This is a genomic window from Rathayibacter sp. AY1A3 (assembly GCF_002930975.1).
In the GTDB taxonomy this organism is placed as follows: Bacteria; Actinomycetota; Actinomycetes; order Actinomycetales; family Microbacteriaceae; genus Rathayibacter.
In genome coordinates this window covers 1-57,671 of sequence record NZ_PSTO01000014.1, presented here as the reverse complement: position 1 = coordinate 57,671, position 57,671 = coordinate 1, and the positions used below count along the sequence as shown (strand labels likewise).

Below are 57,671 nucleotides of genomic sequence, written 5' to 3'. Positions count from 1 at the left end.
GTACCCGGACATCAGGACCACCATCACCGCGAGCATCCCGAGCGCGAGGGCGCCCGCGAGGTTCTCACGGCCCAGCACCGTCTCGCTGACCAGCGCGGCGCGGATCTGCAGCGGGACGATCTGCGCGCCCTGGCTGATCAGCGCCGCCGCGGTGGCGAAGGAGGAGAACGCGTTCGCGAACAGCAGCAGCACGCAGCCGAGGAACGACGGCGCCAGCACCGGGAGGGCGACGTGCAGCCAGTAGCCGAGCCGGCCCCCGCCGAGCACCGCGTTCGCCTCGGCCCACTCCGGGCGCAGACCCTCGAGCGCGGGCAGGAACGTGAGCACCATCAGGGGCACCTGGAAGTAGAGGTAGGGCAGGACGAGCCCGGGAAGCTGGTAGAGCCACACGCCGTCGGCGTAGAGGTCGACGCCCGCTCCCGCGAGGAGGGTGGTCACCAGCCCCTGCACGCCGATCGTCGCGATGAAGGCGAACGCGAGCATCACACCGCCGAACTGCGCGAGGACGCTCGCCGCCGCATCGACGACGGTCCGGAGCGCCCCGCGCGGATCGGAGCCGAGCAGGGCCAGGCACACGACCGCGCCCAGCACCGCGCCGACGACGGCGGTCACGGCCGAGAGCCCGAGCGACGCGCCGAAGGCGGACAGCACGACGGGATCCCCGAGCGCCAGCACGTTCGCCGTGGTGAAGCGGCCGTCTCCGTCCGTGAATCCGGTCGCCACCGCGAGGACCGTGGGGACGGCCAGGAACAGCAGGACGTAGAGCGCGAAGGGGGCGACGCCCAGCACGGCCGGGGTGCCGCGCCGTCCCCGGAGCGCGGACGCCCCGGAGACGGCCTCGGCGGGAGCGGTGGTCACTGGATCGCCGCGGCCCACTTCTCGGCGAGGAGCGACGAGGCCGCCTCGGTCTGCTCCTCCGTGAACTGGACGAGGTCGGAGGGAGCGGCGCCGACGGCGTCGAGCGCGTCCTGGTCGACCGTGCCGGCCTCGGTCATCGCGGCCAGGCGCACCGGGTAGGCGCCGGCGGCGAGGTAGAGGTTCTGCGCGGCGTCGGAGTAGAGGTACTCCTGCCAGAGCCGCGCGGCCGCGGGGTGCGGAGCGTCGGCGTTGACCGCCTGGTTGTAGTAGCTGCCGACGGCGGAGCCCGGGAGGACGGTCGTCGTCCACTCGCGGGTGCCGTCGTTCGCCTTCCCGGCGGCGAGGTTGTTGTAGCTCCAGTCGAAGACGACCGGGGTCTCGCCCGAGGCGATGGTGGCGTCGGTCGGGTCCAGCGGCAGGAAGTTGCCGGCGTCGTTCAGCCTCTCGAAGAAGTCGATCCCCGCCTGGACGTCGTCGGCGGAGCCGCCGGACTGGAGAGCCGCGAGCTGCACTGCGGCCGCGGCGGCTCCCGCCTGGGTCGGGTCGCCGTTGATCGCGACCGAGCCGCGGTAGTCGGCGCCGAGGAGGTCCTCGAGCGACGCGGGCGCAGGCACCGCGGCCGCGTCGAACCCGATCGACATCAGGCCGGTGTAGTCGTTGACCCAGAGGCCCGACTCCTCCTTGTTCCCCTCGGGGATGTCGTCCCAGGACTCGACCTTGTACGGCGCGAACATGTCCGTGTTCGCCAGAGCGACGGCCGGCCCCAGGTCGAACACGTCGGGAGCGGTGTCCTGCCCGGCGAGGTTCTCCGCCGTGCTGATCTCCTCCGCGGAGGAGACGTCGGGGTCGGCGGAGTTCACGGTGATGCCGTACTCGTCCTCGAAGCCGCTGATCAGCTCGCCGTAGTTCGCCCAGGTGTCGGGCAGGGCGATGACGTTGAGCTCGCCCTCGGCCTTCGCCGCCTCGACCAGGGCGTCCAGCCCGCCGAGGTCCGCGGCGGATGTGGCGGACGCCGCGTCCGCGCCGCCGCCGTCGGACGAGGCGGTGGCGCCGCCGGAGCAGGCCGAGAGCGTGAAGACGAGGGCGGTGCCGGCGGCGGCGACCGCGGCGGTGCGCGACAGGCGCTGAATGGTCAAGGGTCCTCCAGGAGTCGGGTGGGCCGCCCCGGTGGGACGGCCTCGGGAACGGTAGGAGCGCCGCGAGACGGCGAGGGAGCGCGGCGGTGAATGCCGGGCGAACGCCGGGGGCCGAATCGGGGACGGCGATGTCGGGGGCGTTCGCTAGCGTGGGCGGACCATGACCGAGCAGCTCTCCCCCGCGCTCGCGCGCCGCATCGCCCTGGCGGCGCAGGGGTTCGGCGTCCCCCGTCCCTCCCGGGTCGACGCGCGCCGGGTGCGCGCCGCCGTGGACCGGATCCGCCCGCTCCAGCTCGACTCGGTGAACGTCTTCGAGCGGAGCCACTACCTGCCGCTGCTCGCGCGGCTCGGCCCGTACGATCGCTCCCTCCTCGACGCCGCGGCCTTCTCCCCCGACGGCCCCTACGTCGAGTACTGGGCCCACGAGGCCGCCCTCGTCCGCCGCGAGGACCTCCCGCTCTACCGCTGGCGGATGGAGCACTACCGCCGGGTCCGCCTGCCCGAGCACGAGGGCTGGGCCCACGAGAACCGCGCCACCCTCGACTGGCTCCGCGCCGCGCTCGCCGACGGTCCCCTCCGCGCCTCCGAGATCGAGCACGAGGCCAACGTCCGCACGGGCCCCTGGTGGGGCTGGTCCGACATCAAGCGCGGCCTCGAGGTCCTGTTCCGCTGGGGCGAGGTGGTGACGGCGGGGCGCACGCGCTTCGAGCGCTCCTACGGTCTCGCCGAGCGGCTCCTCCCGAGCGCGGTGCTCGATGCCGACGTGCCCCTCCCCGACGCCGTCCGCGAGCTCGTGCGCCGGGCGGCCCGGGCCCATGGGATCGGCACCCTCGGCGACCTGGCCGATTACCACCGGCTGCTCCAGTCCCCCACGCGCGTCGCGATCGACGAGCTGGTCGAGGCGGGCGAGCTCGAGCGCGTCGAGGTGCGCGGCTGGGAGCGGGGCGGGCGACTCGTGCCGCTCTGGCGGCACGTCGATGCCCGACGCCCCCGCACGCTCCGGGCGGACGCGCTCCTCTCGCCGTTCGACCCCGTGGTCTGGCACCGGCCGAGAGCCGAGCTGTTCTTCGGCTTCCACTACCGGATCGAGATCTACACCCCGGCCGAGCAGCGGGTCCACGGCTACTACGTCCTCCCCGTGCTCCTCGACGACGTGATCGCTGCCCGGGTCGACCTCAAGAGCGAGCGCAAGCGCCGGGTCCTCCTCGTGCAGGCCGCCTGGCTCGAGCCGGGGGCCCCGGCCGACACGCCGGAGCGGCTCGCCGCACTGCTGGTCGAGGCGGCGGCCTGGCAGGGCCTCGACGTCGTCGAGGTCGTCGGTCGCGGCGACCTCGCGGCCGCCCTCGCCGCAGCACTGCGGAGGATCGCGTGAGCGGGCCCGGCGGCGTCCTGGCGCTGGCGCTCTCGGAGCGCTGCGTCGCCCGTCTGCTCGAGCGCGGAAGCGTCGTCGGGGTCGGCACGGGCGAGCTCGCCCACGCGGCCGGCGTCTCCCTCCGGACCTTCCACCGGTACCTCGGCGGGAAGGAGGACTGCGTGCGCCCGGTGCTCGCCGCCGCGATCGCCGCGATGGGACGCGCCTTGCTCGAGCGCCCGGCCGCCGAGCCGCTGAACGCGGCGCTCGGCCACGCCTTCGCCGCGGCGGCCTCCGGTCCCCAGCTCGACCGCACCCTCCGGCTGATCCCCCTGCTCACCGAGACCTCGGCGATGCGCGCCGTCTGGGCGCAGTCGCTGCACGACGGCGAGGAGGCGCTGACGCCGTTCCTCGCGGAGCGGATGGGGCTCGGCCGCACGTCCCCGCACCGGGCGGCCGTCCTGGCCACCGTCGTCCTCGCCCTGGTCCGGCGGGCGCTGGTCGACGCGGCCGCGAGCGGCATCGACCCGGCGCCGGTCTTCGCCGAGTACCTGACGACCGTCGACGGCGGTCCGCTCGCGGCTCCGACCGGATGAGGTCCCGTCCGGCACGGTGACGGGCGCAACTCTGGCCGAAGCGGGAGGCGGTGCGGGGCGGCGATCGTCGACGGGGCGTCGGCCGGATCGGCCTGCTAGAAGCGCGAGCCCATCTCAGAGAGGCGGGCGACGCGGTCCGCGATCGGCGGGTGGGTGGCGAAGAGGCGCGCGACCACTCCCGGCTTCGACGGGTCGGCGATCCAGAGGTGCGCCATCGAGCTGTTCTGCCGCTGCATCGGCCGGCCCGCGGACTCGAGCTTCAGCAGGGCGCGGGCGAGGGCGTCGGGGTGACGGGTCGTCAGTGCGCTGGTCGCATCGGCGAGGTACTCGCGCTGACGGGAGATCGAGAGCTGCACGACCGAGGCGACGATCGGCGCGAGGACCATCGACACCAGCCCGACCACCAGGAGTGCCGGGTTGCCCCCGCCGTTGCCGTTGCCGCCCCGCCCGAAGAAGGCCAGGCGGAGGAAGGCGTCCGAGAGGAAGCCCACCGCGACGACGAGACCGAAGACGATCATCGAGACGCGGATGTCGTAGTTGCGGACGTGGCCCAGCTCGTGGGCCATCACGCCCTCCAGCTCGGCGTCGTCCATGATCGCGAGCAGGCCGGTCGTCGCGGCGACGACGGCGTGCTCGGGATCACGGCCGGTCGCGAACGCGTTCGGCGCCGGGTCGTCGATCAGGTACACCTTCGGCATCGGCGTGCCCGTCGCGATCGAGAGGTTCTCGACGATGCGGTACAGCCTCGGCTCGTCCGCCTTCTCCACCGCCACGCCGCCGCTGAGCGCGACCGCCTGGCGAGCGGCGAAGAAGTACTGGAAGAACGCGTAAGCGGCGGCGATCACGAGCACCACCACGACGATCGCCGTGCTGCGGTAGACCGCTGCCGCCAGGGCGCCCAGGCCGCCGATGATCGCCAGGAACAGGACGAGGATCAGGACCGTGTTGCGCTTGTTGCGGGCGATCGCGCTGTACACGGCGGCTGCCTAGAACTGGACGCGCGGGGGCTCCGAGATCGCGGCGAGATCGCCGACCTCGAAGAACTCGCGCTCCGAGAAGCCGAGCCGACGCGAGAAGAGCGTGTTCGGGAAGACCTTCACCTTGGTGTTCATCTCGCGCACGCCGCCGTTGTAGAAGCGCCGGGCCGACTGGATCTTGTCCTCGGTGTCGACCAGCTCGCCCTGCAGCTGGAGGAAGTTCTGGCTCGCCTGCAGCTGGGGGTACGCCTCCGCGACCGCGAAGATCGACTTCAGAGCGCTCTGCATGTGGTCCTCGGCGACCGACGCCTCCGCCGGGCCCTGGGCCTGCAGCGTCTCGGCGCGAGCCTGCGTCACCGACTCGAAGACCTGGCGCTCGTGCGAGGCGTAGCCCTTCACGGAGTCGATCACGTTGGGGATCAGATCCGCGCGGCGCTTCAGCTGGACGGTGATGTCGCTCCACGCCTCGTCCACGCGGACGTTGAGGGTGACCAGCGAGTTGTACGTCGCCCAGAGGTAGACCCCGAGGATGACGACGAGCGCGACGACGACGATGAGCGGGACGAGCCATTCCATGCCGTCCAGTGTAGGGACGGCGCGCTCCCCGGCACCTGTCGATGAGGCGCATTCGCAGGGGCGGGTCGGCCCTACTTGAGGGTCTTCTGCAGCAGGACGGTGCTGAGCCAGCGCTCGAACTTGAAGCCGACGCGGCCCATCCGGCCGACCTCGACGAATCCGAACTGCGCGTGCATCGCCAGCGACGCCTCCGCGCCCTTGTCGGCGATGACGGCCATGATCTGACGGATCCCCACGGCCTTCGCGCGCTCGAGGAGCTCGGCCATCAGCGCCCGGCCGAGGCCCTTGCCGGTCGAGGCCGCCCGCAGGTAGATCGAGTTCTCCACGGTGAAGCGGTACGCCCGCTTGGAGGACCACGGCGACACCATCGCGTAGCCGAGGATCTGGCCCGACGGCGAGACGGCCACGATGAAGGGCAGCCCGAGCTTCTGGTTGCGGGAGAACTTCGTGCGCCACTCCTTCAGCGTCGAGTCGTCCTCGTCGAAGGTCACCACCGTGTTGCGCACGTAGTGGTTGTAGATCTCGCGGATGTCCGGGAGGTCGGCGTCGCGGGCGTCTCGGATCTCGAACGAGAAGCCGGGCTCGGGAGGCGGCGCCTTCCGCAGGTGCGGCGGCAGGACGCGCCGGCTCTCGTACTCTTCCTCAAGCATCCGGCTCTCCTTCGGCTCCGCCCATCGATCCGGGCCAGCGTAGCCGCCCCGCGGGCGAGCGCCCGGTCACGCGAGAGCGCTCCAGTCCACCGGCTCCGCGCCGCGCTCCTCCAGGAGGGCGTTGGCGCGGCTGAACGGCCGGGAGCCGAAGAAGCCGCGCGAGGCCGACAGCGGGCTGGGGTGCGCGCTCTCGATCACTCCGGCCTCCCCCAGCATCGGGCGGAGCGACGCGGCGTCGCGGCCCCAGAGGATCGCGACGAGAGGCGCGTCCCGGGCGGCCAGCGTGCGGATCGCGTGCTCGGTGACCGCCTCCCAGCCCTTCCCGCGGTGCGAGGCGGGAGAGCCGGGGGCGACGGTGAGGACCCGGTTGAGCAGCATCACGCCGCTCGAGGTCCAGCCGCTGAGGTCGCCGTGCTCGGGCGGCTCGACGCCGAGGTCGTCCCGGAGCTCGCGGTGGATGTTCTGCAGGCTCCTCGGCAGCGGGCGCACGTGGCGCTCGACCGCGAAGGACAGCCCGATCGGGTGCCCGGGCGTCGGGTACGGGTCCTGTCCGACGATGAGGACGCGCACGTCCGCGAGGGGTGCGGCGAAGGCGCGGAGCACGTCGCGGCCCGCGGGGAGGTAGGGCCGGCCGGCCGCGACCTCGCCGCGGAGGAAGTCGCCCATCGCGGCGATGTCCCCGGCGACGGGGGTGAGCGCCTCCGCCCAGCCCCTGTCGATCAGTCCCGAGGCCGCGAGCTCAGCGAGGTCCACCGGGTCAGCCCGCCGCGAGCGTCGCGACGACGACTCCGGCGTCGCTGCCGCTGACGCGCCACACCGAGCCGGCGCCGCCGACGCGGAGCGCGCCGGTGCCGACGATCAGCACGGTGGACTCGTCGAGCGCGACGCCGCCGTCGACCAGGCCCGCCTCGACGGCCGCGACCAGGCGGCCGAGGGTCCCCCACTGCGCCGCGTGCACGTCGACCGTCACGTCGATGAGACCGATGCCCTCGAGCACCGTGACCTCGTCGAGCTCCTCCGCCGCGCCCTCCGGGACGACGGCGACGCCGCCGATCCGGTGGCCGCCGACGAGGGCGCGGTCGGCCGCGACGGCGGCTCCCGCCGAGTAGCCGGCGTACGGCACTCCGGAGGAGACGAGATCGCGCAGCCGCGGGAAGCAGGCCTCGAGCGCGTCGCGGTAGGCCGGGGTCAGCCCTCCGCCGACGAAGATCCCGTCGACGTCGTCGAAGACCGCGGGATCGATCCGGCCGCCCTCCGGCTTCATCACGGCGAACGCGTCGAGCGGGCCGACCGTCGCGAGCAGTGCCGCGTAGCCGGCATAGGCCTCGGGGCCGAGCCCGTCGTGGACGACGACGATCGCGATGCGCGGGCCCTCGATCCGGCCGGCGTCGACCGCGTGGGCGCGCGCCTCCGCGAGGAACGCCCCGTACAGCTGCTGGTCGTGCTCGACGCCGCCTCCGCCGCCGATCAGGTGGACGCTCACTCGTCGTCCTCGGCGAGGGCTCCGTCCACCGGGGGCAGAGCCGACCAGGGGAAGACGATCCAGCGCGGGGTGCGGCGCCAGAAGAAATCGGGCTCGAGCACCGTGCGCGGCTTCGTGTAGAGGGTCACGGTGCGCACCTCGGCACCCATCGCGCGGATGAGCTTCACCGAGAGGGCGAGGGTGTGGCCGGAGTCGGAGACATCGTCGACCAGGAGGATGCGCTTGCCGCGCACGGACGCCTCGTCGAGCAGCGGCGGCAGCACCACGGGCTCCGCCAGGCGCGCCTCGACGCCGGTGTAGAACTCGACGTTCAGCGCCCCGCAGCTCTTGATGCCGAGCGCGTAGGCCACGGCGCCCGCGAGGAGCAGACCGCCGCGCGCGATGGCGACGACCAGCTCCGGCCGGTAGCCCGACGCGACCACGTCGTCGGCCAGGTGCCGAGCGGCGTCGCCGAACTCGAGCCAGCCGAGCACCTCCTTCTCCGTGGCGGCGAGGAGGGCGGCGGAGTCGTCGGCGTCGGAAACCATGAGGGACAGGCTAGGCCGTCGCGGGCCTCCGCGTCACATCGGTCAGGCGCGCGGGGCCAGGGGTCCCTTCGCGACCTTGTGCGGGGCCGCCTGCGCGACCGGCTTGATGGTCACCAGGTCGAGGTTGACGTGGGCGGGGAGCTCCACCGAGGAGACGATCGCGGCGGCGACGTCCTCCGCGACCAGCGGGTCGGGGACCTCGGCGTAGACCGCGTCGGCGCGCTCCCGGTCGCCGCCGAAGCGGACCAGCGAGAATTCGTCCGTGTGCACCATCCCCGGCGCGATCTCGATCACTCGGATCGGCTCGCCGGCCAGCTCGAGCCGCAGCACGGCGACCAGCGCGTGCGCGGCGTGCTTGGCGGCGTTGTACCCGCCTCCGCCCTCGTAGGCGACGTGGCCGGCGATCGAGGTGACCGTCACGATGTCCGCGGAGGTGCCGCTCCCCCGGATCCCGGCGCGCAGCAGCGGGAGCAGCGCGCTGGTCACGAGCTTCACCGAGAGCACGTTGATCTCGAACATGCGGCGCCAGTCCTCGGGGTCGGACCTCTCGACCGAGTCGAGTCCGAGCGCGCCGCCCGCGTTGTTCACGAGGGCGTGCACGGGCCCGGAGGAGGAGAGGTGGTCGCGCAGAGCGTCGACCTGGGCGGCGTCGGTGAGGTCGGCGGCGAAGTACCCGGCGCCGGTCTCGGCGGCGAGCGCCTCCAGCCGGTCGCGCCGGCGCGCGACGGCGACGACCTCCCAGCCGTGGTCGCGGAACAGGCGGACCGTGGCCGCCCCGATCCCTGAACTCGCTCCTGTCACGACAACGCGTCGATCCACGCCCGTTTCCTTCCGTCAAGCCTCGGACACCCTCGACTCCGTCGTCGCAGCCCAACGCTAGTCTGGCCGCGTGCCGCCCGCCGACCCGGTTCCCGCGACCGCCGGGACAGCCGTCACCCCGAAGCGCCGCGTTCCCCTCTGGGACAACGCGCGCTTCGTCTGCGTGACCCTCGTCGTGATCGGGCACGGCGTCCAGCGGCTGACGGCCAACTCCGACACCTCGCTCATCGTCTACCTGACGATCTACGCCTTCCACATGCCGGCGTTCGCGATCATCTCGGGCTACTTCTCGAAGAGCGGCGCCCCGAGCGGGCGCGCGATGCGGCGGGTGCTGACCGACATCCTCCTGCCCTACCTGATCATGGAGACGATCTGGACCCTGGTGCAGTTCCTGGTCGAGGGGAAGCAGGAGTTCAACCCGACGAAGCCGAGCTGGACGCTGTGGTTCCTGCTCGCGCTGGGCATCTTCCGCCTCGTCCTCCCCTACCTGGCGCTGCTGCGCTGGCCGCTCCTGATCAGCGTGGTGCTCGCGGTCGGGGTCAGCTACTACGACAACATCGACTCGACCTTCTCGCTCGCGCGCGCGATCGGGATCCTGCCGTTCTTCGTGTTCGGCTGGCGGCTGCGCGGCTTCTCCCCCGGCGGCCGCTCCGCCGTCGAGCGCTGGCTCGACCAGCCGCCGTCGCGGGTGCTCCTCGCCCGGATCCTCGCCGTCGTCCTCTTCGCGGTCACGGCGGTCGTCATGACCGTCAACATCGAGGCGTTCCGCGCAGCGGACCTGCGCTACTGGTTCTTCTACGACCGTCCCTACGACGCCCTCGGCGAGACCCAGTGGTGGGCCGGGCTGGTTCGGCTGGCCCTGATGGCCGGAGCGGTCGTGCTCTCGCTCGCGCTCTTCGCGCTGGTGCCCCGCCGCCGCACCCCGCTCACCGCCTGGGGGCAGTCGACGATGTACGTCTACCTCCTCCACAGCTTCGTCCTCTATCCGCTGCGGGAGTCCGGGATCCTCTCGCGGACGGAGAGCACGCTCGCCCTCGTGCTGATGATCGTGTTCTGCATCGCGGTCTCGGTCGCGCTCTCACTGGGCTGGACCCGCACCGTCTTCCACCGGCTGGTCGAGCCCCGCGCGGCCTGGCTCTTCGCCCCGGCGGCCGACGAGAGGCCCCGGCGCCCGGACCGCGCCGACCCCACGGGCGCCAAGCGCGACCGGCAGCCCGAGCGGCGCTGACGGCCGTTACCCCGTGTGTCGGCGGTCCTGGCCGCCCGGCGGGCCCCCGCGTACGCTCGTCGCGACGGAGAACGGCCCCGTCCCCGACCCCGACGATCCGATGGGAAGCACCATGACCGACTCCGAGAAGTGGCAGTTCGAGACCAAGCAGATCCACTCGGGCGCCGCGCCGGACCCGGTGACCAAGGCCCGCGCGACGCCGATCTACCAGACCACCTCCTACGTCTTCGACAACGCGGAGCACGCCCAGAACCTGTTCGCGCTGGCCGAGTTCGGGAACATCTACACCCGCATCCAGAACCCGACCCAGGCGGTCGTGGAGGAGCGGCTCACCGCCCTCGAGGGCGGCTCCGGCGCCCTGCTGCTCGCCTCGGGCCAGGCCGCCGAGACCGCGGCCGTGCTGAACATCGCCCAGGCCGGCGACCACATCGTCTCGTCGTCCTCGATCTACGGCGGCACCTACAACCTCTTCAAGTACACCCTCGCCAAGCTCGGCATCGAGACGACCTTCGTCGAGAACCAGGACGACCGCGAGGAGTGGCGCCGCGCCGTCCGTCCGAACACGAAGCTGTTCTTCGCCGAGACCGTCGGCAACCCCAAGATCAACATCCTCGACATCCGCACCGTGGCCGATGTCGCGCACGACGCCGGCGTGCCCCTGATCGTCGACAACACCATCGCGACGCCCTACCTGATCCGCCCCTTCGAGCACGGCGCGGACATCATCGTGCACTCGGCGACGAAGTTCCTCGGCGGCCACGGCACGGTCATCGGCGGAGCGATCGTCGACGGCGGCCGCTTCTCGTGGACCGCGAACGCCGAGCGCTTCCCCGGCCTCACCACGCCGGACGAGTCGTACCACGGCGCCGTCTACACAGCCGCGGTCGGCGACTCCCTCGCCTACATCATCAAGGCCCGCGTGCAGCTGCTGCGCGACCTCGGCGCCTCGATCGCCCCGGCGAGCGCCTGGCAGCTCATCCAGGGCATCGAGACCCTCTCGCTCCGGATCGAGCGCCACGTGCAGAACGCGCAGGAGATCGCGGAGTACCTCGAGAACCACTCCGACATCGCCTCGGTGAACTACTCGGGCCTGCCCACCTCGCCCTGGTACGCCGCGGCCAACCGCTACGCGCCGAAGGGCGTGGGCGCGGTGCTCTCGTTCGAGCTCAAGGGCGGAGTGGACGCCGGCCGGGCCTTCGTCGACTCGCTGGAGCTGTTCTCGCACCTGGCCAACATCGGCGACGTCCGCTCGCTCGTCATCCACCCCGCGTCGACCACGCACTCGCAGCTCTCGCCCGAGCAGCAGCTGACCGCCGGCGTCACTCCGGGCCTGGTGCGCCTGTCGGTGGGACTCGAGAACGTCGACGACCTCCGCGCCGACCTCGACCAGGCCCTCCGCGCCGCGCGCGCCGTCGTCGAGGCCTCCCGCGCGAACGCCTGAGGCCCCTCGGCGCCCTGACGGGGTCCCCGTCCGCGGGGATCGCGTCGGGGCGCTCCGCGCGCGGGCGGAGGAGCGCGGGAGCAGGGCGTAACAAACGGCTCCGCCCCGCGGCGCTCTGACACGATGGACAGCGCTATGGACTGGCAGCAGACACTCGAGGACACGGTCCCGTCGGCGTTCGTCACCGAGCGCCAGCTCCTCTCGGTCATCGGCAAGCCGCCCGCCACCGGAGCCTGGCGCGACGGCGACCACCCTGGCGGACGCCGCTTCGTCGACCTCGGCCCGTTCGACTTCGAGGCGGGCGGCCGCCTCCCCCACGCCCGCATCGCCTACGAGAGCTGGGGCGCTCTGAACGAGCGCCGCGACAACGCCGTCCTCGTCCTGCACGCGCTGACCGGCGACTCCCACCTGCTCGGCCGCGGCGATCCCGGCCACGCGACGGACGGCTGGTGGTCGGGACTCGTCGGCCCCGGCCTCGTGATCGACACCGACCGCTTCTTCGTGGTCGCCCCGAACATGCTCGGCGGCTGCCAGGGCTCCACCGGGCCCGCGTCCCTCGCCCCGGACGGCCACGAGTGGGGCGCACGGTTCCCGTACACGAGCATCCGCGACCAGGTGCGGGCGCAGGTGCAGTTCAGCGACCTGCTCGGCGTCGAGCGCTGGCACACCGTCATCGGCGGCTCGATGGGCGGGATGCAGGCGCTGGAGTGGGGGATCGACCACGCGGAGCGGGTCGCGCGCCTCGCGGTCCTCGCAGCTCCCCCGCGGGCCACGGCCGACCAGATCGCCCTCAACTTCGTGCAGCTCGAGGCGATCCGCAACGACGCGGCCTTCGCGGGCGGCTCCTACTACGACGCGGGCGACGGCCAGGGCCCGTACCACGGCCTCGCGCTCGCCCGCCGGATGGCACTGCTCAACTACCGCAGCCCCTCCGAGCTCAACGACCGCTTCGAGCGCAGCTGGCAGTCGGGGCTCAGCCCGCTCGGCGGCGGCGGCCGCTTCGCCGTGGAGTCGTACCTCGACTTCCACGGCAACAAGTTCACGCGCCGCTTCGACGCGAACAGCTACATCACGCTCGTCGAGGCGATGAACTCGCACGACGTCGGCCGCGGCCGGGGCGGCGAGGCGGCCGCCCTCTCCCGGATCACCAGCCCGACCCTCGTCCTCGGCATCGACAGCGACCGGCTCTTCCCGGTCGAGGGCCAGCGGATCATCGCGGCGCACGCTCCCGGCGCTCTCGACGGCGGAGAGGTCGCGGTGATCACCTCGACGTTCGGCCACGACGGGTTCCTCATCGAGGACGACGCGGTCGGCGCGCACCTCGCCCGGCTGCTGGCGCATCCCGCGACGGCCTGACCCGCCCGACCCCGGCGCGGTTCGACGCCCCGAACCACTCCGACCGGCCCGGGCAGTGGCTATCGTGAGACGGGGGCCAGCCCCGCGCCACGACCGGAGGGGGCCAGAGCGTGCCGATGATCCGCAGCGCCCGCGAGCGCGACCGGCTGCTGCGCCACTCCGCCTGCGGGATCGGCCTGCTCACGGAGGCGGGGGCGCTCGGCATGGCCCTCATCCCCGGAACGCTCCAGCCCGCCGCCGTGCCGTTCGCCGTCGCGCTGCTCCTGGGCATGATGGCCGCCCACGTCGAGCTCGCCCGGACGGGGCGCCGCAGCCGCGTGATCGCGGTCGCCGTCGGCGGCCTGCTGCTGGGCTGGGGCCTCGCCCTGGGGCTCGCTCCGGGTGCCGACTTCGCCGGGTTCGTCCTGGTCAACACCGCGAACGCCGTGACCGCGAGCATCGCCGTGGTCGTGACGACGTCCGCGCGCCGCCTGCTCCTGCTGCTGCCGGTGCTCCTCCCGAGCCTGATCCCGTCGGTGCTCGTCTCGAGCGGCACCATGATCCCCACCGTGGTCGTCCAGAGCCTGCTGCCCTGGGGCACGCTCTGCGGCTTCGCCCTCTGGATCGGCACAGCGGTCCCGCGGGTGGTGCGGCGGATCGACAGCATCGGCAACGCCCACCGCGTGGAGCGCCTGGCCAGCGAGACGGAGGCGCGGCGCCGGCAGGGTGCGCGGCTCTTGCACGACACGGTGCTGGCCACCCTCACGCTCCTCGCGCACTCGGGACGCGGAGTGTCGGTCGACGCGCTCCGGCAACAGGCGGCGCAAGACGCGCAGCTCCTGCGCCAGCTCCGGCTCGGCGGGACCCCCACCCCGAGCGCGTCCGGCTCCTACCAGCTGACCAGCGTCACCTCCGCCCCCGCGGCCAACACCCTCGAGACCGTCCGCAACCGCTTCGGCCGGATGGGGCTCGACGTGATCTGGCACGGCTCCGGCCAGGTGGCGCTCACCGGCGCGGCCCTCGACTCCTTCGTGCTCGCCCTGGCGGAGTGCCTCGAGAACGTGCGCCGCCACTCCGGCGTCGCCTCGGCCGACGTGACGATCACCGAGGACGAGACGACCGTCCGCGCGATGGTCACGGACGCGGGCGCGGGCTTCGACATCGCGACCGTCCCCGACACGAAGCTCGGCTTCAAGGAGTCGGTGATCGCCCGGCTCGGCGACGTCGGCGGCCGCACCAGACTGTTCAGCGCCCCCGGATCGGGGACGACCGTGGTGCTGGAGGTCCCCAAGTGAGCCCCGCGCCGGAGTCGCGGGCCCCGCTGCTGGGACGCGTGCCCGCGACGCACGGCCGCTCCTCCCGGTCCGCCCGCTCGGTCCGCCGCCAGCAGGAGGGGCTCGGCACCAACTACCTCGGCAGCGGCCTCAACGGCATCGCCGCCGCGATCCTCGCCTACGAGCTGCTGATCTTCCTCTCGACCTCCGCCCGCTACAGCGACCTCGCACCCGCGGCGATCGCCTGGGTCCTCGTCGTCCTGGCCTTCGGATCCACCGTCCTCGCGATCCACCTCGGCGGACGCCGCCTGCCGCTCCCGGTCTACCTCTGCTTCCTCGTCGCCCTCGGAGCCGCCGTCGTGCTCGACCTGGTGGCCGTGACCGACTCCGGCGCGGCCCGCACCGTCCCCACCGCCGCGGTCGCGGGCGCCGTCGCGCACGCCGCGCTGATCGTCCACCGGCGCGGGATCGAGATCCTCGCGGTGAGCGCCCTCGTCGCGATCGCCGAGGTGATCGCGTTCCTCTCGATGGAGTCGGGCGGCGCGGGCGCGCTCTCGGTGCGCATCAGCGCCCTCGTGGTGACGATCGCGCCGGCCGTCGTCGTGGTCGTGATGATGCGCGGATTCCGCCGGATGGTCCAGCTCGAGATCGACCGCGCCCTCGTGCAGAGCACCACGCTCGGCCCGCGCTACGCGGTCGGGATGCTCGCCTCGGAAGAGCTCGCACGGCTCGACCTCGCCGCCGAGCGCCTCCTCGCCGAGGTGGGCGACGGCTCGGTCCGCCTGCCCCTCGACGCCCAGCGCGCCGCCCACGCGACCTCGCTCGCCACCCAGCTCCGCCTCCACCTCATCGAGGGGCGGCGCGAGACCTGGCTGCACCATGCCGTGCTCGAGTCCGAGCTGCTCGCGCCGCTCGTCGAGCTCGACGACCCGGACGGCACCGCCGGACTCCTCGGGCACCAGCAGCGCGACGGGCTCCTCTCGGCGATCTGGCTGATGGCCGACAGCGCGACCGGGCTCGCCGTGGTCCTCCACGTCGAGTCGGGCAGCCCCCGCGATCCCGGAGCCGGGACGGCCGCCCGAGGACTGCTCGTGCCGATCACGCTCCGCTCCTCAGGCGCGCCCTTGCGCGGCGTCGATCCTGCGACGTGGGAGGCTATCGCTCAGGTCGGCGTCTTCCGCGACACCTCGCGCGACGGGGAGCTCCGGATCGAGATCGACTGCCTGGTCGAGAATCCCGCCGACCGGTGAGCAGCCGCCGAGAGACCGCCGACCGAAGGACACCGATGACACCCACCGCTGACGCGAAGATCACTCTCGCGGTCGTGGACGACCACAAGATGCTCCTCGGGGCGCTCACGGAGTGGATCCGCGGAGCCGCCTCCGACATCCAGCTGGTGGCCGCGGTCGCCTCCTGGCCCGAGCTGCTCACGCACCCCGAGTTCCCCGTTGACGTCGTCCTCCTCGACCTCGACCTCAAGGACAACATCCCGATCTCGGTGAAGCTCTCGACCCTCAAGACCACCGGGGTGAAGACCGTGCTGATGAGCACCTACTCCGAGCCCGCCGTGGTCCGCGAGGCGCTCGCCTCCGGAGCCCTCGGCTACCTGGTGAAGACCGAGGACGCGGACATGATCGTCGAGGCGATCCGCGCGGCCAAGGACGGCCACTCCTACATCTCGCACGAGCTCGACATGGCGCTCTCCACCGGCGACTCCGACGGAGCGCCGAAGCTCAGCGCGCAGGAGCGCCGCGTGATGGCCCTCTACGGCGGCGGCGAGCCGGTGAAGTCGGTCGCGTTCGAGCTGGGCATCTCGGAGGAGACGGCGAAGTCGTACCTCAAGCGGATCCGCGAGAAGTACCGCGTCGTCGGCATCGACGTCGGCACGAAGGTGGCGCTCCGCAAGCGCGCCATCCACGACGGGATCCTCATCGAGACGGACTGAGTCCTCTTCCGTGGCGGTCCCTGCCCGCCACGGCGCGGTCGGCTTCACGACGTGGTGCGTTCCGCGGAGCGTGGTGCGTCGCCCGGCATCGATCCGCTGGCACGCGGATCGCTGTCGGCGGGCTCCACGAGGGGGCGGCGGTCCCCGCCCGCCGCGGCGCGGTCGGCTTCACGACGGGGTGCGTTCCGCGGAGCGGGGTGCGTCGCCCGGCATCGATCCGCTGACACGCGGATCGCTGTCGGCGGGCTCCACGAGGGCGCGGCGGTCCCCGCCCGCCGCGGCGCGGTCGGCTTCACGACGTGGTGCGTTCCGCGGAGCGAGGTGCGTCGCCAGGCAGCGATCCGCTGGCACGCGGATCGCTGTCGGCGGGCTCCACGAAGGCGCGGCGGTCCCCGCCCGCCGCGGCGCGGTCGGCTTCACGACGTGGTGCGTTCCGCAGAGCGGGGTGCGTCGCCCGGCATCGATCCGCTGACACGCGGATCGCTGTCGGCGGGCTCCACCTCGTCGAGCGGCGGCCACCTGCTCCTGCAGTCGAGCCGGGCGGGCGTGCCCGAGTCGTGCCGGTCGAGTCGCCGCGGGACGCGGCGTATCGAGACCCGCCAGGCACGGACAACGGGTCGATGCTGGTCGAGATGCCGCGGGACGCTGGGCATCGAGACCCACCGGACCGGGACTACGAGTGCTCCTGCGGGCCCGCGTCAGGGGGCCAGGACGGCGACCGTCATGCCGGGCGTCGCGGCGGGCGCGTCCATCGCGGCGAGAGCGGCGGGCAGGTCCTCGAAGGCGATGGTGCGGCCGACGGAGTCGGCGGGGCGCAGACGGCCGGCGACGACGTCGTCGAGGAGGGCCGTGTAGCCGCTCCGGGCGATGCCGTGGCTGCCCAGCAGCTCCAGCTCCTGGGCGATGACCCGGCCGAGCGGGATCGCCGGTGCGGCGTCGGGCCCGAGGAGCAGACCCACCTGCACGTGCCGGCCGCGCGGACGCAGGGCGGCGATCGACGCCTCCGCCGTGACGCTGCTTCCGACGGCGTCGATCGCCAGATGCGCACCTCCTCCGGTCGCCGCCCGGATCGCCTCGGCGGCACCCTCGCTTCCGGGGACGGTCACCGCCCCGAGCGCGGCTGCCGCCTCCCTCGCCGGGGCGGAGACGTCCGACGCCACCACACGGCCCCCGGCCGCGAGCGCGACGATCACCGCGGAGAGGCCGACTCCGCCGCAGCCCAGCACCGCGACCCACTCCCCCGGGGCGACCCGGCCGCGCTCGTGCAGGGCGTGGTACGCGGTCCCGAAGCGGCAGCCGAGACCGGCCGCCTCGACGAAGCCGACGGAGTCGGGCAGGCGCACCAGGTTCAGGTCCGCACCCGGCACGGCCACCGCCTCGGCGAACGACCCGTCGAGGGTGAATCCCGGCTGCTGCTGCCGGAGGCACACCTGCGTCGCCCCCTCCCGGCACTGCTCGCAGTCGCCGCAGGCGAACACGAACGGCGCTGTGACCCGGTCACCGACCGCGAAGAGCGACACCTGGGCTCCCGTCGCGATCACCGTCCCGGCGAACTCGTGCCCGGGGATCTGCGGCAGGACGACCGAGTCGTCGTGCCCCTTCCACGCGTGCCAGTCGCTCCGGCACACCCCGGTCGCCGCGACGCGGACGACGACGCCGTCGACGGGGCAGACGGGCTCCGGGACCTCGACGATCGCGGGGAGGGCGGAGAAGGACGAGTAGCTCACGGCGCGCATGCCGAGAGTCTTCCAGAGGCCCGGGCGGCGCTCTGCTTACAGTGCGTCGACCGGGATGCCGCCGGTGCCCGGCTGGGCGGGCTCGCGGTGGACCGGGTAGACCGTGCCTCGGGCGCGGTCGATCGCGATACTGCCGAAGGCGAGCACGATTCCGGCCGCGGTCAGGCCCACGCCGACCCAGATGGGCGACAGGTAGCCCAGTCCGGCGGCGATCGTCAGGCCGCCGAGCGCGGCACCCACCGAGTTGCCGATGTTGAGGGCGGAGTGGTTGAGCGCGGCCGCGATCGTCTGGCTGTCGCGCGCCACGTCCATCAGCCGGGTCTGGATCGCGGGCGACGCGGCCGCCGAGAAGCCCGCCGAGAGGAACGCGAACACCACCAGCCCGACGACCGACGAGGCCGACAGCGCGAGTCCGATCAGCGAGACGCCGACGCCGGCGAAGAACACCACCAGCGCCCGCCGCACGTCGCGGTCGGCGGCCCACCCGCCGACGAGGTTGCCGACGGTCATCCCGAGGCCGATGACGACCAGGATCCACGGGACCGCGCCGAGCGGCAGGCCCGTCACCTCGGTCGCGAGCGGCGAGATGTAGCTGTACATCGCGAAGAGTCCGCCGAAGCCGATGGCGCCGACGAGGAGGGTCATCCAGACCTGCAGGCGCCCGAACGCCCGCAGCTCGTTGCGGACGGTCGCCGCCGGATTCCCGGGCTGCGCGGGCACCAGCAGCTGGACGGCCACGACGGTCAGCGCGAAGAGCACCGCGACCACGAGGTAGGCGCTGCGCCAGCCGGCCACCTGCCCGACCCAGGTGATCGCGGGCACGCCGACGACGTTCGCGATCGTGAGCCCGGAGAGGACGAACGCGACTCCCTTGCCGCGCTTGCCGGGACCCATCAGGTCGGCGGCGACCAGGGAGGCGATGCCGAAGTAGGCGCCGTGCGGGAGCGCGGCGACGAAGCGCGCGGCGAGGACGAGCGGGAAGCTCGGGAGCAGCGCCGAGCCGATCGTCCCGACGGTGAAGGCGACGAGGAGGGTCAGGAGGAGCCTCTTGCGCGGCCAGCGCGCCGCTGCGGCGGCGATGGTGGGGGCGCCGACCACGACACCGAGCGCGTAGGCCGAGATCAGCATCCCCGCCTGCGAGACGGCCTGCTCCTGGCTCGCGGCCCAGACCCCGGGGAGGAGGTCGGCGGCGAGCTGCGGGAGGAGCCCCATCGCGACGAACTCGGTCGAGCCGATGCCGAAGCCCCCCATCGCGAGGGCGAGCAGGGCGAGGCGGGTCCGAGCGGGCGAGAGCGTCACCGGTCAAGGCTACTCAGGATCGGGCGGATGTCGAATCGATTCGAGAAAGCCCGGACACGAGAGGTCTCGGCGCGGACCCGCTACTCCCCCAGCGCGTCGTTCAGCCGGGCGATCTTGCCGTCGATCTCGCCCGAGTAGCCGGGGCGGATGTCCGCCTTCAGGACGAGCGACACGCGCGTCCCGAACGCTCCGACGGCCTCCGTCGCGCGCTTGACGACGTCGAAGACCTCGTCCCACTCCCCCTCGATCTCGGTGAACATCGAGGTCGTCCGCGACGGCAGGCCGCTCTCGCGGACGATGCGGACGGCGGCGGCGACGGCGTCGTGGACGGACGCGTCGGGCGCCTCGCCCCCGGACGGTGCGACCGAGAATGCGACGAGCATGGGAGCCTCCTTGACTGCGCGCACCGCGTGCCGGCCCCGCGCCCTCCGAGCCTACGAGCCCTGGGGCGCCAGGCGGGTCTCGCCGGTCAGCGACGACGCGGAAGTCGTGGCGCCGGGTGCGACGACCCGCGCCGTCCCCATCCTCCACAGCTCGCGCAGCAGCCAGCCGAGCAGCACCACGAGGAGGATGTTCCGCACGGTCAGCACGAGCACCATCCACCAGTGCGACCAGAGGAGGAAGAGGTAGAGGTACGGGTAGACCACCTGGGTCAGAGCCGCAGTGACGAGGGTCAGCTTCGCGGGCCGGTCGAACGCGCCGTCGCGGCACGCGATCAGCCCGGCGATCACCGGCGGCGCGAGCCAGACGATGTACTGCGGCGAGAGCACCTTGTTGGTGTCGATGAACACGACCACGAAGGTCAGCGCGAGCAGCGGGAACAGCCTCGCGGGGTCCGCCCTGCGGGCGAGAGCACGGGCACCCAGCAGGGCCACGCCGAGCATGGCCAGAGCGAGCAGCGGGGTCATCAGGCTCGCCGCGAACTCGGTGCCGGGCCCGTGCATCTCGAAGGTGTTGATGTCGGCGGCGTAGTAGACGTAGCTCCCCGATCCCGGGAGGACCGACAGCCACATCCAGGGAGTGCTCACGACGGCCTCGATCTGGAGGCCCCGATCGGTCTGATCGGTGACGAAGCTGAAGACCTGGTCCCCGCCGCCGACGAGGACGACCGCGAGCACGATGATCACGGAGGCGACCGCGGGGACGAGGACCATCCGCAGCCGTCCGCGCAGGACCAGGACGGCAGCGGCGAGGATCGCGGCCGGCCACACCTTGATCCAGGTGGCCACGGTCAGCAGCAGCGCCGCGACGCCCGGACGGGTCGCCGCCCAGAGCATCCCGGCGATGGCCGGCGGCGCAGTGAAGGCGTCGATGCGGCCGATCGCGATCGGCCCGAGGAGGACGAGGAACAGCAGCCACCAGCGCGCCGCGGCGAGGCGCGGTGCCGACCGGCCGCGCAGCAGCAGGGCGAAGGCGGCGGCGTCGGCGAGCGCGACGAGGACGAGCCACATCAGGTCGTAGCCCGCCGAGCCGAAGAGCCAGGAGGCGGCGATCGGGCCCCAGGCGAGGATCGGGTAGACCCAGCCCGTGTCGATCCCGGCGATGCCGCCGCCCTCGACGGCGGTCCTCATCCACTCCTTGTAGACGATGCTGACGTCGCCCATCGGCAGACCCGGAGCGAACAGCGCCAGGAGGGAGAGCACCACGTGCACCAGCGCGAAGGCGCCCCAGAGCACGGCGACGGAGTCGCGGTTCTCGCGCAGCCGGGCGAGGGGGCGGGAGGACGCTCGAGGAGGGGAGGACGGCACCGCGTCATTGTAGAGGGGCCGCTGAACGGGACCCTGGCAGCACCTGAGCCCGCCTGGGAGCGCCGCTCCCGCCGGGCATCGGTTGCCCGGCGGCGTCGGTCGCCGCCGGGCGTCAGCAGACGGCGTCGCGACCCGACGAACTCAGTAGCCGGCGAACGCGTCGGTGCGGATCCGCTTCGCCCCGGCACCGCGCAGGGCGCCGCGGACCGAGTCGACGAACGACGGCGACCCGGAGACGTAGCCCACGCGGCGGCCGGCGTCCGGCACCGCGTCCGCGAGCAGCTCGGCGGTCAGTCGGCCTGTGACGTGCGACCACCGTGCGGGCAGGTCGGTCGGCGCCTCCTTCGAGCAGAGCACGACCCGGGCCCCCGACTCCTGCAGCAGGTCGCGGTACGCGACCTCGGCGAGGCTCGGCGCGGCGACCACGACGACGACGTCGCGCCGCGGACCGTCCGCGAGCGAGCGGAGCTGACTGGCGAACGGGGTGATCCCGATGCCGCCCGCCACCAGCAGCAGTGGCACGGCGGGATCGGCAGGCAGGACGAAGTCACCGCCGACGCTCGTCGCCCGGAGCGAGTCGCCGGGCTCCAGAGCGGCGAGGGCGCGCTTGAAGCTGCTCGCCTTCTCCGGCATCCGCAGGGCGATCGCGATCTCGCCGTCGGACGGAGCGGAGGAGACCGAGAAGGTGCGCCGGCTGCCCCGGCTGTCGGCGCGGTGCGGCAGGTCGAGCTCGAGCCACTGGCCCGGCTCGAAGGTCAGCGGCGAGCGGGAGCGGAAGCGGTACTCCGCGATGCCCGGCGCCAGCACGCGGGTCGAGGCGAGCTCGAGCGTGTGCCGCCGACGCTGGCGGAACGCGAAGGCGAACGCGAGGGCGTTGCCGACCACGAGGCCCAGCTCCGGAGTGGCGGAGACGACGCCGATGTGGAAGGGAACGCTCGCCACGAGCGCTGCGACGACCGCGATGATCAGCTGCTGCGAGCGGCGCGGCGCGAGCGTGAGCGGCTCCGTCAGCATGAAGGCGCCGGCGAAGACGAAGGGGTAGGCCGTGAGGACCAGTGCCGCCGCGGCGCCGAGGTCCTGGCCGTTCTGCACCGCCTGCTGCACGGACACCCCGCCGGCGACGACGACGAAGACGGCGAAGACGGCCCAGCGGCGGACCCGCGCGACGATCAGGAGGGAACCCACGACGACGAACGGCCAGATCGCGCCACTGGCGATCCACCAGGCTCCGGCGTTGAGCCCGGTGAAGCCGATGATCAGCACGGCGACCGCGGCCGGGTTGAAGAGGTGGCGGCCCCGCCAGGCCAGGACGTACTTGGACGCGGCGGCGATCGCGCCGACGAGCGCGATCACGGCGAGCCCGCGAGGATCGGCCGTCGGGAAGAGCAGGCAGGCGATCAGCAGACCGGTGACGAGCGAGGACTCCAGGTGCGCGCGGCTGCGGAACAGCCGCGCGAGGACCGCGCTGACCAGGGCCGTCGAGGCGACGGCGACAAGCGTCGTGCCGAGGATCTCGAGCGGCGTCGAGAAGATCAGGCCGGCTGCGGCGTAGCCGACGGCGACGAGCAGGAGCGCGGCGAGCGTCATCCAGACCAGCCGGTAGGTGGTGACGCGGCCGAGGGCGCGGTCGAAGGTGCCGATCATCGGAAGACCTCTCCGGGGAAGGAAGGCGAGTAGTGGAGGGTGCCGTCGCTGCGGACGCGGACGAACTCGAAGTCGAAGCGCTCGGCGAGGGCCTCGGGCGGGCAGACGAACAGCGCGGTCGCGAGCCCGTCGGCGACGAGGGCCGTGTCGGCCACCGCCCAGGTGGCGACGATGCTCTCGACCGGAGCTCCGGTCCGCCCGTCGAGGACGTGGTGGAGGCCGCTGCCCCAGGCGCGGCGGTTGCTCGCCGAGCCGCAGAGCGCGCGGTCGCCGGGCACCGCCACTCCCAGTGCGCTGCTCGGGTCCCACGGGTGCTCGAGGCCGACCCGGACGGGTCCGGCGCCGACGCCCCGGAGGTCGCCGCTCGCGTCGACGACGGCGGGCCCGGCGCTGTCGAGCTCCTCGAGGACGAGGTCGACGAGCTGGCCCTTGCCCGCGGCGCCGACGTCGACGACGGTCCCGGGCTCGACCCGCAGTCCCGCCGCCCCGCGTCGGGCGGCGGCCCAGGAGGGAGCGGGGACGGCGGGTCCGCGCGGGACGAGGGTGTACGCGGAGTCGTAGCCGAGCTGCTCGAGAGAGCCGCCGACGAAGGGGGTGACCGCCCCGCCGGTCAGCTCGTCGAGCACGTCGTACAGTGCGAAGAGGTCGGCCGCCTCGTCGGGAAAGACGTGCTCGCCTCCGACCCGCAGCTGCGAGACGGCGGAGTCGTCACGGAACCGCGACCAGGTGCGGTCGTACTCCGCGATGCGCGCCTCGACCCGCGAGCGGTGGGAGGGCTCGAGCGGCTCGGCGGTGTCGATCTGCCAGCCGGTGCCGATCGCGTCGAACCGCCACGCGTGGCCGAGGACCGTCGGGGCGTCAGGCCGTGGCATCGGCCTTGATGGTCTCGACGGCGTCGTTGAAGCCGCCGGAGGTGAGGGAGGACCCCGACACCTTGGAGACCTTCAGCTCGTCGAGCTGCTTGCCGACGACCTCGCCCGCGATGCCGCCCGCGAAGCGCGACTGGTACTGCTGGCCGGTGGGGTTCTCCGACTCCGGGGTCACGGTCACGTCGGTGACGACGCCGTCGGCGAGGGTCAGCGAGACGCCCACCTTCTCGTTCCCTCCGGGCGAGGTGTAGGCGCCCTCGGCCTCGTAGGTGCCGTCGGCGTAGCTGCTGCCGCTCGCGGCGGAGGACGCGGCGCCGGTGGCCTCGGGGGCGGAGCTGGTGGCGGTGCTCGGAGCGGTGGTGGTCGCCGCGTCGGCGGCGTCGCTCCCGGTCGTGGTGGTGCTGGAGCAGGCGGCGAGCGCGGCGAGGGTGCCGGCGCCGGCGAGGAGGGTCAGGGCGTAGCGGGCGGGAGTCGTGGTCTTCGCGGTCATGTCTGTTCTCCTGGTCAAGGCGGACGCGGCGGATCCGACGGTAGAGGTGCTCGCTTCGAGCACCCGATGAGGCGGCGGTGCGGAGCCGGTGAGCCGGGCCGCGGGCGTCGCTTCCTCCAGGACAACGGCGGCGGTCCCGGTTCGGTTCAGCGCTCGTCCGACGGGCGTGTCAGCGCAGGAGTGCGGCGACCACTCCGGGCAGGTGCTCCGCGATGTCGAGCGCGGCGATCGGGCCGCCGGCGGAGGCGCTCCGTCCGGCCTCCGCGTGCAGGACGGCGGCCGCGGCGGCCACGGGGGCGAGGTCCTCCGCGGTCAGAGTCGCCCCGGCCGCCTCGGCGTCCGCGGCCCGACCGGCGAGGAGTGCGCCGAGCACGCCGCCGAGGACGTCGCCGCTGCCCGCGGTCGCCAGCCAGGGCGTGGATCCGGAGACCTCGAGCTCGACGCCGCCCGCGACGACGTGGGTGGTGCCGCCCTTGAGGAGCACGCAGACTCCGAGGCGGTCCGCCGCCCGGCGCGCCCACTCCCCCGGGGCCTCGGCGATCGTCGCGGCGTCCGCGTCCAGACCCGCTCGGCCGAGCACTCCGGCGAGCTCGCGGTAGTGCGGCGTGATGACGACCGGGCCTGCGGCCTCGTCGATCAGGTCGAGCGCGCCCGCGTCGAGCACCACCGGGACTCCCGAGTGCAGCTGCTCGATCAGGGTGCGCCGCTCCTCGTCGCTGCGGTCCTCGGCGCTGGTGCCGGAGCCGACGAGCCAGGCCTGCACGCGTCCCACCGCGGTCACGACCTCCGGCCGCCGGGCGAGCACCAGTCCCTCGGGCCGCTCCGGTCCGAGGTAGCGGACCATGCCGACTCCCGTCCGCGCCGCCGCCTCGACGCCGAGCACCGCCGCTCCCGGGTACCGCTCCGACCCGGTCGCGATCCCCAGCACCCCGCGCGTGTACTTGTCGTCGTCCTCCCGCGGCACCCTGATGCTCCGCGCCGCCTCCGCCGTCCCGACCCGCTCACCCATCCCGCCACCCTACGTCGCCCTGCGACGGAGCCGCCCGGTGCCGCCGCTGCCGCACTGGTGCCGGCGCAGCGCACTGGTGCCGGCGCAGCCGCACCCCTCTCCCCTTGCTCCAGAGGGGCGCGGGTGCTGGAGGGGGCAGTCGCAAGGCGGAGGAGGAAGCGGTACCGGCGGTACCGCGCCCGACGACAACGCCGCGAACGCCCCCTCCAGCACCCGCGGGCGCGGGCCGCGGAGGGGCCGGATGCAAGGCGGAGGAGGAAGCGATACCGGCGGTACCGCGCCCGACGACAACGCCGCGAACGCCCCCTCCAGCACCCGCGGGCGCGGGCCGCGGAGGGGTCGGATGCAAGGCGGAGGAGGAAGCGATACCGGCGGTATCGCGCCCGACGACAACGCCGCAGACGGCCCCTCCGCGGCCCGCGCCTAGCGGCGGGTGGCGTCGTCGACTTCGCCGACGAGCTCCTCGATGATGTCCTCGAGGAACAGCACTCCGGTGGCGCGGCCCTGCTCGTCGAACGCCCGGGCGAGGTGGGCGCCGGTGCGCCGCATGATCGCGAGGGCGTCCTCGAGGTCGGTGGCCTCGAAGATCGAGGCGAGCTGGCGGATGCGCTTGGCGGGGACGGGGAGGCGGAACTTGGCGCCCTCCGTGTCGCCGTCGAGGTCGAGGACGTCCTTGAGGTGGATGTAGCCCTCGGGGGTGCCGTCCTCGCCGAGGATCACGTATCGCGAGAAGCCGTGCTTGGCGACGGCGCGCTCGACGTCGGCGGGGGTCGCTCCGCTGGGGAGGCTGACGATCCCGTCGAGGGGCAGGGCGACGTCGTGGACCTTCTTCTCGGTGAACTCGAACGCGGCGAGGAGGGTCCCGGTCGAGTCGCGGAGCGTGCCCTCGCGGGTGGACTGGTCGACGATCGTCTGCACCTCCTCGAGCGTGAAGGTGCTGTTCGCCTCGTCCTTGGGCTCCACCTTGAAGAGGCGGAGCACTCCGTTCGAGACCGCGTTGAGGGCGACGATGATCGGGCGGAGGACCCGGGCGATGGCGACGAGCGGCGGCGCCAGGAGGAGCACGGCGCGGTCGGGCATCGAGAACGAGATGTTCTTGGGGACCATCTCGCCGAGCACCACGTGCAGGAACGACACGATCAGCAGCGTGATGACGAAGGCGACGGTGCCGGAGAGCTCGTCGGGGATGCCGACGGCGTGGAGCGGCACCTCGAGCAGGTGGTGGATCGCCGGCTCGCTCACGTTGAGGATCAGCAGCGAGCAGACGGTGATGCCCAGCTGCGTGGTCGCGAGCATCAGTGTGGCGTGCTCCATCGCGGCGAGCGCGGTGATCGCGCTGCGGCGTCCGCTCTCCGCGAGGGGCTCGATCTGGGAGCGGCGCGCGGAGATGACCGCGAACTCCGCTCCGACGAAGAAGGCGTTCGCGGCGAGGAGCACCACGAGCCAGGCGATTCCGGCCCAGTCACTCATCGTCGGACTCCTTCCGTCCGCGGTGTCCGCGGGCGACGTCGGCGAGCGGGTCGGGGATCCCGTCGGGATCCGCGTCGGGGTCGGGCGTGAAGCGGAGGCGGTCGATGCGGCGGCCGTCCAGGCGCTCGACGCGCAGAGATCCGCCCTCGACGTCGACCCGGTCGCCGACGGCGGGGAGGCGGCCGAGCTCGCTCATCACGAATCCGGCGACCGTCTCGTAGGGCCCCTCCTCGGGGATGTGCACGCCGGCGCGGTCGAGGACCTCGTCGGGGCGGAGCATGCCGGGGAAGGTGGTGGAGCCGGGGAGCTTGACCACGTCGGCCCGGGAGCGGTCGTGCTCGTCGGCGACCTCGCCGACCAGCTCCTCGACCAGGTCCTCGAGCGTGGCGACGCCCGCCGTCCCGCCGTACTCGTCGACGACGACCGCGAGCTGGAAGCCGCGTCCGCGCAGCTCCGTGAGCAGCACGTCGAGCTTCATGGTCTCGGGGACGCGGAGCGGCTCGGAGCGCAGCGCCGTGACCGGCACGTCGGACCTCTTGCCGCGGGGCACGGCGACGGCCTGCTTGACGTGCACGACTCCGACGATGTCGTCGATGTCGTCGTCCGTGATCGGGAAGCGCGAGAACCCGGTGGTGCGTGCGAGGTCGAGCACGTCCTGCGCGGTGCTCGCGCGCTCGACCGTCGACAGGCGCAGGCGCGGCGTCATCACGTCGCCCGCGGTGAGGGCGGAGAAGCGGAGGGTGCGCCCGAGCAGGTCGGCCGTGTCCTCCTCGAGCAGTCCGGCACTGGCGGAGTGGCGCACGAGGCTCGAGAGCTCCTCGGCGCTGCGGGCGCCCGAGAGCTCCTCCTTCGGCTCGATGCCGACCAGGCGCAGCAGGGCGTTCGCGCTGCCGTTCAGCAGGGCGACGGCCGGGCGGAACACCGTCGTGAACGCGGTCTGCAGCGGCACGACGAGCTTCGCAGTCGCCCGCGGCAGAGCGAGGGCGAAGTTCTTGGGGACCAGCTCGCCGAGGATCATCGACAGCAGGGTCGCGATGACGATGGCGACCACCGTCATGACCGGCGCGAGCGCCTCCTCCGGGATGCCGAGTCCGCTGAACGGCTCCTGGAGCAGCGTCGAGAGGGCGGGCTCCATCGTGTAGCCGGTGAGCAGCGTCGTGAGGGTGATGCCCAGCTGCGCGCTCGAGAGGTGCGTGGAGGTGACGCGCAGGGCCGCGATGGTCATGCCCAGGCGCGTCTCGCCGCGGTCGCGACGGGCCTCGAGGTCGGCCCGGTCGAGGTTCACCAGCGCGAACTCGCTGGCGACGAAGACGCCGGTGCCCAGGGTCAGCAGCAGGCCGACGCCGAGGAGGAGCCACTCAGTTCCCACGGTGGTCGCCCCCGGTCACGAGAGGGAGGCGCGAGGAGGGCCGGATGGTGCGGGCCGGCGGAGCGGCGGCACCGGAGCGTCGAGCGGGAGTCCGAGGAGCACGGCAGTGAGCGGAACAGGCCGGATGCGCAGAGGGAGGGTCGTCCATTGTGGCGCCGAGTCTACCCGCCGCGGAGCGCCGCCGGGCGTGCTCCGACGCGGCGGCTCAGAGCCACTTCTTCCGCTTGAACACCGCGTAGAGCGCGAAGCCGAACAGCACCATCAGGCCCAGCGCCCAGGGGTAGCCGAGCCGCCAGTGCAGCTCCGGCATGTCGTCGAAGTTCATCCCGTAGATGCCGGCCACGAGCGTCGGGGCGAAGAGGATCGCCGCCCACGAGGAGATCTTGCGGACCACGTCGTTCTGGGCGAGCCCGGTCTCGGTCTGCCGGCGCGAGACGAGCGTCGAGTGCACCGTGAGCGCCTTGTCGAGGATCGCGCGCAGGGAGTCGACCGCCTCCGTCACGCGGATGGTGTGGTCGAGCACGTCGCGGAGTGACCGGCGCAGCTCGATCCGCTCCGGCGAGGGCGAGGGCTCCCCCTCCACGGGCGTCGACTCCTGCAGCAGCTCGTGCAGCAGGGCGGTCAGCGGCTGCACCGAGCGCTGGAAGTGGATGACCTCGCGCGAGAGCCGGTAGATGCGCTCCGAGAGCCCGTCGTCCGAGTCGTCGCCGAAGAGCTGGTCCTCGATCTCGTCCACGTCGCCCTGGACGCCGAACACCACCGGCGCGTACTCGTCGACGACCTGGTCGAGGATCGCGTAGAGCACCGCTTCGGGCCCGCGGGCGAGGAGGGCCGGATCCTCCTCCAGGCGGCGGCGCACGCGGGCGAGGTCCGGGGAGTCGGCGTGCCGGATGGTGACCACGAAGTCGGGGCCGACGAAGACGTGCAGCTCGCCGAAGACGACCGTCTCGGCGGCGTCCGCGTAGCGCGCCGGCCGCAGCACGACGAAGAGCCCGTCGTCGTAGCGCTCGAGCTTGGCCCGCTGGTGCCCGCTGAGCGCGTCCTCGACGGCGAGCGGGTGCAGCCCGAACTCCTCGGCGACCGCCTCGACCTCCTCGCGCGTCGGGCGGTAGAGGCCGATCCAGGCCATGCCGTGCTCGTCGCGCATCAGCTCGAAGGTGTCCTCGAGCGAGTCGGGGTTCCGGATGCGGCGGCCGTCGACGTACACGGCGTTGTCGACGATGGTCATGGGCTCGGTTCTAGCACGCGGCGCCCGCTCACCAGCTGACCGGCAGCGCCTTGCCCTCCTCGTAGCCCGCGGCCGACTGCAGGCCCACGTGCGCCCGCTCGTGGAAGTCGGCCACGCTCCGGGCGCCGGCGTAGGTGAAGGACGAGCGGACCCCCGAGGTGATCATGTCGAGCAGGTCCTCGACCGAGGGCCGCAACGGGTCGAGGTAGATGGTGGAGGAGGAGATGCCCTCGGCGAAGAGGCGCTTGCGGGCGAGCTCGTAGGCGTCGAGGCGGTCGAAGCGCTCCTGCACCGCCTTGGCCGAGGCCATGCCCCAGCTCTCCTTGTAGACCCGGCCGGCCGCGTCGCTGCGCAGCTCCCCCGGCGCCTCGATCGTGCCGGCGAACCAGGAGCCGATCATCACGGAGGCGGCGCCCGCGGCCAGCGCGAGGGCGACGTCGCGCGGGTAGCGCACCCCGCCGTCCGCCCAGACGTGAGCACCCAGCTCGTGTGCGCGCTCGGCCGTCTCGAGGACGGCCGAGAACTGCGGGCGGCCGACCGCGGTCATCATCCGGGTGGTGCACATCGCGCCGGGGCCGACGCCGACCTTGAGGATGTCCGCTCCCGCGTCGACGAGGTCGTGCACCGCGTCGGCCGTGACGACGTTGCCCGCCGCGATCGGCACTCCGAGATCGAGCGCGGAGACCGTCCGGAGCGCCCGGAGCATCCCCTCCTGGTGGCCGTGCGCGGTGTCGAGGACGAGGACGTCGACGCCCGCGGAGACGAGCGCGCGCGCCTTCGCCTCGACGTCGCCGTTGATGCCGATCGCCGCCGCGACGCGCAGACGCCCGTCCGCGTCGAGCGCCGGGTCGTAGACGGTGGAGCGGAGGGCGCCGGTGCGCGACAGCGTGCCGACCAGGGCGCCGTGGTGCAGCACCGGGGCGAAGTCGAGGTCGGCGGCCACCATGAGGTCGAAGGCGGCCCGCGCGGTGGGCACGTCGTCGGCGTCGATCGAGGGGGTGGCGGAGTGCACCAGGTCGCCGAGGCGCGCGTCCGGCAGCGCGGTCGCCAGGCGCGCGGCCGGGACGCAGCCGAGGATCGCGCCGCCCTCCTCCTGCACCACGAAGCCGTGGCCGGCGACGGCCGGCAGGATGCGCAGCGCCTCCTCCACGGTCGTCGCCGGCGAGGCGGTGAGGGCGCCGGAGAAGGCGACCGGCTGGCGCTTCACCCAGCGGATCGCGGCGTCCAGCGCCTGCAGGGGCATGTCCTGCGGGAGGACGCCGAGCCCGCCCCGGCGCGCGAGCGTCGCTGCGAGGCGCTGACCGGTGACCGAGTTCATGTTGGAGGAGACGACGGGGATCGTCGCCCCGGTGCCGTCGCCCGGGGCGAGCGAGACGTCGAGGCGGCTCGTCACCGACGAGCGGCCGGGGACGAGGAAGACGTCCGAGTAGGTGAGGTCGCCTGAGGGTGTTCCGCCGGAGAAACGCATGGGGGAAACGCTACTCCGGCGCGGCCCCGGGTCGGCCGTGCAGGGAACGGGGCTAGGCTTGGCGACCGGGACGGGACCAGGCGACGGCACCGGTTCCCGCTGGTGCGAGGACGACCTCCTCCGCCGCGGTGGCAGGCGCCGAGGGATGCGACGGGCCCGTCCGGATGATCGAGGACGAATCAACGGAGAGAGTGGGCGATCGGCTGTGTCGAGCCAGTTGACCGGAGCAGGAACAGAGCAGGGCGCGGAGGACTTCGGAGCCAACGAGTGGCTCGTGGAGGAGCTGTACGAGCAGTACAGCGCCGACCGCGCCTCGGTGGACGAGTCCTGGTGGCCCATCCTGGAGCGCTACGGCGCCCAGCTCGCGAACTCCGGCAAGGACGCTCCGGCTCCGGCTCCCGCCGCGGCCCCCGCGCCCGCCGCCTCGAAGCCCGCCGCTGCCGCCGAGCGCGTCTCGTCGAGCGGCGGAGGCGCCGTGACCCATCCCGCCGCGGCCTCCTCCTCCGAGTCGACCCCCGCCTCCCGCACCACGTCGAAGCAGCCGAAGGCGCAGCCGATCCCGGCCGACGCTCCGGTGAGCAAGCCCTCCGCCGAGGACTCGACGCCGGACGAGGACGTCGTCACCCCGCTCCGCGGCATGGCGAAGAGCCTCGCGACCAACATGGACGCCAGCCTCAGCATCCCCACCGCGACGAGCGTCCGCACGATCCCGGCGAAGCTGATGATCGACAACCGCATCGTCATCAACAACCACCTGCGCCGCACCCGCGGCGGCAAGGTCTCGTTCACGCACCTGATCGGCTGGGCGCTCATCCGCGCGCTCAAGGACTTCCCGAGCCAGAACGTGTTCTACGACGAGGTCGACGGCAAGCCCGCGGTCGTCGCCCCGGCGCACGTCAACCTCGGCATCGCGATCGACATGCCCAAGCCCGACGGCACGCGCGCCCTGCTCGTGCCGAGCATCAAGCGCGCCGACACGCTGAGCTTCACGGCCTACCTCTCGGCCTACGAGGACCTGGTCAAGCGCGCGCGCGGCAACAAGCTCGTCGCCGGCGACTTCGCGGGCACCACGCTCTCGCTGACGAACCCCGGCGGCATCGGCACGGTCCACTCCGTCCCCCGCCTGATGAAGGGCCAGGGCTGCATCATCGGAGCCGGCGCCCTCGAGTACCCGGCGGAGTTCCAGGGCGCGTCCGAGAAGACGCTGGTCGAGCTGGGCATCGGCAAGACCATCACCCTGACCTCGACTTACGACCACCGCGTCATCCAGGGCGCCGGCTCGGGCGAGTTCCTCAAGATCGTGCACGAGCTCCTGCTCGGCGGCCGCGGCTTCTACGAGGACATCTTCGCCGCGCTGCGCATCCCCTACGACCCGATCCACTGGTCCACGGACATCGCCGTCGACCTCGCCGAGCGCGTCTCCAAGACCGCCCGCGTGCAGGAGCTCATCAACTCGTTCCGCGTCCGCGGGCATCTGATGGCCGACGTCGACCCGCTGGAGTACGTGCAGCGCTCGCACCCCGACCTCGCCATCGAGAGCCACGGCCTCACCTTCTGGGACCTCGATCGCGAGTTCGTCACGGACGGCTTCGGCGGCAAGCGCCAGCTCAAGCTGCGCGACATCCTCGGGATCCTCCGCGACTCGTACTGCCGCACCGTCGGCGTCGAGTACATGCACATCCAGGACCCGGAGCAGCGCGCCTGGATGCAGCAGAAGCTCGAGCGCGGCTACGAGAAGCCGGGCCACGACGAGCAGCTGCGCATCCTGGGCAAGCTCAACGAGGCCGAGGCCTTCGAGACCTTCCTGCAGACCAAGTACGTGGGCCAGAAGCGCTTCTCGCTCGAGGGCGGGGAGTCGCTCATCGCGCTGCTCGACGCCGTCCTGCAGGGCGCGGCCGACGAGCACCTCGACGAGGTCGCGATCGGCATGGCCCACCGCGGCCGCCTGAACGTGCTGACCAACATCGCCGGGAAGACCTACGGCCAGATCTTCCGCGAGTTCGAGGGCACCCAGGACCCGCGCACGGTCCAGGGCTCCGGAGACGTGAAGTACCACCTCGGCACCGAGGGCACCTTCCGCGGCGCGGCGGGCGAGGAGATCCCGGTCTACCTGGCGGCGAACCCCTCGCACCTCGAGGCCGTGAACGGCGTGCTCGAGGGCATCGTCCGCGCCAAGCAGGACCGCAAGCCCATCGGCACCTTCACCACGCTGCCGATCCTCGTGCACGGCGACGCCGCGATGGCGGGCCAGGGCGTGGTGGTCGAGACCCTGCAGATGTCGCAGCTGCGCGCGTACCGCACCGGCGGCACGATCCACATCAACATCAACAACCAGGTCGGGTTCACGACTCCCCCTCACGAGGCCCGCACCTCGATCTACTCGACCGACGGCGCGAAGACGATCCAGGCGCCGATCTTCCACGTGAACGGCGACGACCCCGAGGCGGTCGTCCATGTCGGGCAGCTCGCGTTCGAGTACCGCCAGCGATTCCACCGCGACGTGGTCATCGACCTGATCTGCTATCGCCGGCGCGGGCACAACGAGGGCGACGACCCCTCGATGACCCAGCCGCTGATGTACAGCCTGATCGAGGCCAAGCGCTCGGTCCGCAAGCTGTACACCGAGGCGCTCGTCGGCCGCGGCGACATCACCGAGGAGGAGTACGACCGCGCCCACCAGGACTTCCAGGACCGCCTGGAGCGCGCGTTCGCCGAGACCCACGCCGCGCAGACCGGCGCGATCCCCGTGATCACCGCCGACGGCGACTCCGTGGCCGACCTCGAGCTGCCCGACGCGCAGCAGGGCGAAGACTACCCGGGCGAGCCCGAGGTGACCGGCGTGAAGACCGAGGTCGTCACCCGCATCGGCGACGCGTTCACGACGCCGCCCGAGGGCTTCACCGTGCACCCCAAGCTCCAGCAGCTGCTGGCGAAGCGCCAGGAGATGAGCCGCTCCGGCTCCATCGACTGGGCCTTCGGCGAGCTGCTCGCGCTCGGCTCGCTGCTGCTCGAGGACACCCCGGTGCGCCTCGTCGGCCAGGACACGCGCCGCGGGACCTTCGTCCAGCGCCACGCTGTCCTCCACGACCGCGAGAACGGCCAGGAGTGGCTGCCGCTGATGAACCTGTCCGAGCAGCAGGCCCGGCTCTGGATCTACGACTCGCTGCTCTCGGAGTACGCGGCGATGGCGTTCGAGTACGGCTACTCGGTGGAGCGGCCCGACTCGCTCGTGCTGTGGGAGGCGCAGTTCGGCGACTTCGCGAACGGCGCCCAGATCGTGATCGACGAGTTCATCTCCTCGGCCGAGCAGAAGTGGGGCCAGCGCTCGTCGCTCGTGCTCCTGCTCCCGCACGGCTACGAGGGCCAGGGCCCCGACCACTCGTCGGCCCGGATCGAGCGCTACCTGCAGATGTGCGCGGAGCGGAACATGACCGTCGCGCGCCCGTCGACGCCGGCGTCCTACTTCCACCTGCTGCGCCGCCAGGCCTACTCCCGGCCCCGCCGACCGCTGATCGTCTTCACCCCGAAGGCGATGCTGCGGCTGCGCGGAGCCTCGAGCCCGGTCGAGGACTTCACCTCGGGCCGCTTCCAGCCGGTGATCGACGACGCGCGGATCCAGGACGCCTCCGCCGTGAAGCGCGTCCTGCTCCACGCCGGCAAGGTCCACTACGACCTCAAGGCGGAGCTCGAGAAGAAGCCCGACGACGGCATCGCGCTGGTGCGGGTCGAGCAGTACTACCCGGCGCCGATCGAGGAGCTGCGCGGCATCGCCGAGCGGTACCCGGACGCGGAGCTCGTCTGGGTGCAGGACGAGCCCGAGAACCAGGGCGCCTGGCCGTTCATGGCCCTCGAGGTCGCTCCGAAGCTGGGCCGGTCCATGCGCGTGGTCTCGCGGCCGTCCGCGGCCTCCCCCGCGGCCGGCTCGGCCAAGCGGCACGCCTCCGAGCAGGCAAACCTGCTGTCGCGGGCGCTCACCCGCTGACCCGCGGTCCGCACGACGCGGTCGGGCCCGTCGGAACCTCGTGTTCCGGCGGGCCCGTCGCGTTGCGGGCGGACCGTGCCTGACCGCAGGCCCGCAGAGACCGGCAGAAGCGCTCGCGACGTGCGGGTGCCGCGGCGACCGGAGGCCGCCGGACACGACGGAGCCCCGGCCCCTCGAGGGCCCGCGGTGCGCGGGAGGTCTCGAACGGCCGGGGCTCCCCGGGTCGTGCTGCGCCTAGAGGCGGGCGGGCGCCTGGGAGTGCGCGGCGTGCTCGTCGCGGAGCATGCCGAGCACCTGGGCGCGGAGGTCCTCCGGCGCCGTCTCCTTGCACGCACGCTGCACGGCGACCGTCAGCACCACGCCGACCTTCGCCTCGTCGGCGCAGTCGACGCATCCCGCCATGTGCTCGCGGATGTCGGCGGCGTCCTCCTTGCACAGCTCGTTGTGGAGGTACTCCTCGAGCTCGGCCTTCGCCTTCGTGCAGCCGCTGTCGGTCATTTCGTGCTCCCGGAAGTGAATGCGGCGCGGAATCCGCGCTCGCGTGCGTAGTCGGTGAGTCGTTCGCGCAGCATGCGCCGGCCGCGGTGCAGCCGACTCATGACGGTCCCGACGGGGGTCTTCATGATGTCCGCGATCTCCTGGTAGGAGAAGCCTTCGACATCGGCGAAGTAGACGGCGAGCCGGAAGTCCTCCGGGATCGCCTGGAGCGCCTCCTTCACCGCGGTGTCGGGGAGGTGGTCGATCGCCTCCGCCTCGGCCGAGCGGCTGGAAGTGGCCGTGGTCGACTCGGCGCCGCCCAGCTGCCAGTCCTCGAGCTCGTCGATCGCGCTCTGGTAGGGCTCGCGCTGCTTCTTGCGGTACGAGTTGATGAACGTGTTCGTGAGGATGCGGTAGAGCCAGGCCTTCAGGTTGGTGCCCTGCTCGAACTGGCGGAACGCGCCGAACGCCTTCGCGAACGTCTCCTGCACGAGGTCCTGCGCGTCGGAGGGGTTCTTCGTCATCCGCAGACCGGCCGCGTAGAGCTGGTCGATGAAGGGCAGCGCCTGCTGCTCGAAGAGGGAGCGGAGATCGACGGGAGCCTCGACCGGGGCGTCGTCCAGCGACTCCTCGACGGTCTCCACGATCGTCTGCTCCGCGTCGGCGGGCTCGGGAGCCTCGTCGGCGGGGGTGGTGCGGGGTTCGTCGTCGCGAGTCATCACGAGCGATTCTAGAGCGGCGGCGCGGCGGACGACCGGGGTTGCGGCGCGAGGGCGCCTCCGGGCGACGGGCCTGCTGCTCCGGAGGACCGGGGGTGCTGCCGTCATGCTCCGCCTCCGTCACGCTCCTGACGACGCCCTGCGCGCCGACTATCCTGACAACCGATGGTCTTCTCGCGTTATTCCGCCCCCGAGTTCGATCCGTACGGCGACGCCCGTGCGCTCCCCGGCGACGACGCCTGGCCCGCACCCCTCGCGGCCGGCGCTCTCGACGCCGAGGTCGGCCTGCCCGGCTCCAAGTCGCTGACCAACCGGGAGCTGGTGCTCGCCGCTCTGGCCGACGGGCCCTCCACGCTGCGGGCGCCGCTGCACTCCCGCGACAGCGCCCTGATGATCGAGGCGCTGCGCTCGCTCGGCACCACGATCCGGGAGTCCGGCTCGACCGGCGGCTTCGGCGCCGACCTGATCGTGGAGCCCGCGGAGGAGCTGCTCGGCTCGACGACGATCGACTGCGGGCTCGCGGGCACCGTGATGCGCTTCGTCCCGCCGCTGGCCGGCCTCGCGCTCGGCCCCACCACCTTCGACGGCGACGCGTACGCGGCGAAGCGGCCGATGGGGGCGACGATCGTCTCCCTCCGCGCGCTCGGCGTCGACGTCGCCGACGACGGCCGCGGCGCGCTCCCCTTCACCGTCCACGGCTCCGGGGCCGTCCGGGGCGGCGACGTCGTCGTCGACGCCTCGCGGTCGAGCCAGTTCGTCTCGGCACTCCTGCTGGCCGGCGCCCGCTTCGAGGAGGGACTGCACCTGCGCCACGAGGGCAGCGCCGTCCCCTCCCGGCCCCACATCGACATGACCGTCGCCGCGCTGGCGGCACGGGGCGTCGAGGTCGGCACGCCCGCCGACGGCGAGTGGACCGTCGCGCCGCAGCCCATCGCCGGCGCCGACGTGCTGATCGAGCCCGACCTCTCGAACGCCGCGCCGTTCCTCGCTGCGGCCCTCGTCACGGGCGGCCGCGTCCGGCTGCGCCACTGGCCGACCGTCACCACGCAGGTCGGGGCGCACCTCGAGCGGATCCTGCCGCTGTTCGGCGCCCGGGTCGAGCGGGACGGCGAGGACCTCGTGGTCACCGGCGGCGACGAGATCCTGGGCGTGGACCTCGATCTGTCGGAGGGAGGCGAGCTCGCCCCCGCCCTCGCCGCCCTCGCCGCGCTGGCCTCCACTCCCAGCACCCTGACCGGGATCGGCCACATCCGCCACCACGAGACGGACCGCCTCGCCGCCCTCGCCGCCGAGATCACCGGCCTCGGCGGCCGGGTCACGGAGCTCGAGGACGGTCTGCGCATCGAGCCCGCCGAGCTCCACGGCGGCCGCTGGCGCACCTACTCCGACCACCGCATGGCCCACGCCGGCGCTCTGATCGGCCTCGTGGTCCCCGGCGTGGTGATCGAGGACGTCGCGACGACAGCGAAGACCCTCCCGCAGTTCCCGGAGCTGTGGACGACCCTCGCCGGATCGGTCTGACCCGTGTCGTGGTGGACGGACAGCGGCCTCGACGCCGACGGTGCTCTCGACGACTTCGACGGGTACGACGAGTCGGACGCGCGGGTGCGCCCGAACCCGAAGGGCACGAAGCCCCGGACCAAGAACCGGCCCGCCTACGAGGACGCCGAGATCGCGATGGTGCTCGGCGTCGACCGGGGTCGCTACACGGTGATGATCGGCGACGGGACGCCCGAGGAGCACGAGTTCACGGCGGCCCGGGCCCGCGAGCTGCGGCGCCAGGCGATCGTGGCCGGCGACCGCGTCGACGTGGTCGGGGACTCCAGCGGCGACGAGGGGACGCTCGCCCGCATCGTCCGCATCCGCGAGCGGTCGACCCTCCTCCGCCGCAGCGCCGACGACACCGACGCGATCGAGCGCGTGATCGTCGCCAACGCCGACCAGATGCTCTGCGTGGTGGCCGCCGCCGACCCCGAGCCCCGGACCCGGCTGGTCGACCGCTACCTCGTCGCCGCCTTCGACGCCGGGATCACTCCGATGCTCTGCATCACCAAGACCGACCTCGCGGACCCGGCCCCGTTCCTCCGCAACTTCGAGGGGCTGGACCTCCGCGTGTTCCTCTCGAGCCAGGACGAGCCGCCGGTCGACGAGATCGCCGACGCCCTCCTCGGCCACGAGACCGTGGTCGTCGGGCACTCCGGAGTCGGCAAGTCCACCCTCGTGAACAAGCTCGTCCCGGACGCGCACCGGGCCATCGGGCGCGTGAACACCGTGACGGGCCGCGGCCGGCACACCTCGTCCTCCACCGTCTCGCTCCGCGTGGAGCGCGGCGACCGGCACGGCTGGGTGATCGACACCCCCGGCGTCCGCTCGTTCGGACTCGGCCACGTGAACACCGACAACATCCTCGGCGCGTTCACGACCCTCGCCGTGATCGCCCGGGACTGCCCGCGCGGCTGCACGCACCTGCCCGACTCCCCCGACTGCGCCATCATCGAGGCGGTCGAGGGCGGACTGCTGGGCGCCAGCGGACCGGAGCGCCTCGACTCGCTCCAGCGCCTCCTGACCACCTTCGCCACGACCGACGGAAGCAGACGATGACCGACCTCTCCCCCCTCCCCGCCGAGGCGCGCCTCGCCGCCGGCGACTCCGCTCCGGAGTTCACGCTGCCGAACCAGGACGGCGAGCCCGTCTCGCTCGCGGACTACCGCGGACGGCGCGTCATCCTGTTCTTCTACCCCGAGGCCGACACCCCCGGCTGCACCACGGAGGCCTGCGACTTCCGCGACAACGCGGCGTCCCTCCGCGACTCCGGCTACGAGGTCCTCGGGATCTCGCGGGACGCTCCGGAGGCGCTGCGCCGCTGGGCCGATGCCCAGGGCATCGCGTACCCGCTGCTGAGCGACCCCGACATGACCGTGCACCGCGCGTACGCGGTGTGGGGCGAGAAGAGCCTCTACGGCAAGACCGTCGTCGGCGTGCTGCGCTCGACGTTCGTCGTCGGAGCCGAGGGAGCACTCGAGTTCGCGCAGTACGGCGTCCGGGCGACCGGGCACGTGCAGGCGCTCCGCAAGAAGCTGAAGCTCGTCTGACCCCGGGGCGCGCGGTGCGGGTCATCGCGCGCCACCGGCTCTCGGGGTTCCGCTCATCTGCGAGCATCTCTCATGTCGACGTGAGCGGCACCGCCCGGTGCCCCGTCGGGACGAGGGGTGGTCAGGGTGCGCTCGAATGCTCGCAGGACGACGGCCGGAGCGACGATCGCGGTCGTGGCCGCTGTACTGGCGGGCTGCACGCCACCGGAGCCGGCGCTCACCGCCGCCAGGGTGCTGCAGGCGGTGTCCGTCGCCGTCTCGTCCGACGGGGGTGTCCGTGCGATCGAGGGGACGGCCCTCGCCGTCGGCGACGACCCGTCCGACACCTCGGCGACCACCACCGTCTACGATCCCCCCGAGGTCGCCGCCGACCTGCCGGTCCGTGTCCGGCCCTCGTGGCGCACCGCCGACGCCTCGGGCACCGATCCGGCCGACCTCGCCGGGCGCTCGGGTCGGATCGAGATCTCGCTCGCGGTGGAGAACCTGACGGTCCGGCCCGAGGAGGTCGCGTTCGACGCGGCCGGTCGTGCAGCCCGCCGCAGTGCACTCGTCGGCGCTCCGCTGACGATCGCAGCCTCCGCGGTCCTGCCGGGCGTCCCGCCGAGTCGCGTCGTCACCGAGAGCGAGTCGGGTGCCGTCACCAACGGCGTGCTCAGCCGTGACGAGCACGGAGACGCCGTCGTGCAGTGGGCCGCTCTCCTCGCTCCCCCGGGCGGTGGCGCGACGGCGACGCTGACCCTCGTCGCCGACGTCGCCGACTTCGCCGTCCCCGCCTTCGACCTGGCGGTCCAGCCCGGCCTGAGCACCGACCCGACCACCGAGGGGGCGCTGGGCGCCGCGTTCGACTCCTCCGACGCCTCGCCGCTCGCCCTCGAGCGCCGCACGATCGAGGTCGTCACCGCGGTGGACGACCTGCTGACGCAGGCCGGCACCACCGTCGCCGAGGTGCGGGCCTCGCTCGACGCGACCTCCGAGACTCTCGGTGTCCGCACGGCCGAGGAGCTGCGGGCCGGCGCCGCCTCGACGGCGGCTTCGATGCAGAGCCTCTCCGGGCAGCTCGGCGCGCTCCGGGCGCAGCTGTCGTCGACGGTCTCGGGCACCGAGTCCGGCCTGCTGGCGCAGCTGTCCGAGGCGATCGACGCGGTGGACGCCCTGCTGGGCGACACATCGGCCGCGGTGCCGCCGCCGACGGTCTCGGGCAGCGGATGCGGACTCGCCGTCGACGGCGGCCGCACCGGCTCGATCCACTCGGAGCTGCGACGGCTCACGGCCGAGCTCGACGCGTACGGAGCGGCGGCCGAGTCCTGCCGCGACGAGGTCGTCGCGGCTCTCCGTGCTGCCGCGGGGCCGGCACAGCCCTCCGCCGAGACCTGCACGGCACCCTCGATGACATGCTCCCTCGCCGCCTCCGCAGCCGCCGTCGACACCGTGCTGCTCGGGATGCTCGATCGCGGGCAGGACCTCATCGACTCCCTGCAGCCGGAGCTGATGGACGGCGTGCAGGCCGGGTTCGCCGCCCTCTCGAGCAGGGTGGACGCCGCGTCGGCCTCGGTGGCCACCCTGGCCGACCCGGAGGGATCCGGCACCCGGGCGCTCGCCGCCCTGTCGGCGACGCTGGACGAGCTCGACGCGGACGCCGCGGGCCTGGAGACGACGGTCGCCTCGGTCGGCGCCGCCGCCACGACGGCCCTGGACGAGCTCGGCACGCCGACCAGCACGGGGTCGCTGTCGGCGCAGAACCAGGAGCTGGCCGATCGGCTCTGCGAGCTGTCGCCGGCGACACAGTCCCCTGCTGCCGCACCCACGCCGACCGCGCGACCGACGCGCGCACCCGTGGAGGTGACGCGGGGCTCCGTCGAGGAGCTCCGCGCCTACCTGACCGCGACGCCCTGCTCCGGCACGGGCCGCCTCGACGCTCCCGACGGCTATCCGGCCCCCCTGGCCGACCGGCTGAGCGACCAGGTCCACGCGTGGACCGCCGTCGCCTCCACCGTCGGCAGCACCGGCGCTAGCGCCGACCTCGCCGCCCTGCGCGCCGCGCTCGCCACGGTCCGCGGAGGCGTGGCCGAGGCCGGCGCGACGGCCGGCTCGGACGACGCGCGCCTCACCGGCCTGCTCGCCTCCCTCCGCACCGGCGTCGACGCGCTGACCGCTCAGCGCGACGCCCTCGGCACCCGCATCGACGCTCTCGGCGCCCAGCAGGACGCTCTCGCACCGGCGATCCAGGAGGCGTTCGCCGAGGCGGACACGGCCGCCGCCTCCGCGGTCACCGCACTCCTCGACGAGCAGGTGCGGCGGATCTCGACGCGCTCCGGCGCCGACGCCGACGCGGTCGTCGCGATGTTCGACCGGTCGGTCTCGAGCCTGCGCACGGCCTCCTCCGGCATCCGCTCCGACGGTGCAGCGACGGTGGACGCCGGGCACCGGGCTCTCCGCACCGCGGAGGCCCGGATCGGCGAGGCCGTCTCCGAGCGGACGCGCGCCTCCCTGGCCGGCATCGCGACGACGATCGACGCCTCGACCCGCGACACCGACGCGGCCGCCGCGCTCCTCGCAGCCGATCTGCACAAGGTGCTCCTGGACCTCGGCGACCGGACGGTCGGCGGCTCCGGCCTGCTCGGATCGATGACCACGAGTGCCGCGAAGGTCGGCACCGCCGACGTGCAGCTCGCCCTCGCCTCGCAGAGCGCACGGGGCTACGCCGCGGTGCGGTCCGAGGACGTCTCGGGCATCCTGCTGGCGCAGGCCCAGGAGCGGGCCTCCCTCCGGGCCGGGGATGCGCTTCCCGCGTTCCACCTCGACCTGCCCGAGGGCACGCGGACCCGGACGGTCTACTCCTTCCGGATCGGGGACGAGCGATGATCCGCCCGGGCAGGCGCGCGGCGCAGCACCCCCGCACCGCTCGACGGACCACGATGCTGGTCGGTGGCGCCGTCGCCCTCCTCGGCGTCAGCGGTGCCCTCGTCTCCCTCCTGCCCCCGCAGTCCGCCCCGATGACGGAGGTCGCCGCTCTCCCGGTCGGCTTCTCGTGCGCCCGGGTGCCCGAGCAGCTGACGCTCGGGGTGGTGGTCTCGCTCAGCTCGGCTCCGGGCGAGGGCGCGGAATGGAAGGACGCGGCGAACGGCGCCGTCGTCGCCGCGCACCGGTCAGCGATGGGCGGCTGCGAGATCGGTCTCGTCGCCGTCGACGACCACGGGACGCCCGAGGGTGCCCGCGCCGCCGTCGAGGAGCTGACGGGGCAGGGCGTGTCCGGCCTCGTCCTCGCGACCCACGGCACCCATACCGCTGCAGCCGTGGACGCCGCTCGGGCCGCGGGGACAGCGGCCGTCCTCCCCTACGGAGGCGGCCCCGACCTGCCCGGCGACGGCGTCTGGTCCCTCGGACCCGACACCGCCTCGGCCGACGCGGCACTCGTGGAGGAGGCCGGCGGAGGCGCCCGGGTACTCCTCGTCGACACCGGTGGAGGCACCCCGACCGGTCTCTCGCCCGCCGCGACGGTGACCGCCGATCCCGGCGCCACCGCGGACGTGATCGTCAGCGCCGCCCGCCCGCACCTCGAGGGCGAGCCGGCGGTCGAGCGCGTCGTCGTGTCCGGCCCCGCCGCGGCGCAGGCGACGGCGGTCGCCGCTCTGCAGGCGGCGGGGGCGTCCGTCCCGATCCTGCTCACGCCCGACGCGCTGAGCCCCGCCTTCGCTCCCGCCCTGGCCGCGGCCGGAGGCACCCTCTCGGGAGCTCTGACGACGATCGGCACGGATTCCGGCGACGCGGTCGCTCTCCGCGGCGACGAGCGCGGGCGCGCGGCCTCTGCGTTCCGGGGGGCTGTGCGGATGACCGCCGACGATGCCGCGCGGACGACCCTCCTCGGCGACCGCGCGTTCCGCGATCTCGCCGCGGTCGCGGACGCCCCCAGCCACGACGCCGTCGTGGCGCTGGTGCGAGCCGCGGCCGTCGCAGGCAGCAGGGAACCCGCGGCGGTCGCCGCCGCACTCCGGGGATCCACGATCGGACCGGCGGACGGGCTCGCCGGTCCGCCGCTCGACTTCGGCGCCGCGCACGCTCTGGACGTCCCGGCACTCCCCCTCCACTCCTCGCCGCAGCGTCTCGGCCTGCGGCCCGCCGACCCGCCGCTGCTCTGGTTCGCCGGACAGCCCCGACTGTGAGCCCCCGGTGCGACTCCTCCTCGATCTCGACGGCACCCGCTCCGACATCGACCTCGGCCGCCACCGCGACTCCGCGACACTCGGCGAGCTGATCGCCACCGCCACCGGGCACCGCCTCCCGCCCGGGACGGCCCTCGCCGTCGACACCGCCCTGCATCCTGTGGAGACCCGGCTGGCCGATCTGCTGCTGCTCGAGGGGACGCGGATCGCCCGCTCCCCCCTGCCCCGACCTGCCGCGGCCCGCGGGTGGACGGCCGTGCTGTCGGGCGGTCTCGGCGCGGGAGCCGTGGTCGAGATCCCGCGGGGCCGTGCGCTGATCGTGGGCCGCTCCCCGCACGCCGACGTCGTCCTCGACACGGCGAGCGCCTCCTGGGAGCACTTCTCGGTGACCCGCGAGGGCGACGGCCTGCGGGTGCGCGACGCCGACAGCACCAACGGCACTCTGGTCGACGGCGTCTCCGCGACCGGGGACGGGGTCCTCGTCTCCGACGCCGCGGTCGTGATCGCCGGTGGGGCGGCTCTCCGACTGCGCCCCGCGCCTCCCGAGCTCCTCGCGCCCGAGCCGGGGAGCACGGACAACGTCACCGCGACGGCGACCGTTCCCTTCAACCGGCCGCCGCGACCGGGACGTCCGGCGGCCGGCGAGGCGGTCGTCCCGCCGGCCCGCCTCGAGATCGCCTCCGCCACGACCTTCAGCGTGATCACCGTCGCCGCGCCGCTCGTCCTCGCCTTCGCGATGGTCCTCATCATGGGCGATGCGCGCTACGCCCTCTTCGCCGCGCTCAGCCCCGTGGCCGGGGTGGGCATGTGGTTCGAGCAGCGGCACCGGCACGCCCGAGCGACCCGGTCCGAGGAGCAGCGCTACGGCGAGGCGCTGCAGACGCTCCGCGACGACATCGCCCGTTCCGCGCGTGTCGAACGGGCCCGCCTCGAGGAGGACGCGCCCGACCCGGCGACGACGATCCGCCGGGCGGCGCTGCCCGCCACGTCGCTGTGGCAGCGGCGCGCGACCTCCGCCGATGTGCTCCGCCTGCACATCGGCGTCGGCGACGTCCCGTGGTCTCCCCCGCTCGATCAGCGCGGAGTGCCGCGGCTCGAGGAGGAGGTGCGCGCGATCCTGGCGGTGAGCGTCGTCCCGAGCGCGCCCGTGTCCATCGATCTCGCGGACTCGGGCGCCGTCGGGATCGTCGGCGACCGCGAGGGCGGCCTCGCTCTGGCGAGGAGCCTGCTCTGCCAGGCGGCGGTCCACTGCGGTCCGGCCGACCTGGCGATCGGGGTGTTCTGCGACCGGCGACGCGACTCCGACTGGAGCTGGGCCTCCTGGCTCCCCCACACGCGTCTGCCCGGGGGCGGACGCCGACTCTCCGACCGGCGCGACCGCAGCTCCGAGCTCCTCCGCGCCCTCCGCGAGGAGGACTCGCCGCGCGTGCTCCTGGTGCTCGACTCCGGCGTGCTGACCGAGGGACGCGCCGCTCCGGCGCGCGAGCTCGTCGGACTCGGCCGCGGCGAGCGCGAGGCGGCGATCCGGATCTCCGGCCTCGTGCTCGCGGCGTCGGAGGAGCAGCTCCCAGCCTCCTGCACGGTCGTCGTCCGGGTCGGAGCGGACGCCTCAGCGGTCCTCTCCCGGCCCGACGAGCGGATCACCGTCGAGGACGTGGTGCTCGCCGGTCTCGCCTCCTCCACGGCCGAGCGCTGTGCGCGCGACCTGGCGCGCTTCGAGGACCCGGAGCTCGTCACCGCGGGGGCGGCTCTCCCCGCGCTCGTGCGGCTGCCGCCGCTCCTGGGCGCCGATCGTCCGACCGCCGCGGACGTCCGGGGGTGGTGGTCGAGCGCCCGGGGCATGCGCGCGCCCGTCGGCTCGTCCGAGCACGGTCCGCTCGTGCTCGATCTCGTCGCCGACGGCCCGCACGGCCTGGTCGGCGGCACCACGGGCTCGGGCAAGAGCGAGTTCCTGCGCTCCTTCGTGGCCGGCCTCGCGGCCTGGAACGATCCGACGCGCCTCACCTTCGTGCTCATCGACTTCAAGGGAGGTGCAGCGTTCGCGTCCTGCGAGCGGCTCCCGCACACGATCGGCACCATCAGCAACCTCGACGCCCAGCTCGCCGACCGCGCGCTGCGCTCGCTCCAGGCCGAGATGCGGCGTCGTCAGCGGCTCTTCGCCGCCGCCGGCGAGGGTGTCGACGACCTCGACGCGTACTGGGCCACCTCGCCGCCGGAGCCGATGCCGCGGCTCCTGCTCGTCGTCGACGAGTTCGCCGTTCTCGCGAAGGAGCATCCCGACGTCCTGACGTCCCTCGTGAGCGTCGCCGCGGTCGGCAGGACGCTCGGCGTGCACATGATCCTCGCCACCCAGCGTCCGGCCGGAGTGGTGAACGACGACATCCTCGCCAACACCAACCTCCGCGTCGCCCTCCGAGTGCAGAGCCGGGACGACTCCGCCGACGTGATCGGAGTCGCGAGCGCGGCCGGGATCTCCCGCTCCCAGACCGGCCGAGCGTACGTGAAGCGGGGCCAGAACGACATCTCGCCCGTCCAGACGGCGCTGGTCACCGGTCGCGCGGAGGCGCCGGCCGTCGAGGCGATCGAGGTCCGCCCGGTCGGACCCACGGGCGTCCCCGTCGAGGGCCCCTCCCCGGTCGCCGCCGACGAGACGGCCCCGACCGATCTCGACCTCCTGATCGACGCGGTGGTCGAGGCGGACGCCGCTTCGGGCTTCGGCCCTCCCCGCCCGATCTGGCCGGAGCCGCTCGAGGACACCGTGGCCCTCAGCGGGTTCGGTGCGGAGGAGTCCGACCTCGGTCGCGTCGTCGGCGACGTCCTGCAGGTCGCACTCTCGGACGACCCCGACCGGCAGCGCCGGTCGCCGACCGGCTGGGACCTGAGCGAGGGGAACCTGCTCCTCATCGGCATCCCCGGCAGCGGCACCAGCACGGTGCTCGCGTCGATCGCACTGACGGCCGCCCGCCACTTCCCTCCGGACGAGCTCGACCTCTACGTCCTCGATGCCGGTTCCCGCGACTCCGCCCCGCTCGCGCGACTCCCGCACACCGTCTCCTACGTCGGCGCAGGTGGCGGATCCCACGAGAAGCAGACCCGGTTCCTCCGTCACCTGCGCGACGAGGTGCGCCGGCGCCGAGCATCGCCCGGGGGCCTCCGTCGTGCGCTGGTGCTCGTCGACGGTCTCGCGACTCTGAAGGACGAGTTCCAGGACTGGGAGGGCCTGGCTCTGATGGAGGCGTTCACCCGCGCCTACGCCGACGGACCGGAGCTCGGCCTGCACTTCGCGGTGACGAGCACCCGGGCGAGGGCGATCCCCTCGGTGATGGAGGAGGTCACGACGCAGAAGTGGCTGTTCCGCCTCGCCGACCCGCAGGACTACGCCGCCGCCGGGGTGAAGCCGGTGCAGGCGCCGGCAGCGGTGCCGGGGCGCTGCGTTCTCACCTCGTCGCTCCTGCAGACGCAGGTCGCGACTCCGAGGGCCGGTCTCGACGACGCGATCGCCGAGCTCGCGGCCGCCTGGCCGGATGCGCGCGGCAGGACGAGCACGGTCGGCACGCTTCCCGACAGGGTCGCCGTGAGCGCACTCGGGATCGAGGCCTGCTTCGATCGCGAGCCGTGGCTGCTCCCGATCGGCCTCGGCGAGTCGGACCTCGCCCCGCTGGCGTTCCAGGTCTTCGAGGGCGAGCACGTCGTCATCGCCGGACCCGCCCGATCGGGCAAGTCGACCGTGCTGCTCGCCCTGGCCGAGGCGGCGCGGGCCGCCGGCTCGGTCGCCGTCTGGGGAGTGTGCGATCGACGCTCCCCGCTGAGGGGCGCGGACCTCGACCGACTCGCCGTGGGCGCGGAGGAGCTCCGCACCCTCCTCGCGTCGCTGTCGACGGAGGAGGGCCCCGTGCTGCTCCTCCTCGATGACGCCGAGCGCTGGGACGACACCGACCAGGCGCTGATGAGGCTGGTCTCGTCGGGTCGCCCGGGACTCTGCGTCGTGCTGGCCGGCCGGTCGAGCGAGCTCCGCAGCCATTTCGGGAACTGGACGAAGAAGGCGGCGGCCTCCCGCTCCGTGCTGCTGCTCCAGCCCGACGTCGACAACGACGGCACTCTCCTCGGCGCGCAGATCCCGCGGCGCTTCCCCGTCCCGCCCACGATCGGCCGTGGCTTCGTCAGCCTCGACGGCGAGATCCACTTCGTGCAGTCGGTCTCGCCGACGCCGGCGGACGGCGGCTGATCAGCGCCCTCGGACGGGTGATCGCGCCTCCGCCACCGAGTCGATCGGCGCGTCCTCCTCGAGAGCGCTCCGATGACCCCGAGACGCACCGATGGAGGAGCGCGGAGGAAGGAGCGCGGAGACGACGAGCACGTCCCGCCCCCGCTCGCCGGAGCACGCAGGGGCGGGACGGCCGGTCAGCTCCCTCCGCCGGCGGCGAAGATGTTCTGCGAGATCGTCGCCAGCTGGCTGCGCAGCTCCTCGAGCTCCTGCTTGGCCTTCTCGAGGGCCGACTTCGTCTCCGGCCAGGTCGACGAGCGGAACTGCGAGGCCAGCGGACCGTCCCAGACGTTCGGGTCGGACAGTGTCCGCCCCTGTGCGTCGAGCCGGCTGATCTGATCGGCGAGGCCGCCGTTGACGATCGACTGGATCTGCTGGATCGCGGACTTCGCCTCGTCGGTCGAGAGAACACGTGACATGGATCACACCTTTCTACCCCTGCGGACGGGACCGTCCCGCCCGCTCCCCACTCCATCGTCGTTTCATGAGGATGTCTCGTCATGGTAGAAGGCAAGACAGCACAGACGGCTCGCGTGGCGTCGACGGCTCGACACTGGCGCGGGAGGTCGACTCACTCGCGAGTGGTGATCGCGAAGGGACTGCTCGAGAGGTCCGAGAACGCGCCCACTCGGGCGCGCAGCTCGCAGGACGGAGTCACCGTGAGGGCGGTCACCGTCAGCCCGTCGGACGACACGGCGACCGCGCCGCCGCAGCCGTCGCTGAACCGCACGCCCTCCACTCCGCCCGCGATCGCCTCGAGCATGCTGCTCGCCGGCGCGGACGACGGCGTCGCGAGCAGGGGGTTCACGGGGTCGGCCCCGCTCGGCCAGACCGGCACCAGCGTCACCGGCAGCGGGGTCCGGCCGACCGTCCGCGCGGGAGTCTCGATCCTCACATCCCGCAGCCGCTGCACGGGATACGCCGTCCCGGTGACCGCAGGGTCGGCCACGGCCTGTGCCGTCGCAGACGCTGCCGCCGCCAGCCACCCGTCCAGGGCGCTCTGCTCGGCCACCGCGATCGGCACGGTCGCCGTGACGTCGACGATCCCCTGCGCTGGGACGTGCAGGTCCGTCAGGCTCCAACCGCAGCCGACCCCGACTCCGGTGACGCTCGGCCGGTTGCGCACCGCAGTCACTCCGGACCAGCTGGCCGCGGGGCACGCCGCCGCGGCGTCCGGGCCCGGCAGCACCTCGAGGAAGGACCCCGAGAGGGGCGCGCTCTGGGCGGAGTAGGAGATCTCGACGACCACGGCCCGTCGCTCCGCGTCCCAGGTGGCCGATCGCGTCACTCCGAGGCCCGTCGGCAGCGGCCGGTCCTGCTGCCCAGCCGACATTTCGGCATCCGGTGCCGAGGCCGGTGCTCCGCCGCGCGGCTGGACGGCGAGGAGCACCGCCCCGATGAGCAGGACGCCGGCGCCGACGGCGGCGAGGATCATCCGCAGACGTCCGCCGCGCCTCCGCCGAGCAGGAGCCTCGAACGGCCGTTCCGCCAGGCGCAGCTCGCGGCGCGGCACCGGGCGGAGCACGGTCGCCTGCGACGAAGGGCCGAGCTCGGGCGCGGGCCCCTCCTCCACCGGCTCCGACGACATCTCCACCGCCATCCCGCGGAGGACCGTGCCCGGGCGCTCGGTCTCCTCGAACTCCGCCACGCCCGCCGCGAGCGGCAGCGCCGGCAGCCCGGCCAGTGCCGGGGAGAGGCGTCGCAGGATCCCCGCCGCCTCCGCAGCCGTCGGCCGCGACGCCGGATCCTTCGCGAGCATCCGGTCCAGGAGCGACGCGAGCCGCGGCGGCAGATCCAGCGGCGGCGGGAGCATCGCGACGTGCCGGTAGGCGACCGCGACGTCGGCGCCGGGACCGGCGAACGGGGTCCGGCCGCACAGCAGCTCGTAGAGCAGGATCCCCGTCGAGTAGACGTCGCTCGGCGGACCGGCTCGTCCGGTGGCGAGCATCTCGGGCGAGAGGTACTCCGGCGTCCCGATGACGCCCGTCGTCGCGCGCGGCCCCTCGGCGACCACGTGAGCGATGCCGAAGTCGGAGACGCGGACGGCGGAGCCCGCATCGTCCGCACCCTCCGCGAGCAGGACGTTGTCGGGCTTCACGTCCCGGTGGACCGTGCCGATCGCGTGCGCGGCGGCGAGAGCGTCGAGGATCGAGGCCGTCACGGGCAGTGCATCGACCGCCGGGAGGGTGCCCTCGTCCTGCAGCAGCTCCCGCAGCGATCCGCCGCCGACGAGCTCCATCACGATTCCGAGCGTCTCCCCCTCCACGACGAGGTCGAGCACCTCCACGACGTGCGGGTGCCGCAGACGGGTGAGCACGGACCTCTCACGGACGAACCGCTCGACCAGACCCGCGTCGTGCACGTGCTCACCGCGGAGGAGCTTCGCCGCGCGGTCCGGTCCCTGCGCGTCGGCGACGCGCCACACCTCGCCCGCGGCGCCCGCGCCGATCCGCTCGAGCAGGCGGTAGCGCGCCCCCAGCGGATCCCCGGCACTCCTCGCCACGCCGCCTCCCGATCCGAGCTTCCGTCATCTTCGAGAGGAAGAATAGCGGAGACCGCTCGGGCGGATCAGCGGTGGCGCATCGCTCGGATCAGAACCCCTCGTTGGCGCGCGGTGCGTAGTCGGCGCCCAGCGCCTCCAGCTCGTCGGCGGTCAGCTCCACGTCCAGCGACGCGACCGCGTCGTCGAGGTGGTGGAGCTTCGTGGCTCCGACGATCGGAGCAGTGACCGCCTCCTGCTGCCGGACCCAGGCGAGCGCCACCTGCGCACGTGGCACGCCGCGCTGCTCGGCGATGCGTGCGACGGTCGCGACGGTCCGCCGGTCGGCCTCCTCCTGCTGGCGGTAGAGGGTGCCGCCGAAGACGTCGGTCTCGGTGCGCGCCGTGGTCTCGTCCCAGTCGCGGGTGAGCCGGCCCCGGGCGAGCGGCGACCACGGGATCACGCCGACTCCCTGGTCGACGCAAAAGGGGTGCAGCTCGCGCTCGTCCTCGCGCTGGATCAGGTTGTACTGGTCCTGCATCGAGACGAACCGCGTCCAGCCGCCCAGATCCGCGGTGTACTGCGCCTTCGCGAACTGCCACGCCCACATGCTCGAGGCGCCGATGTAGCGCGCCCTGCCCGAGCGGACGACGTCGTGGAGGGTCTCCATCGTCTCCTCGATCGGCGTCTCGGGGTCCCAGCGGTGGATCTGGTAGAGGTCGACGTAGTCCGTGCCGAGACGCCGGAGGCTGTCGTCGATAGCGCTGAGGATGTGCCGCCGCGAGAGGCCGCCGCCGTTGGGGCCGGGGCGCATCCGCCCGTGGACCTTCGTAGCGATCACGACCTCCTCGCGGACCGCGAAGTCCGCGAGCGCACGGCCGACGAACTCCTCGCTCGTGCCGTCGGAGTAGACGTTCGCCGTGTCGAACGTGGTGATCCCCAGGTCCAGCGCCCGCCGGAGGAAGGTCCGCGACTCCTCCTCGCCCATGCTCCAGCCGTGGGCCCCGCGGTCGGGAGCGCCGAAGCTCATGCAGCCGAGGACGATCGAGGAGATCTGCAGGCCGCTGGAGCCGAGTCGGGTGGAGTCCATGCGCGTCGCTTCCGTGTCGAGGAGGGGGTCCCTCCAGCGTCGCACCCGCGAGCGGCGGCGCGCCAGCCGTCCGGCTACACGGCCGGATCGCGACGAGTGGCGGCGACCACGCTCGGGAGGAACAGCGCGACGACGGCCACCACGGCCGGCGCCAGCAGCGCCCAGCCGATGTCGGGCACGGCGTACTGGCCCTGGAAGGCGCCGAGCGCCACGGCCATCATCACCAGCTGGATCGTCAGCGCCGACGCGCGCATCCAGCCTCGCCGTCGCACGGCGCCGAGCGTCGTCGCGGCGGCCCAGCACACGGCGATCAGCGCGAGGACGACGATGGCGATCCCTCCGCCGACCGTGTCGGCCCGGGTCGTCAGCAGCTCGAGCACGAGCCACGCCGCGACCCCGGCGACGGCGAGCGTCTCGAGGGCCAGGACCGCGATCAGCACCACCAGACCGAGCGGCCGGGAGGCGGTCGGGCGGGGTCCGCGGGACCCGTTCGCGTCAGCGGTCACAGGCACATCCCATCCAGGACTCTTGATTCGGGCTCATCCCCGTGACAGGCTAGTCCAGTTCGTTTCACCGCTCACAGGGTCGTGGGTTTCCGCCGATGTGAACATCCGATCCCGCCGCGCCGTCAGGCACGGGGGCGAGCCGGATGACCAGCACTGGAGCCGGGTGGCCGACGCAGTGCTCGCGCATCGCGTCGAGTGCACCGGCAAGAACCGAGCGTTCTCCCGTCCACCACCCCGATCCACCCCGCGCTCCAGCACGGGGCCTCGTGGCGTGCGCCGGTGAGGGCGCGGAGGTCGAGTACTGGTCGGGATCGTCGGCGTGGATCGATCATCCCACCCGAACACTGCGTGGTTCCTCCACGCACGCCTTCACACAAGGAGCACCCGCATGGACTGGCGCGACAAGGCCGCTTGCCTCACCGCAGACCCCGAGCTTTTCTTCCCGGTCGGCAACACCGGCCCGGCCGTGGACCAGATCGAGAAGGCGAAGTCGGTGTGCGCACGCTGCACCGTCACCGAGGTCTGCCTCCAGTACGCCCTCGAGACCGGCCAGGACTCGGGCGTGTGGGGCGGCCTCAGCGAGGACGAGCGTCGCGCCCTGAAGCGCCGCGCCGCCCGCGCACGCCGCGCCTCCTAGGCGCACGAGCCGCTCGGCGGCACGAACGATCCCGACCCCCGTCGCCTCTCGGCAGCGGGGGTCGCGTCGTCTCCGGGCTCAGGAGCGGGCGCGCTCCAGCCACCGCAGCGGCACCTCGATGGTGACCTCGGTGCCGCGCCCGACCAGCGTGTGCCAGTCGATGGTGCCGCCGAGCTCGCCCTGGATGAGCGTGCGCACGATCTGCGTGCCCAGGCCCGATCCGACCTTGCCCTCCGGCAGCCCGACGCCCGTGTCGCGCACCTTCACCGTGAGCTCGTCGTCGCTGCGCGAGGCGACGATCTCCACGTCGCCCTCCCGTCCGGCCAGGCCGTGCTCGACGGCGTTGGTGACCAGCTCGGTCAGGGCGAGCGCGAGCGGAGTCGCGTACTCGCTGGGCAGGTTGCCGAAGCTCCCCGTCAGCTTCGGGTGCACTGTGGTGTTGTGGGTCGAGGCGACCTCGGCGATCAGCAGCAGCACCCGGTCGAAGACCGCGTCGAAGTCGACGTTCTGGTTCAGCCCCTCCGAGAGCGTGTCGTGCACGACCGCGATGGCGGCGACGCGGCGCATCGCCTGCGTGAGCGCCTCCCGGGCGAGGTCGGAGTGGGTGCGCCTGGCCTGGATCCGCAGCAGCGAGGCCACGGTCTGCAGGTTGTTCTTCACGCGGTGGTGGATCTCGCGGATCGTCGCGTCCTTGGTGATGAGCTCCCGCTCCTGGTGGCGCAGCTCCGTCACGTCGCGGCACAGGACGACGGCGCCGACCCGCTCGCCGCGGTCGCGGATCGGGATCGCGCGCAGCGACACCGTCACTCCGCGGGCCTCGATGTCGGTGCGCCACGGCGCCCGGCCGGTCACGACCAGCGGGAGCGACTCGTCGATGACGACCTTCCCCGCGATCAGCTTCGTGGTGACCTCGGCGAGCGACTCCCCCTCGAGCTCGTCGGCGAAGCCGATGCGGTTGAACGCCGAGAGGGCGTTGGGGCTCGCGAACGTGGTGACGCCGTCGACGTCCAGGCGGATCAGGCCGTCGGACGCGCGCGGCGCCCCGCGGCGAGGACCGGTCGGCGCGCCCAGATCGGGGAAGTCGCCCGAGGCGATCATCGAGAAGAGGTCGTTCGCGCAGTCGTTGAACGTCAGCTCCTGCCGGCTCGGCGTGCGCGTCTCGCTGAGGTTGGTGTGGCGCGTGACGACCGCGATGGGGCGGTCCGTCGTCCCGCCGTCGGAGGCCCCCAGGCGGCGCAGGACGGGCACCGCTCGCACGCGGGTGGGCGTCTCCTCGAACCAGTCCGGGGCGGAGGTGTCGACGATCCGCGCGGTCTCGAAGGCCTCGACGACCTGGGCGCGCCACTCCGACTTGATCCTCTGCCCGACGAAGTCGCGGTAGAAGAGCGTCGCCGCGCTGCTGGGGCGCGCGTGGGCGACGGCGACGAAGCTGTCGTCGGCCGTGGGCACCCAGAGCACGATGTCGGCGAAGGCCAGGTCGGCGAGCAGCTGCAGGTCGCCGACGAGCAGGTGCAGCCATTCGACGTCCGCTTCGTCGGATCGGCCGTGGGAGAGGACGAGGTCACTGAGGGTCGACACCCGACAAGCCTAGGGCGCGGCCGGGCGGCGCACGCCGGGCTCGCTGTCCACAGCTCGGGACGGCCGACGATTATCCACAGTCTGCGCCTCTGCCTTCCATGAGCATCCCTCGACTGCTTCGATGAGGTCGTCCTCGCGTGCCGACCCAGCGCGCCCCGCCCGTCGAGCAGAGAGGTGACCCGGACCCGTGAACAGCTCGTCCTGCCCCAGGAGATCGCCGCATGAGCCTTCCCCTCCACGCCTTCGACTACCGCACCCTCCCCCTCGACCCCGAGGCGGCCGTGGAGCGGCTCACCCTCGCGGAGTTCTTCGCCCCGCAGCCTGCGACCCGCGCGGAGCTGCCCGACCCGGAGCCCCTGCTCGCCCGGCTCACGCACCTCGTGATCGAGATCCTCGAGGGCTCGCGCGAGATCGACCAGATCGCGCGGTGGCTGAGCGACGAGGTCTACCACCACCTGCAGAAGCGGGTCGTGCTCGCGGCCCGCGCCCGCAGCCTGCGGAAGCGGACGGCGCAGCGCGTCCCGTTCACGGTCGGACGGGTGATCGTCACGGAGCCGCGGGACGGCGTCGTCGAGGGAGTCGTCCTGGTGCATCACCGCGCACGGAGCCGGGCCGTCGCGATCCGGCTCGAAGGCACGGATGCGCGCTGGCGTGCCACCGCGATCAACGTGCTGTGAGGAGCGGGTCAGCGCTCCCGGGCGGCCGCACCGGCCGGGAGCACGATCTCCACTCCCCTGTCGCGCAGGGCCTCCTCGAGCTCCGGGGGCGGCGGGGCGTCGGTGACGAGATAATCCGCGCGACCGAGCTCCGCGACCTGGGCGAAGAGCTTCCGGCCGAACTTGGTCTGATCGGCGAGGATCGCGACGCGCTCGCAGCGGGCGATCATCTCGCTCATCATCACCCCCTCCGCGAAGTTGCTGGTCGAGTAGCCGGTCTCGGCGGAGACGGCGCCGACGGAGATGAGGCCGATGTCGCAGTGCAGATCGACCGCGGAGCCGGACTCCGAGAAGGCGAAGGCCACGGGCCCCACGGTCGACTGACCGCCCAGCCGCACGGCACCGCCGAAGACGAAGAGGTCGCGGCAGACCTTCGAGCCGATCTCGGCGGGGATGCGCAGATTGTTGGTCGCGATCGTCAGCTCGCGGTGGTCGTTCAGGTGGCGGGCGACAGCCAACGAGGTCGTGCCGGCGTTGAGCATCACGACGGCGCCGTTCTCGATCAGTCCCGCACCGAGCGCGCCGATCCGCTCCTTCGCGCCGCGTTGCAGTCCGAGCCGCACGTCGAGGCGCTTCTCGGTGGCCGGCATCACGGAGAGGGAGACCGCGCCGCCGTGGGTGCGGACGAGGTAGCCGTCGGCGTCGAGCTGGTCGAGATCGCGCCGGACCGTGTCCGCCGAGACGGCGAAGCGGCGGGCGAGAGCGGCCACCGTCACCTCCCCCGCCTCGGCCACGTAAGCCGCCAGATCGGCCTTGCGCCCTGCGGGGAGGCGCAGCGGAGCGTCGTTCGCGGACGGGGTGCGCTCGGTGACGGACATGGGGGCTTTCTAACACCGAGCCGCACGAACCTGCAACTCGACCGCCGGAAACCGCAGCGGTTCCGCATCGCTAGCCGCCGAATGTCGCACATTGCAGCAGTTTCCTGCCGGATCTTGCAGTCGAGTGCACGTGGAGTTACATTCACAGAACACAAGCGCACAAAGGCGCATACAACAGCAGAACACTGCAGAGTCGCAGAGGAGTCTCATGAGCAAGGGTGCTCGGATCAGAAGAGCCGTCGTCATCACCGTGAGCGCGGCGTTCGCCGCGACGATGGTCACCGGCTGCAGCCAGGGCGGGGGATCCTCCGACGCCGGAGGAGACGTCACTCTCGAATTCGCGCAGTGGTGGGAGCCGGAGCTCCCGGACGGCGCGCTCCGCGGACTGATGGACGACTTCGAGAAGGCCAATCCCGGCATCACCGTCGACCTCCTGAGCGGGCCGTACGCGTCCACCAAGGAGCAGCTCTTCGCCGGAGCGGCCGCCGGGACGATGTCCGACGTGGTCGGGCTCGACGGCGCGTGGATCAGCGACTTCGCGAAGCAGGGCGCGCTGGCCGACCTGGGCCCGCTCCTCTCCGACGCGGGCTTCGACGAGAGCCAGCTGTCATCGAAGGTCGTCGTCGACGACAAGACCGCGATGGTGCCGGTCGTCAACTTCGTCTACCCGCTCTTCACAAACGACGCGCTCCTCGCGGAGGCCGGCGTCACCGCTCCGCCCTCGACCCGCAGCGAGTTCGAGTCCGCGGCGAAGGCGATCACCGCTCTCGGCGACAACACGAGCGGCTGGGTCCTCCCCCTCTCAAGCGACGCTCCGAACGGCATCCAGAACGACGTCATGTCATGGGTGTGGGCGTCCGGCGGCAGCATGCTGAAGGACGGCGCTCCCGACCTGACCAACGACGACGTCACCAGCGCGATCGACTACATCGCCCAGCTGAACGAGGACGGCGTCATCGCGCCCGGGGCAGCGACGATGAAGGAGCAGGACAAGGTCGAGGAGTTCACGAACGGCCGTGTCGGCATGATGATCGACTCGCTCTCGCACATCGAGTCGATCCGCGAGTCCAACCCCGATCTGACGTTCAGCATCTCGGCCATCCCGGCCGAGGACGGCTTCAGCGGCGAGCGCGGCATCCCCTACGCCTCCTGGGGTCTGGGCGTCTCCGCCGCGAGCGAGCACCCGGCCGAGGCCGCGAAGCTCGTCTCGTTCCTGATGAGCTCCGAGACCAACTCGACCCTCTCCACCCTCGCGAACGCGTTCCCCGGCAACACGACGTCGACGCCGGACTTCTCGCAGAGCGACGACCTCTACAAGCAGGCCTTCGACATCTACTCGGCGGGCTACCCGGCGAACGAGTTCGTCGGGCTCCCGGTCGCCGAGCAGCTGATGCGCGAGTTCGACGAGCAGCTGCAGGGCGCCCTCACCGGCGACCAGTCGGTCGACGACGCCCTGGAGAAGGCACAGGAAGCCTGGCTCGGGGAGTTCTGACCTCTGTGACCCCCTCCCTCCCCACCGCGCCGCGGGGCGTCTCCCCCGCGGCGCGGTCCCTCCCTCACCCCTCACCGACGGAAGGACGAGCGCCGTGGTCTCCCTCCTGAGCACGCTCCCCGCCCCGGACACCGAGGCGCCGCCGCCCAGCGCCGGCCGACCCCGCCGCCACCGCCGCGACCTGGCCCCGTACCTCTACCTCTCCCCCACGGCGATCGTGATGATCGTCCTGATGCTCGTCCCGGTCCTCATGGTGATCGGGTACTCCTTCTTCGACAACGTGATCACGAACCCGAAGCCCGTCTTCGTGGGACTCGCGAACTACGCGGAGGTCCTGGGAGACCCGGGATTCGTGAAGGCCACCGGCAACACGATCGTCTTCGTCGGCGCGAGCGTCGCCGCGCACCTGGTCCTCGGGCTCGGGTTCGCGATGCTGCTGAACTCTCCGCTGGTCCCGACCGTGGCGAAGTCGCTGTTCCGGGTCGTCTACGTCCTGCCGTGGCTGTTCACCGTCGCGATCATCGCGGTGCTGTGGCGGCTCCTGCTCAACCCGAACGGCGTGGTCAACTACGCGCTGATCTCCCTCGGCCTGACGGACAAGGGCGTCGAGTGGCTCGCCTCGCCGGCGACCGCGCTGCTCTCCGTGACCGTGATCAACATCTGGGCGGGCTACTCCTTCTACATGATCACGCTGCTCGCGGGTCTGCAGGGCATTCCGCACGACCTCTACGAGGCGGCGAAGGTGGACGGGGCGAGCGCCTGGCAGCGGTTCTGGAACGTCACGGTCCCGCAGCTCAAGCCGATCATCATCAGCATGTCGGTCCTGGACATCATCTGGACCTCGCAGCAGTTCGCGCTGATCTGGATGACGACCGGCGGCGGGCCGATCGACGCCACCGAGATGCTCAGCACCTACACCTACAAGCTCGCGTTCAGCCGATACGAGTTCTCGGTGGCCTCGGCGAGCGCCGTGCTCATCCTCCTCCTCACAATGGTCCTCGCCGTGTTCTACGTGCGGAACCAGAAAGCCAGGGACTGACGTGACCGCCACCGCCGCGACCTGGCCCCGTACCTCTACCTCTCCCCCACGGCGATCGTGATGATCGTCCTGATGCTCGTCCCGGTCCTCATGGTG

At 72.9% G+C, this 57,671-nt stretch carries 48 protein-coding genes (1 of these 48 running past the window's edge); 19 read left to right on the top strand and 29 right to left on the bottom strand.

All coding sequences use genetic code 11. The features are described 5' to 3' along the window. Together C5C10_RS08690 and C5C10_RS08685 are read right to left on the bottom strand one after the other, a co-directional pair. On the bottom strand, nt 1-858 hold the 5' portion of the coding sequence (locus C5C10_RS08690) for an ABC transporter permease subunit (protein WP_104329043.1). Its footprint begins 39 nt before the window's first position; the window shows 858 of its 897 coding nt (coding positions 1-858); it begins with the start codon at nt 856-858; its stop codon lies off the left edge, out of view. Next, on the bottom strand, nt 855-1,994 hold the full coding sequence (locus C5C10_RS08685) for an ABC transporter substrate-binding protein (protein WP_104329032.1): 1,140 nt from the start codon (nt 1,992-1,994) through the stop codon (nt 855-857). Before C5C10_RS08685 ends, C5C10_RS08690 begins: the two co-directional genes overlap by 4 nt. Nucleotides 1,995-2,154: 160 nt before the next feature. On the opposite strand from C5C10_RS08685, the gene C5C10_RS08680 reads away from it, so the two are divergent. Both C5C10_RS08680 and C5C10_RS08675 read left to right on the top strand, forming a co-directional pair. Beyond that, nucleotides 2,155-3,366, top strand: a complete 1,212-nt coding sequence (locus C5C10_RS08680; RefSeq protein WP_104329031.1) for a winged helix-turn-helix domain-containing protein — start codon at nt 2,155-2,157, stop codon at nt 3,364-3,366. After that, a complete protein-coding gene (locus C5C10_RS08675) occupies nt 3,363-3,941 on the top strand; it encodes a TetR/AcrR family transcriptional regulator (RefSeq protein ID WP_104249527.1) in 579 nt (192 codons plus the stop codon). The genes C5C10_RS08680 and C5C10_RS08675 overlap by 4 nt, the downstream gene beginning before the upstream one ends. A 95-nt stretch (nt 3,942-4,036) precedes the next feature. On the opposite strand, the gene C5C10_RS08670 is transcribed toward C5C10_RS08675, so the two are convergent. The 7 genes from C5C10_RS08670 to C5C10_RS08640 all read right to left on the bottom strand — a co-directional run bounded on the left by C5C10_RS08670 (nt 4,037) and on the right by C5C10_RS08640 (nt 8,973). After that, nucleotides 4,037-4,918, bottom strand: coding sequence for a M48 family metallopeptidase (locus C5C10_RS08670; protein WP_104329030.1), 882 nt, complete (start codon nt 4,916-4,918; stop codon nt 4,037-4,039). Nucleotides 4,919-4,927: 9 nt separating this feature from the next. After that, nucleotides 4,928-5,494, bottom strand: coding sequence for a LemA family protein (locus tag C5C10_RS08665; RefSeq protein ID WP_104225511.1), 567 nt, complete (start codon nt 5,492-5,494; stop codon nt 4,928-4,930). A 71-nt stretch (nt 5,495-5,565) separates the two neighbouring features. Continuing rightward, nucleotides 5,566-6,144, bottom strand: coding sequence for a GNAT family N-acetyltransferase (locus C5C10_RS08660; protein WP_104224438.1), 579 nt, complete (start codon nt 6,142-6,144; stop codon nt 5,566-5,568). A 66-nt stretch (nt 6,145-6,210) separates the two neighbouring features. Further along, on the bottom strand, nt 6,211-6,897 hold the full coding sequence (locus C5C10_RS08655) for a uracil-DNA glycosylase (RefSeq protein ID WP_104225510.1): 687 nt from the start codon (nt 6,895-6,897) through the stop codon (nt 6,211-6,213). Nucleotides 6,898-6,901: 4 nt separating this feature from the next. Further along, on the bottom strand, nt 6,902-7,627 hold the full coding sequence (locus C5C10_RS08650; RefSeq protein WP_104224440.1) for a peptidase S51: 726 nt from the start codon (nt 7,625-7,627) through the stop codon (nt 6,902-6,904). Continuing rightward, nucleotides 7,624-8,154, bottom strand: a complete 531-nt coding sequence (locus tag C5C10_RS08645) for a phosphoribosyltransferase (protein WP_104224441.1) — start codon at nt 8,152-8,154, stop codon at nt 7,624-7,626. The genes C5C10_RS08650 and C5C10_RS08645 overlap by 4 nt, the downstream gene beginning before the upstream one ends. Nucleotides 8,155-8,196: 42 nt before the next feature. Next, nucleotides 8,197-8,973, bottom strand: a complete 777-nt coding sequence (locus C5C10_RS08640; RefSeq protein ID WP_258060501.1) for an SDR family oxidoreductase — start codon at nt 8,971-8,973, stop codon at nt 8,197-8,199. 70 nt (nt 8,974-9,043) lie between these two features. Between C5C10_RS08640 and C5C10_RS08635 the strand changes: the two genes are divergently transcribed. The 6 genes from C5C10_RS08635 (at nt 9,044) to C5C10_RS08610 (ending at nt 16,196) form a co-directional block, all read left to right on the top strand. Further along, nucleotides 9,044-10,201 carry an acyltransferase family protein gene (locus C5C10_RS08635; protein ID WP_104329029.1) on the top strand — a complete coding sequence of 386 codons (1,158 nt, stop codon included), beginning with the start codon at nt 9,044-9,046 and terminating at the stop codon, nt 10,199-10,201. 112 nt (nt 10,202-10,313) lie between these two features. Then, nucleotides 10,314-11,642 carry a bifunctional o-acetylhomoserine/o-acetylserine sulfhydrylase gene (locus C5C10_RS08630; protein ID WP_104225507.1) on the top strand — a complete coding sequence of 443 codons (1,329 nt, stop codon included), beginning with the start codon at nt 10,314-10,316 and terminating at the stop codon, nt 11,640-11,642. Nucleotides 11,643-11,777: 135 nt separating this feature from the next. Next, nucleotides 11,778-12,998 (top strand): homoserine O-acetyltransferase, encoded by a 1,221-nt coding sequence (locus C5C10_RS08625; RefSeq protein ID WP_104224444.1) that lies wholly within the window; start codon nt 11,778-11,780, stop codon nt 12,996-12,998. 116 nt (nt 12,999-13,114) lie between these two features. Continuing rightward, on the top strand, nt 13,115-14,272 hold the full coding sequence (locus C5C10_RS08620; protein WP_104329042.1) for a sensor histidine kinase: 1,158 nt from the start codon (nt 13,115-13,117) through the stop codon (nt 14,270-14,272). Continuing rightward, complete coding sequence (locus C5C10_RS08615; RefSeq protein ID WP_104225506.1) at nt 14,269-15,501, top strand: hypothetical protein; 1,233 nt, start codon at nt 14,269-14,271, stop codon at nt 15,499-15,501. The genes C5C10_RS08620 and C5C10_RS08615 overlap by 4 nt, the downstream gene beginning before the upstream one ends. Before the next feature lie 35 nt (nt 15,502-15,536). After that, nucleotides 15,537-16,196, top strand: coding sequence for a response regulator (locus C5C10_RS08610; protein ID WP_104224447.1), 660 nt, complete (start codon nt 15,537-15,539; stop codon nt 16,194-16,196). A 698-nt stretch (nt 16,197-16,894) separates the two neighbouring features. On the opposite strand, the gene C5C10_RS08605 is transcribed toward C5C10_RS08610, so the two are convergent. The 12 genes from C5C10_RS08605 to C5C10_RS08550 form a co-directional block, all read right to left on the bottom strand. Beyond that, nucleotides 16,895-17,932, bottom strand: coding sequence for an alcohol dehydrogenase catalytic domain-containing protein (locus tag C5C10_RS08605; protein WP_104329028.1), 1,038 nt, complete (start codon nt 17,930-17,932; stop codon nt 16,895-16,897). Nucleotides 17,933-17,968: 36 nt separating this feature from the next. Next, complete coding sequence (locus tag C5C10_RS08600) at nt 17,969-19,183, bottom strand: MFS transporter (protein ID WP_104246745.1); 1,215 nt, start codon at nt 19,181-19,183, stop codon at nt 17,969-17,971. Nucleotides 19,184-19,311: 128 nt separating this feature from the next. Beyond that, nucleotides 19,312-19,614, bottom strand: coding sequence for a thiamine-binding protein (locus tag C5C10_RS08595; RefSeq protein WP_104224449.1), 303 nt, complete (start codon nt 19,612-19,614; stop codon nt 19,312-19,314). Between the two features lie 51 nt (nt 19,615-19,665). Further along, nucleotides 19,666-20,979: a glycosyltransferase 87 family protein gene (locus C5C10_RS08590; protein WP_104329027.1), complete on the bottom strand. Its 1,314-nt coding sequence runs from the start codon at nt 20,977-20,979 to the stop codon at nt 19,666-19,668. A gap of 141 nt (nt 20,980-21,120) precedes the next feature. Continuing rightward, a complete protein-coding gene (locus C5C10_RS08585) occupies nt 21,121-22,623 on the bottom strand; it encodes an oxidoreductase (RefSeq protein ID WP_104232782.1) in 1,503 nt (500 codons plus the stop codon). Beyond that, nucleotides 22,620-23,495: an FAD:protein FMN transferase gene (locus tag C5C10_RS08580; RefSeq protein WP_104329026.1), complete on the bottom strand. Its 876-nt coding sequence runs from the start codon at nt 23,493-23,495 to the stop codon at nt 22,620-22,622. The genes C5C10_RS08585 and C5C10_RS08580 overlap by 4 nt, the downstream gene beginning before the upstream one ends. After that, nucleotides 23,482-23,982, bottom strand: a complete 501-nt coding sequence (locus tag C5C10_RS08575; protein WP_104224453.1) for an FMN-binding protein — start codon at nt 23,980-23,982, stop codon at nt 23,482-23,484. Before C5C10_RS08575 ends, C5C10_RS08580 begins: the two co-directional genes overlap by 14 nt. A 169-nt stretch (nt 23,983-24,151) precedes the next feature. Further along, on the bottom strand, nt 24,152-24,991 hold the full coding sequence (locus C5C10_RS08570; protein ID WP_104329025.1) for an ADP/ATP-dependent (S)-NAD(P)H-hydrate dehydratase: 840 nt from the start codon (nt 24,989-24,991) through the stop codon (nt 24,152-24,154). A gap of 423 nt (nt 24,992-25,414) precedes the next feature. Continuing rightward, nucleotides 25,415-26,461 carry a hemolysin family protein gene (locus C5C10_RS08565; RefSeq protein ID WP_104224111.1) on the bottom strand — a complete coding sequence of 349 codons (1,047 nt, stop codon included), beginning with the start codon at nt 26,459-26,461 and terminating at the stop codon, nt 25,415-25,417. Continuing rightward, entirely contained in the window at nt 26,454-27,830 is a 1,377-nt protein-coding gene (locus C5C10_RS08560; RefSeq protein WP_104225499.1) for a hemolysin family protein, read from the bottom strand. The genes C5C10_RS08565 and C5C10_RS08560 overlap by 8 nt, the downstream gene beginning before the upstream one ends. 205 nt (nt 27,831-28,035) lie before the next feature. After that, complete coding sequence (gene corA / locus C5C10_RS08555; RefSeq protein ID WP_104224113.1) at nt 28,036-29,058, bottom strand: magnesium/cobalt transporter CorA; 1,023 nt, start codon at nt 29,056-29,058, stop codon at nt 28,036-28,038. Between the two features lie 28 nt (nt 29,059-29,086). Then, complete coding sequence (locus C5C10_RS08550; RefSeq protein ID WP_104246650.1) at nt 29,087-30,526, bottom strand: GuaB1 family IMP dehydrogenase-related protein; 1,440 nt, start codon at nt 30,524-30,526, stop codon at nt 29,087-29,089. A gap of 205 nt (nt 30,527-30,731) precedes the next feature. On the opposite strand from C5C10_RS08550, the gene C5C10_RS08545 reads away from it, so the two are divergent. Continuing rightward, entirely contained in the window at nt 30,732-34,508 is a 3,777-nt protein-coding gene (locus C5C10_RS08545) for a multifunctional oxoglutarate decarboxylase/oxoglutarate dehydrogenase thiamine pyrophosphate-binding subunit/dihydrolipoyllysine-residue succinyltransferase subunit (protein WP_181073427.1), read from the top strand. A 234-nt stretch (nt 34,509-34,742) separates the two neighbouring features. On the opposite strand, the gene C5C10_RS08540 is transcribed toward C5C10_RS08545, so the two are convergent. Together C5C10_RS08540 and C5C10_RS08535 are read right to left on the bottom strand one after the other, a co-directional pair. Beyond that, nucleotides 34,743-35,006, bottom strand: a complete 264-nt coding sequence (locus C5C10_RS08540) for a zf-HC2 domain-containing protein (RefSeq protein ID WP_104224116.1) — start codon at nt 35,004-35,006, stop codon at nt 34,743-34,745. Further along, nucleotides 35,003-35,704 carry a sigma-70 family RNA polymerase sigma factor gene (locus tag C5C10_RS08535; protein WP_104224117.1) on the bottom strand — a complete coding sequence of 234 codons (702 nt, stop codon included), beginning with the start codon at nt 35,702-35,704 and terminating at the stop codon, nt 35,003-35,005. The genes C5C10_RS08540 and C5C10_RS08535 overlap by 4 nt, the downstream gene beginning before the upstream one ends. 165 nt (nt 35,705-35,869) lie before the next feature. Here C5C10_RS08535 and aroA point away from each other — a divergent pair, with 165 nt between their 5' ends. The 6 genes from aroA to C5C10_RS08505 all read left to right on the top strand — a co-directional run bounded on the left by aroA (nt 35,870) and on the right by C5C10_RS08505 (nt 47,181). Continuing rightward, a complete protein-coding gene (gene aroA, locus C5C10_RS08530) occupies nt 35,870-37,225 on the top strand; it encodes a 3-phosphoshikimate 1-carboxyvinyltransferase (RefSeq protein ID WP_104329023.1) in 1,356 nt (451 codons plus the stop codon). A gap of 3 nt (nt 37,226-37,228) precedes the next feature. After that, a complete protein-coding gene (rsgA, locus tag C5C10_RS08525; protein WP_104224119.1) occupies nt 37,229-38,305 on the top strand; it encodes a ribosome small subunit-dependent GTPase A in 1,077 nt (358 codons plus the stop codon). Then, nucleotides 38,302-38,796 carry a thioredoxin-dependent thiol peroxidase gene (gene bcp, locus C5C10_RS08520; protein ID WP_104232788.1) on the top strand — a complete coding sequence of 165 codons (495 nt, stop codon included), beginning with the start codon at nt 38,302-38,304 and terminating at the stop codon, nt 38,794-38,796. The genes rsgA and bcp overlap by 4 nt, the downstream gene beginning before the upstream one ends. Before the next feature lie 174 nt (nt 38,797-38,970). Continuing rightward, nucleotides 38,971-41,658, top strand: coding sequence for a hypothetical protein (locus C5C10_RS08515; RefSeq protein ID WP_146082128.1), 2,688 nt, complete (start codon nt 38,971-38,973; stop codon nt 41,656-41,658). A gap of 53 nt (nt 41,659-41,711) precedes the next feature. Continuing rightward, entirely contained in the window at nt 41,712-42,956 is a 1,245-nt protein-coding gene (locus tag C5C10_RS08510; protein ID WP_181073426.1) for an ABC transporter substrate-binding protein, read from the top strand. A 7-nt stretch (nt 42,957-42,963) separates the two neighbouring features. Continuing rightward, nucleotides 42,964-47,181 carry an FtsK/SpoIIIE domain-containing protein gene (locus tag C5C10_RS08505; protein WP_104329020.1) on the top strand — a complete coding sequence of 1,406 codons (4,218 nt, stop codon included), beginning with the start codon at nt 42,964-42,966 and terminating at the stop codon, nt 47,179-47,181. A 176-nt stretch (nt 47,182-47,357) separates the two neighbouring features. On the opposite strand, the gene C5C10_RS08500 is transcribed toward C5C10_RS08505, so the two are convergent. The 4 genes from C5C10_RS08500 to C5C10_RS08485 all read right to left on the bottom strand — a co-directional run bounded on the left by C5C10_RS08500 (nt 47,358) and on the right by C5C10_RS08485 (nt 51,295). Beyond that, nucleotides 47,358-47,639 carry a pyrophosphorylase gene (locus tag C5C10_RS08500; protein ID WP_104224124.1) on the bottom strand — a complete coding sequence of 94 codons (282 nt, stop codon included), beginning with the start codon at nt 47,637-47,639 and terminating at the stop codon, nt 47,358-47,360. Between the two features lie 152 nt (nt 47,640-47,791). Next, nucleotides 47,792-49,723: a serine/threonine-protein kinase gene (locus C5C10_RS08495; protein ID WP_104329019.1), complete on the bottom strand. Its 1,932-nt coding sequence runs from the start codon at nt 49,721-49,723 to the stop codon at nt 47,792-47,794. A gap of 88 nt (nt 49,724-49,811) precedes the next feature. Continuing rightward, on the bottom strand, nt 49,812-50,789 hold the full coding sequence (locus tag C5C10_RS08490) for an aldo/keto reductase (protein WP_104329018.1): 978 nt from the start codon (nt 50,787-50,789) through the stop codon (nt 49,812-49,814). Between the two features lie 74 nt (nt 50,790-50,863). After that, on the bottom strand, nt 50,864-51,295 hold the full coding sequence (locus C5C10_RS08485; RefSeq protein ID WP_104255262.1) for a hypothetical protein: 432 nt from the start codon (nt 51,293-51,295) through the stop codon (nt 50,864-50,866). Between the two features lie 388 nt (nt 51,296-51,683). Here C5C10_RS08485 and C5C10_RS08480 point away from each other — a divergent pair, with 388 nt between their 5' ends. Continuing rightward, nucleotides 51,684-51,932 carry a WhiB family transcriptional regulator gene (locus tag C5C10_RS08480; protein WP_055788231.1) on the top strand — a complete coding sequence of 83 codons (249 nt, stop codon included), beginning with the start codon at nt 51,684-51,686 and terminating at the stop codon, nt 51,930-51,932. A 78-nt stretch (nt 51,933-52,010) separates the two neighbouring features. On the opposite strand, the gene C5C10_RS08475 is transcribed toward C5C10_RS08480, so the two are convergent. Then, the gene (locus tag C5C10_RS08475) at nt 52,011-53,510 is read right to left on the bottom strand and encodes a sensor histidine kinase (RefSeq protein WP_104224128.1); all 1,500 of its coding nucleotides are present in this window, start codon (nt 53,508-53,510) and stop codon (nt 52,011-52,013) included. 221 nt (nt 53,511-53,731) lie between these two features. Between C5C10_RS08475 and C5C10_RS08470 the strand changes: the two genes are divergently transcribed. After that, nucleotides 53,732-54,187 (top strand): Rv3235 family protein, encoded by a 456-nt coding sequence (locus C5C10_RS08470; RefSeq protein ID WP_219812326.1) that lies wholly within the window; start codon nt 53,732-53,734, stop codon nt 54,185-54,187. An 8-nt stretch (nt 54,188-54,195) separates the two neighbouring features. Here C5C10_RS08470 and C5C10_RS08465 read toward each other — a convergent pair whose 3' ends face one another. Continuing rightward, nucleotides 54,196-55,044, bottom strand: coding sequence for a DeoR/GlpR family DNA-binding transcription regulator (locus C5C10_RS08465; RefSeq protein WP_104239351.1), 849 nt, complete (start codon nt 55,042-55,044; stop codon nt 54,196-54,198). A gap of 208 nt (nt 55,045-55,252) precedes the next feature. Here C5C10_RS08465 and C5C10_RS08460 point away from each other — a divergent pair, with 208 nt between their 5' ends. Next, nucleotides 55,253-56,536, top strand: a complete 1,284-nt coding sequence (locus C5C10_RS08460; protein ID WP_104239350.1) for a sugar ABC transporter substrate-binding protein — start codon at nt 55,253-55,255, stop codon at nt 56,534-56,536. Nucleotides 56,537-56,630: 94 nt separating this feature from the next. Then, a complete protein-coding gene (locus C5C10_RS08455; protein ID WP_244229462.1) occupies nt 56,631-57,575 on the top strand; it encodes a carbohydrate ABC transporter permease in 945 nt (314 codons plus the stop codon). Nucleotides 57,576-57,671 lie beyond the last annotated feature (96 nt).

Bases quoted from the DNA above. Each gene is read 5' to 3' on its own strand.
- C5C10_RS08665 (WP_104225511.1), bottom strand. From the start codon at position 5,494: ATGGAATGGCTCGTCCCGCTCATCGTCGTCGTCGCGCTCGTCGTCATC.
- C5C10_RS08660 (WP_104224438.1), bottom strand. From the start codon at position 6,144: ATGCTTGAGGAAGAGTACGAGAGCCGGCGCGTCCTGCCGCCGCACCTG.
- C5C10_RS08565 (WP_104224111.1), bottom strand. From the start codon at position 26,461: ATGAGTGACTGGGCCGGAATCGCCTGGCTCGTGGTGCTCCTCGCCGCG.
- bcp (WP_104232788.1), top strand. From the start codon at position 38,302: ATGACCGACCTCTCCCCCCTCCCCGCCGAGGCGCGCCTCGCCGCCGGC.
- C5C10_RS08540 (WP_104224116.1), bottom strand. From the start codon at position 35,006: ATGACCGACAGCGGCTGCACGAAGGCGAAGGCCGAGCTCGAGGAGTAC.
- C5C10_RS08465 (WP_104239351.1), bottom strand. From the start codon at position 55,044: ATGTCCGTCACCGAGCGCACCCCGTCCGCGAACGACGCTCCGCTGCGC.
- C5C10_RS08480 (WP_055788231.1), top strand. From the start codon at position 51,684: ATGGACTGGCGCGACAAGGCCGCTTGCCTCACCGCAGACCCCGAGCTT.
- C5C10_RS08680 (WP_104329031.1), top strand. From the start codon at position 2,155: ATGACCGAGCAGCTCTCCCCCGCGCTCGCGCGCCGCATCGCCCTGGCG.
- C5C10_RS08630 (WP_104225507.1), top strand. From the start codon at position 10,314: ATGACCGACTCCGAGAAGTGGCAGTTCGAGACCAAGCAGATCCACTCG.
- C5C10_RS08470 (WP_219812326.1), top strand. From the start codon at position 53,732: ATGAGCCTTCCCCTCCACGCCTTCGACTACCGCACCCTCCCCCTCGAC.
- C5C10_RS08510 (WP_181073426.1), top strand. From the start codon at position 41,712: ATGCTGGTCGGTGGCGCCGTCGCCCTCCTCGGCGTCAGCGGTGCCCTC.
- C5C10_RS08600 (WP_104246745.1), bottom strand. From the start codon at position 19,183: ATGGGGGGCTTCGGCATCGGCTCGACCGAGTTCGTCGCGATGGGGCTC.
- C5C10_RS08585 (WP_104232782.1), bottom strand. From the start codon at position 22,623: ATGATCGGCACCTTCGACCGCGCCCTCGGCCGCGTCACCACCTACCGG.
- C5C10_RS08575 (WP_104224453.1), bottom strand. From the start codon at position 23,982: ATGACCGCGAAGACCACGACTCCCGCCCGCTACGCCCTGACCCTCCTC.
- aroA (WP_104329023.1), top strand. From the start codon at position 35,870: ATGGTCTTCTCGCGTTATTCCGCCCCCGAGTTCGATCCGTACGGCGAC.
- C5C10_RS08535 (WP_104224117.1), bottom strand. From the start codon at position 35,704: ATGACTCGCGACGACGAACCCCGCACCACCCCCGCCGACGAGGCTCCC.
- C5C10_RS08645 (WP_104224441.1), bottom strand. From the start codon at position 8,154: ATGGTTTCCGACGCCGACGACTCCGCCGCCCTCCTCGCCGCCACGGAG.
- C5C10_RS08460 (WP_104239350.1), top strand. From the start codon at position 55,253: ATGAGCAAGGGTGCTCGGATCAGAAGAGCCGTCGTCATCACCGTGAGC.
- C5C10_RS08490 (WP_104329018.1), bottom strand. From the start codon at position 50,789: ATGGACTCCACCCGACTCGGCTCCAGCGGCCTGCAGATCTCCTCGATC.
- C5C10_RS08620 (WP_104329042.1), top strand. From the start codon at position 13,115: ATGATCCGCAGCGCCCGCGAGCGCGACCGGCTGCTGCGCCACTCCGCC.
- C5C10_RS08610 (WP_104224447.1), top strand. From the start codon at position 15,537: ATGACACCCACCGCTGACGCGAAGATCACTCTCGCGGTCGTGGACGAC.
- C5C10_RS08595 (WP_104224449.1), bottom strand. From the start codon at position 19,614: ATGCTCGTCGCATTCTCGGTCGCACCGTCCGGGGGCGAGGCGCCCGAC.
- corA (WP_104224113.1), bottom strand. From the start codon at position 29,058: ATGACCATCGTCGACAACGCCGTGTACGTCGACGGCCGCCGCATCCGG.
- C5C10_RS08550 (WP_104246650.1), bottom strand. From the start codon at position 30,526: ATGCGTTTCTCCGGCGGAACACCCTCAGGCGACCTCACCTACTCGGAC.
- C5C10_RS08625 (WP_104224444.1), top strand. From the start codon at position 11,778: ATGGACTGGCAGCAGACACTCGAGGACACGGTCCCGTCGGCGTTCGTC.
- C5C10_RS08605 (WP_104329028.1), bottom strand. From the start codon at position 17,932: ATGCGCGCCGTGAGCTACTCGTCCTTCTCCGCCCTCCCCGCGATCGTC.
- C5C10_RS08500 (WP_104224124.1), bottom strand. From the start codon at position 47,639: ATGTCACGTGTTCTCTCGACCGACGAGGCGAAGTCCGCGATCCAGCAG.
- C5C10_RS08570 (WP_104329025.1), bottom strand. From the start codon at position 24,991: ATGGGTGAGCGGGTCGGGACGGCGGAGGCGGCGCGGAGCATCAGGGTG.
- C5C10_RS08580 (WP_104329026.1), bottom strand. From the start codon at position 23,495: ATGCCACGGCCTGACGCCCCGACGGTCCTCGGCCACGCGTGGCGGTTC.